Below are 45,643 nucleotides of genomic sequence, written 5' to 3'. Positions count from 1 at the left end.
CCTGGCCGACGCCGGGGTGCGCTGCTGGGCCGACAAGGGCTACCAAGGGGCCGGCGCCACGGTCCGCGTTCCCTACCGCGGCCGCTGGGAGAAACTCTCCGAAGGCCAGCACGCAGTGAACATCTCCCACGCCAAGATCCGCGCACTCGGCGAGCAGGCCATGGCCACCCTGAAGTCCTGGCGGCTACTGCGCAAGCTCCGCTGCAGCACAACCCGCATCACCGACCTGGTCAAGGCCGCGCTCGCGCTCCACCTCGCGACGTCAAGCTGAGGTTGGAAACGGCTCAGTGTCTCAAGCATCCTCAGGAAGCGAGACAAGGAATGCGTCTACCTCTTGTTTTACGTAGCGAGACATCTCGGGCAGTTTAGATACCGTCTTTTTGAGCTCATGGGCGATTTCGGGATTTTCCGTCCATACCTCCGGATTCCTGGTGACCATTGCATACGGCAAATCGCCGTCGAAAAAGCCGCCCGCAGCCACTTTTTCCGCCTCTTCCCGAAGGGTCTCCACCCCCAGAGGGAGCAGCCACGGCAATCCGACATCCTGGCCGATCAAACGCGCCAGCTCATGAGGTTCCAGAGTTCCGATGGGGCGTCGGCGCCACTCGTAGACGGTCCTTACCAGTGACGTTGCGTCTATAGGCGGATCTCCCCAGCGTTCTCCGTCCAGCTCTTCAAGCGACTTGGTGCGATCGACGGGCTGAGTCATCTTCAGGCCCTCTCATGACATGCCTGCATCGAGGCAGGCGGATCCGGCAGCTCCGTCGCAAGGATCACGCGAACATTGAGCGTTTTCAGCGTGGCCACTGATCGAGTGACGGCGGTGACGCCGGCCGTGGCGCGCAACGGACAGGGCTCCCGCGCCGTTGAGGGAGGTGTTCGACGTCTCAACTCGGCAGCGCAGGAGCCCTGTTGGTTCCCTAGCCTGCCGTACTCGACTTCCCGCACGCCCTGGCCGAGTGGGGCACGACGCTCACCGCCACCCAGCGGGCTGTCAACCGCGCACTCGCCCAGGCCCGAGCTCCCGTCGAGCGCGGTATGGCGCGGCTGAAGTCCTGGCAGATCTTGCGCAGATCCCGCATCAGCCCCAACCGCATGACTGTCATCGCCAAAGCCGTCCTCACCTTGGAGAGGCAACGCTGAAAACGCTCAGTGCTCCGCGTCCGTGTGGGCGTCTTTCCAGGCGTCGGTGATCGCTGCGGGAACGCGTCCGCGGGGAGGGAGGTCATCGTAGCCGTTGGCCCATGCCCACTTCCGGATGACGTTGGTGTCGGGAAGCGGTGGAGCTGGGCGGGGAGGCGGGGTCATGGTTTGCGGGGTTGAGGGGGTGAAGTCTCTGGCGCCTTGGAGGAGATCTTCGGGGAATTGGGGGACAGATGTCTCCCCGCTCAGGACGGAGACGAGAAATTCGGTCAGGGTTCCCTGGAAGGTGAACCACTCACGGCTGTCTCTGTCATTGACGGCGATGCGCCAGTGGTCGGGCTCGGCTTCAGGATCGGTGATCCAGAAGAGGTGATCACCGTTGTCGGTCGCACCCACGACGACCAGGTGCTGAGGTGTGTAGGGAACTGACAAGTGTGGCCGGTCACGGTCGCGCTGGAGTTGCTCCTGGAAGGTGGTCACCGCGGTTTTCGTCAGGCCGCTGAGCGGGTGGTGGATGTGCAGGAAACGGCAGAATCTGCCGGGTCCGTACACCGTGGCAAGTTGTTTGTAGTCGGTTGGCAGCCTTCGGCCCAGCGTGCTTTCGACGGCGGACCAGTCCACGGCGGGCGGGTCGGTTGGGGGCGGGCAGAGGCGGGAGAGATCGTCGATGCTGGTCACGGAAGTCCTTGGCGATGGCGCTGCTGCTGCGCGTGTGCGGGGTTGGTCAGGGGTATATCCAGTTTGTACCCGAGGTTTCCTTCTGCTTCGAGCTGGATGTCCTTAGCCTCGCGCTTTCATGTAGCGGGCTGTCCGACAGGCGGTCAAGTAAGCGAAAAGTGCCTCTGACCAGCGAGAATAAGGATTGCTGAGGTCCTTGTTCCCGCCCCTGTCGGAGGCACTTTCCAGGTGAAGCAGCGTACCGGGTCCTACCCCCGTGTCCGTGTCCGGGATGACGGCCGAGCCGTGGTCTGGCAGGCCGGTTCGGTCCTGCTGGTCGAAACGGTCCGCAAGACCGGTCTGGATCAGGCGGTATCGAAGGCGCTGGCGCCGTGGCGCAAGCCGCGGGCCGTCCACGACCCGGGCAAGGTGCTGCTGGACGTTGCACTGGCGGTCGCGTTGGGCGGGGACTGCCTCGCGGACATCGCGATGCTGCGGTGCGAGCCGGCCGTCTTCGGCCCGGTCGCCTCCGACCCGACCGTCTCCCGCCTGATCGACACCCTCGCCGCCTCCGGTGAGAAAGCCCTGCAGGCCATCCGGTCCGCACGGTCCGAAGTCCGCAACCGGGTCTGGCCCTTGGCCGGCAAGAACGCCCCGGACGCCGACGGACAGGTCACGGTCGGCCTCGACGGCGTCCTGGTGATCGCGCACTCCGGCAAGGAGGACGCGGCCGCGACCTGGAAGAAGACCTATGGCCATCACCCCCTTACGGCCTTCGTCGATCACGGCCCGGGCGGAACCGGAGAGCCGGTCGCCGCCCTGCTCAGGCCGGGGAACGCGGGCTCGAACACGGCCGCCGACCACATCAGTGCCGCCCGCCTCGCTCTGGCCCAGCTGCCGAAGAAGTACCGGCGAGGGCGCCAGACGCTGATCCGCACGGACTCCGCAGGCGGCACTCACGAGTTCGTCGCCTGGCTCGCCCAGCGCGGGCGCTGGCTGTCCTGCTCGGTCGGCATGGTGATCACCGAAGCCATCCACAGCCACGTCCTCAAGATCCCGGCATCGGCCTGGACCCCGGCCGTCGAGACCGACGGCGAGGTCCGCGACGGCGCCTGGATCGCCGAACTCACCGGCGACCTGCTCACCGGCTGGCCGAAGGGCATGCGGCTGATCGTCCGCAAGGAACGTCCCCATCCCGGTGCCCAGTTGAGGATCACAGATGCGGACGGCATGAGAATCACCTGCTTCGCCACCAACACCCCCGACCGGCCGATCGCCGAGCTCGAGCTCCGCCACCGGCTGCGGGCCCGCGCGGAGGACCGCATCCGGGCCGCACGTTCGACCGGCCTGCGCAACCTGCCCCTGCACCACACCGCACAGAACAAGATATGGCTGGAGATCGTCCAGATCGCTCTCGACCTGCTGGCCTGGATGCCCATGCTCGCCCTGACCGGCCAGGCAAGGCTCTGGGAACCGCGCCGCCTGCGGTTCCGCCTGTTCTCCGCGGCCGGCCAGCTCGTCACCACCGGCCGACGCCGCATCCTCCGCCTCGCCCGCCACTGGCCCTGGACCCATGAGATCACAGGCGCCCTCGAACGGCTCACCCTCCTGCCGAACCCCGGATGACCAGCGAATTCACCTGTCCCTACGAAAAGAGGACCCAGCCCGGAGCAGTGGAACCCGGCGCCCACCCGACGCGACACTCGGGCCGCCGACATGCCCGCTATCAGCCCCCGGAAGCGAAATGGTCCACCGACTCCGTCGGCGGACCGTCACGCAAGATCGAGGCTGATGGGAAACTCAAAGGTTTCCATGCGTCAAGGCGTGTCACCGCAAGTCGGCGGCCATGGCAGCAAGAACCCCAAGAATTTCTCATCAATATGTACCGGAACGTGAGGACTTCCCGGTCCGTTATTGCGCGCCCGCAGGGGTTAGCGCGACATGGAGAACATTCTCATCCAGAAGAGAATTTTGGATGAATCCGAATCGGCTAGGAACAAGTGGAATCCGCCGGCGGTAGACCGGATGGATATCATGGTAAACTCTTCGGAAGGGTGGCTTCTCAGGAATTCGACTAGGTGGATAGTCGCTTCGTGTAGTTCTGGATTTCCGGCTGTTCTGTTGAGTCGCCGGGTGTATATATTCAGTAGGTTGGTTCGGGATACTCTTCCTTCCTCGATGATTGTTTCTTCGTCTGCCAGGTGTACGAGTTCTTGAGGGGCTACCCCTTCTTGCGCGGCGAGTAGAAGTAGTTTCTTTAGGTTGGTGTTATCCATGGTCCTCCGTTGATGCTGATTTCTGCTCCGCGTACTGTGCCTCTGATCAGTACCTCGCCCTCGTCATAGGGGAATGTTACTCCAGGGACCCGGTGGTAATCATGGCTGTCGGCGTTTGGGATTCGCAACACCACGCCCGGCCCATTCCCCCGATAGCTCTCCTCCAGGGCCATCTCTTCATAATAGGTGGTCCATGAAGTGAATACGCTGTCCGTGCGCCCGCCGACGTGTAGCTGGGGGTCGGAGTGTCCCCCCAGGGGCTCTGCCACTCCACGCAAAGCGTCCTGATACATCTTGAACCATGCCGGCTCGCTGTTTTCGCTTGCGTATCCGACACCGCGATAGAGATATGGCTCTTCGTCGGGGTCCCAACTTCCGCCATTTTCACATGGCGCGAGCCCCAGTGGGTCGGTCCAGGTGAGTGGGTTGTGGACGTAGGTGGCGGGGTTGGGGGCGGGGGCGAGGCCGAGGGGGTCGGGGGTGAGGTAGCGGGCGGTTTCGGGGTCGTAGTGGCGGAAGTAGTTGTAGTGGAGGCCGGTTTCGGGGTCGTAGTACTGGCCGGGGAAGCGCAGGGGGTGTAGGCGGTGGCGGTGCGGTTCCAGGTGGTGGTGCCCCAGAGGGTGGTGCGGGTGTGCCAGGCGATGTCGCCGTGTTCGTCGACGAGTTCGGTGGGGGTGCCGATGAGGTCGGTGACGATCGCGTAGAAGCGGGAGTCGATTTCTTCCTGGGGTGCGTCGGCCGGTGTCTTGCGTTCGGTCTGGGTCAGGGGGCGCAGGCCCTGGTGGTCCCAGGTGAGGGTGATGGCCGGCCGGGCGGTGTGGGGGACGCGGGTGGTCTGTTCGGCGAGGGTGGTGCCGTCCCAGGTGAAGTCGGTCTGTTCCAGGATGGTTTCGCCGTCGGCGGCGAGGCGTTGTTTGGCGGTGCGGCGGCCCAGGGGGTCGTAGCGGTAGCGCCAGGTCGTGCCGTCGGGGGTGGTCACGGAGGTGAGGCGGTCCTCGGCGTCCCAGGTGTAGTGCCAGGTGTCCGGTTTGCGGGACAGGCGGGTCTTCTGGCGCAGGGTGATGCGGCCGGCTTCGTCGTGTTCGTACCGGACGTTGCCTGCGCGGGTGATGCGGGTGCCGGTGTAGGTGCGGTCGCCGGTCGCTTCCCGGCCCGGCATGGAGTCCGGCCAGGTGGCGTGGGTCTGGTTGCCCGCGGTGTCGTAGGCGTAGGTCTCCGTCCAGTGGGAGGCGTGGACGGTGGTGACCCGGCCTGCTGCGTCGAGGTCGAAGCGGCGGGTGCCGCCCAGTCGGTCATCGCCTGCGCAGATCTGGCCGTAACCGATCGCAATGACAGTCGACCATGAACAGAAGGAGGCGGTTCTGGGCATGGCGTGAAATGGTCCGTCTGATTGCTGACGCACTCTCGCGCGCCGCCGATCTCGAGCACGGTGGGGGGAGGCGCCGGGCTCCTGGTCGGTGATCACCGTTTGTGCGTGGTGAGCGGGGCGAATGGGGCGGGGCTCGCCGCGCGCGGCAGGAGATGTCCGGCGCCCCGGCCTCCGTGATCGGCGTGATCGGCGCGGGCCCGGGCCGGAAGTCGCCGTTCCACGCGCCCGGCCCTAGCCTGGAGGGAGCAGGAGAAGGTGATGGCCATGCGCGTGCTGCTCAAGGCGACCCTGGACACCGAGAAGGCCAACGAGGTCATCCGCAGCGGCAAGATGCCCGAGCGGATGAAGGCGATCCTCGACCAGCTCAAGCCGGAGGCCGCCTACTTCGGCCCCCTCGGCGGCCGGCGGACCGCCCTGCTGATCCTCGACATGCAGGACAGCTCGGATCTGCCTCCCACCGGCGAGCCGTTCTTCACCCAGCTGAACGCCGAGGTCGAAGTGACCCCGATCATGAACGCGGAGGACCTGCAGAAGGGCCTCTCCCGGCTGGGCTGACCCCGTCGGCGCTCATCGGCGCTCAGCTGAACACGATCATCGATCCCTGGGCCAGGCTCCGGGTCGCCGCCGCGTGCAGCCCCAGCCACACGTGCCGCTCGCGGGCGAAGGGGCTCGGGTCGTACGGGGCGGGTACGGCGGGTTCCTCCAGCTCCGTGGGGGCGAGGGGCGACCGCGGGGCCGCCGGGGGGTTGGCCGGGTCGATGCCGAGGGCCGGAGCGACGTGCTCCAGCTCCCGCAGGAGGGTGTGGGAGGAGCCCAACGGGCCGCCGCCCGCCAGGAGTTCGTCACTGGAGAGCGGGTGCGGGAAGTCCACGGGGACGTACGCGCCCGCGTGGTCGTAGTGCCAGACGAGGTGCGACTGCTGGGCCGTCGCCTCGAACATCTCCAGCAACTGCTCGTAGTCGCCGCCGAGTTCGTCCACCGGCGTCACCGGCAGACCGCACACCTGGAGCAGGTAGGCGCGGCGCAGGAAGTGCAGCGCGTCGTAGTCGAAGCCGGCGACCGGGGCGACCTCGCCCGACAGCCCCGGCATGTACGGGTACACCGGGACCGGCGGCAGCCCGGCCTCGGCCAGCACCCTGTTGTATTCCGCGAGTTCCTCGGCGAAGGGATTGTCAGGGGTGTGGCACAGGACGTCGACGAGCGGTACGAGCCACAGGTCACAGGCCAAAAGAGGACTCCTCACACGGCACGGTGGTCAGGGAAGGGTAGTCGGTGCGGCACGAGGGTGGATCCCCCCGTGCGTCCCCTCGTGCATCCCCTCGTGCGGATCCCCTACCCGGACGGCGCCCGGTCACGACCCGCGAGGGCCGCTCGTCCGGCGGGTATCCGGCGGGTATCCGGCGGTCATCAGGTACTCAGCAGGCACTCATCCGGCGGCGAGCCGTTCGATGAGCGCGAGGGAGTGGGCGTTGTAGGCGTCGATGATCGCGTGGGCGGTGTCGGTGTCACGGCGCGTCAGGGCGTCCACCAGGTCGGTGTGGCCGGACCACAACGTGCCCCGCAGGTCGCCCATCCGGCGCAGGTGCTGCACCGTGCACACCCAGCTCTGCACGCGCAGCCGGTGCAGGAAGTCGGAGAGGTAGGGGTTGCCGAACAGGGCGCTCAGCTCGCGCCAGAAGCGCAGGTCGTAGCCGATGAGGACGGTCAGGTCCCCGGCACCGGCGGCCCGCTGCGCCTCCTCGCCGCGCCGCCGGACCCCGGCGAGGGAGGCGGCGGCGCGGGCCTCACCGGACCCCAGCGCGCTCAGCCGGCCGGCGCCGACGGCGTGGAACATCCCGTCGATGACGAGACCGCGGGCCTCGACGATGCCGCGGAAGTCGTCCACCGAGTACTCGTGGACCCGAAAGCCGCGGTGCTGGTCGGCGTCGAGCAGCCCCTGCGCGGACAGGTCGACGAGCGCCTCGCGGACGGGGGTGGCGGAGACGCCGTACTGCTCGGCGATCTCCTTCACCGTGAACTCCTGCCCGGGCTGCAACCGCCCCGCCAGCACTTCGTCGCGGAGCGCGTCGGCGATCTGCTGGCGCAGGGTGCTGCGTGTCACGGCGCCGGTGCCACTGGGGCCGGGCATGGTCGGGCGTCTCCTCGTCGCGTCGGGTGGCGTGCTGTACGGATGTGTCGTACAGGCGTGCCATATGTCTCCGAACACGCCACCTTACGCGCCCGCGCGGCCCGACAAGAGCGCGGACGAGAGCACGGACGAGAGGCGCGGACGAGAGGCGCGGACGAGAGCGCGGGCAAGTGCCCGCCCGGGAGGACGGATGAGAGGACCCCCGGGTGAGCGACTGGGGAGACGCCCGGGAGGGACTACTCCGTGTACTCGTCCGCCACGGACAGCGCCGCGTCCAGCGCCGCGAACCCCTCCTTCAGCTCCGCCTCGCTCACGTTGCACGGCGGCACGACGTGCGTCCGGTTCATGTTCACGAACGGCCACACGCCGTGGGCCTTGGCGGCGGCGGCGAAGGCGGCCATCGGCGCGTTGGCCTCACCGGCCGCGTTGTACGGCACCAGCGGCTCGCGGGTCTCCCGGTTCTTCACCAGGTCGAGCGCCCAGAACATGCCGACGCCGCGCACCTCGCCGACGCTCGGGTGCCGCTCCGCCAGCTCCCGCAGCCCCGGCCCGACGACCTCGGCCCCGAGCCGGGCGGCGTGCTCCACGACGCCCTCCTCGGCCATCACGTTGATCGTCGCCACGGCGGCGGCGCAGGCCAGCGGATGCCCGGAGTACGTCAGTCCGCCGGGGTAGGGGCGCTTGGCGAACGTCTCCGCGATCTTTCCGGAGATCGCGACGCCGCCCAGCGGCACGTACCCGGAGTTCACGCCCTTGGCGAAGGTCAGCAGGTCGGGCGTGACGTCGAACAGGTCCGCCGCGAACCACGTACCGGTCCGGCCGAAGCCCGCCATCACCTCGTCGAGGACGAAGACGATGCCGTACTTGTCGCAGATCTCCCGCACACCGGCGAGGTAACCGGGCGGCGGCACCATGATCCCCGCCGTGCCCGGGACCGTCTCCAGGACGATCGCGGCGACGGTCTGCGGCCCCTCGAAGGCGATCGTCGTCTCCAGGTGCTCCAGCGCCCGCGCGCACTCCTGCTCCTCGGTCTCGGCGTAGAAGCGCGAGCGGTAGAGGAAAGGTGCCCAGAAGTGGACGACACCCGCCGAGCCGCTGTCGGAGGCCCAGCGGCGCGGGTCGCCGGTGACGTTGATCGCCTGCTGGGTGCCGCCGTGGTACGAGCGGTACGCCGACAGCACCTTGGGGCGGCCCGTGTGCAGCCGGGCCATGCGCACCGCGTGCTCGACGGCGTCCGCGCCGCCGTTGGTGAAGAAGATCTTGTCCAGGTCGCCGGGCGTCCGCTCGGCGATCAGCCGCGCCGCCTCCGACCGCGCCTCGACCGCGAACGCGGGCGCGAAGGTCGTCATCGTCGCTGCCTGCTCCTGGATCGCGGCGACGACCTTCGGGTGCTGGTAACCGATGTTGGTGAAGACGAGACCGCTGGTGAAGTCGAGGTAGCGGTTGCCGTCGTAGTCCCAGAAGTACGACCCTTCCGCGCCGGCGACGGCGAGCGGGTCGATGAGCTCCTGGGCGGACCAGGAGTGGAACACGTGCGCGCGGTCGGCGGCCTTGACGGCCGCGCCGGCCTCGGGGCTGGGCTGAGGGAGCTGAGGGGTCATGCGCCCGAGCGTAGGTGTCCGCGATGCGGACGAGATATCGGCGTCCTGTCTGTGGTCCGGGGCTTTCCGCGACAGGTTGTCGACGCTCGGACAAGGGTTGACAGCATGCTGCGAAAATGACAGCTTGCTGTCATAAGCCTTCGGGTTCGAGGAGGAACCATGAACGGCACCACCAGCACCACCAGCACCACCGACACCAACACCACCGGTACCCCCGCTCACGAGAGCCGGAAGCCCGTCCACCTCGCCGTGTACGACACCTTCGCCGACTGGGAGACCGGTCACGCCACGGCCTTCCTCGCCCGCGCCGGCTACACCGTCCGCACCGTCGGACCGTCGGCCGCCGACCCGGCCACCGACCCGGCCACCGGCCCGGCCACCGGCCCGTCCGCCGACTCGTCCACCGACTCGTCCACCGGCCCGTCCGCCGACTCGGCCACTGGCCCGTCCATCGGCCCGTCCGCCGACCCGTCCATCGGCCCGTCCGCCGACCCGTCCATCGGCCCGTCCGCCGACTCGGCCACCGGCCCGGTCGCCAACCCGCCCGCCGGCCCGGTCACCAGCATCGGCGGCCTGCGCGTCCTGCCCGACACCGCCCTGGAGGAGCTGCGCCCCGAGGACAGTTCCCTGCTGATCCTCCCGGGCGCCGACCTGTGGGACGCGGGCGACGATCTCGCGCCCTTCGCCCGCGCCGCCCGCGCCTTCCTGGACGCCGGTGTGCCCGTCGCCGCGATCTGCGGTGCCACCGCCGGACTGGCCCGCGAGGGCCTGCTCGACGACCGCGCCCACACCAGCGCCGCCCCCTTCTACCTCGCCGCGACCGGCTACGCGGGCGGCGCGCGGTACGTCGAGGCCGACGCGGTCACCGACGGCGGCCTGGTCACCGCAGGCCCCACCGAGCCGGTCGCCTTCGCCCGCGAGATCCTGCGCCTGCTCGGCGTGTACGAGGGCGAGGTCCTCGACGCCTGGTACCGCCTGTTCCACGACTCCGACGCCGAGGCGTACGCCGTGCTGGAGAAGGCGGGCACGCGGTGAGCCGGGAGCGCCAGGACCTGTTCAGCCGGGCCGCGCTCGGCGTCTTCCGGCTCAACGGGCAGTTCCTCGCCCTCGCCGAGGAGCTCGCCCGGCCCGCCGGGCTGACCGCCGCCTGGTGGCAGGTGCTCGGCGCAGTGCTCCGCGATCCGCTGCCCGTCTCCGGCGTCGCCCGCGCCATGGGCATCACCCGGCAGAGCGTGCAGCGCGTCGCCGACCTGCTGGTGGAGAAGGGCCTGGCCGAGTACCGCCCCAACCCCGCCCACCGCCGCGCCAAGCTGCTCGCGCCGACCGACGCGGGCCGGGCCGCCGTCGCCCGCATCGACCCGGGGCACGCCGCCTTCGCCGAGCGCCTGGCCGAGGCGTACGGCGAGGCGGAACTGGCCGACGCCGTTCAGGCACTCGAACGCCTGTCCGCGACACTCGACGCACTCGACGCACTCGACGCACTCGACGCACACGGCGTGCACGGCGCACCTGCCGCACACGACGTGCGTGACGTGCGCGGCACGCCCAAGTCGCCTGTTACGGAACCGTAGACGACGCCCGGGTCCCCGGAACCCGGCCCCGCACTATTCTCGATCTGTTGCTCTGGTACGGGGGAAGGCGGCGCAACGATGGAGAGACTGGGGCCGGGAGACCCGCGCCGCATCGGCGCCTACCGGCTGCTGGCGCGGCTCGGCGCCGGCGGGATGGGGTACGTCTATCTGGCCCGCTCCGACCGGGGACGCACGGTCGCCGTGAAGCTGGTGCGCGAGGAGCTGGCCGCGCAGGAGGAGTTCCGGGCGCGGTTCAGGCAGGAGGTGCGGGCCGCCCGCCGGGTCGGCGGGCACTGGACGGCACCGGTGCTGGACGCCGACACCGAGGCCGCCGTGCCGTGGGTGGCCACCGGATACGTCGCCGGGCCCAGCCTCCAGCAGGTCGTCGGGCACGACCACGGGCCGCTGCCCGAGCGGTCGGTCCGCATCCTCGCCGCCGGGCTCGCCCGCGCCCTGAAGGACATCCACGCCGCCGGGATCGTGCACCGCGACCTGAAACCGTCCAACGTCCTGGTGACGATCGACGGCCCGCGCGTCATCGACTTCGGCATCGCGCGAGCCCTGCAGAGCGTGACCGACGCGGGGCTCACCCGCACCGGCGCGCTCGTCGGATCGCCCGGCTTCATGGCGCCCGAGCAGGTGCGCGGCGACCGCGTCACGTCCGCCTGCGACGTCTTCTGCCTCGGCTCGGTCCTCGCCTACGCCGCCACCGGCACGCTGCCCTTCGGCACCAGCGACAGCGGGGTGCACGCCCTGATGTTCCGCATCGCCCAGGAGGAACCCGACCTCCAGGGCGTGCCCGAGGGCATCGCCGACCTCGTCCGCGCCTGCCTGAAGAAGGACCCGGCCGCCCGGCCGGGGCTCGACGAGGTCCTGGAGCGCACCGGCGCCGGGGACACCGTCGTGGACGGCCGCTCACGCGACCCGTGGCTGCCGAGCGCCCTGGTGGCCCAGCTCGGACGGCACGCGGTACGGCTGCTGGACACCGAGCACCCGGAAGGGCCGGGCGCGGGCGCCGCGCCGCGCAACGGGACGGCGGTCGGTACGGCGGCCGGTACGGCACCGCCCGGCGGCGCCGTACCCGAGCACGGGCCCGCCGCCGAGGACGGCGGCCCGCACCCGCCGCCCGGCCCGGACCCGTCCGGCACCCCCGGCCCGCCCCCGCCCGGACGGCCGGGCGGCGGCACCCCGTTCGACCACCTCCCCACCCTGATCGCGGGCCAGAACACCCCGGCCCCGCCGCCCGCCCACCCCGCGGCCCACGGCCACCCGCAGCCGCACCCCCGGTCCGCCGCGCCCGGCGCCTGGGGCGCGGCCCCCGGCACGCCGGGCCCGTACCAGCAGCCGTACGCGGCTCCGGCTCCGTACGGCGGCGCGTACGGCTCGACCCCGCCCTACGGGCCCCCGCCGCCCGGCTCGACCCCGCCCTACGGCCCGCCGCGCGAGCCGCGGCCGGGCGGCCGTACCACCGTGCTGCTCGTCGTGGTCGCCCTCGTCGTCGCGCTCGCCGCAGGCGGCACGGTGTACGCGCTGATGAACGGCGGCGGCGACCTGGCGGACGGCGGTCCCACGACCGCCCCGCCCACCAGCGCGCCCCCGGCCCCGGGAACGGACACGCCCGGCGCGAGCACGCCCGCCGCCCCGTCCCCGGCCGAGTCCACGACCCGCCCGGCCACCACGGAGGCGGACGGCGCCGTCCCGGCCGACTACCTGGGCACCTGGACGACGACCATCGACAACGCGGCGGGGCGGCACACCCGGCGGCTGACCATCCGGCAGGGCGAGGTGGGCGACACGGTGCTGTCCCTCGTCGCCGACGGCCCCGCCGGGAACGGCACCTACCACTGCGTGTTCGAGGCCGAGCTGACGTCGGATCCCGGCCCCGACGGCCCGCTGCGCATCGGCCCGTCCACCGTGACGGTCGGGCAGCCCCGCTCCTCCTGCACCCCGGGGGAGTCCTCCCGGGTCACCCTGCTGCCGGACGGCAGGCTCCAGCGCGTGCACACGGGAGCGGAGGGGAGCCTGACGTACCGGAGGGAGTGAGCCGCCCGCCCTCGAAGAGCCCTTCCGAGGGCTTCCGGGCGATCCGGGGTCTCCTGGGGGTCTCCTGGGAGACGGAAGTCCGAAGGCTCCCGGAAGAGAGATCAGCGCGGCTCCGGCGGCCGCTGCCGCGGCATGTTCGGCCGGGCGGCCCCCGGCGGGAGGGCGAACCGGCCGCTCGCCGCCCCCTGCTCCGGCCGCGGCCCGCCGGGCACCGACGACTGGATTCCCAGCGGCGCCGCCCCGGTCCGGAACTCCACCATCCAGTCCGCCGTCTCCGTACGCACCAGCTCGGTCACGTCCTCCGAGAACCGCCGCAGCACCCCGAGGCACCGCTCCGCCGCCTCGCTCGCCGTCCCCTCGGCCGGCCCCAGCACCTCCCGGATGCTCTCGGAGGCCCAGTCGAACTGCAGCACCTGGAGCCGGCGCTGCACCGCCTGCGCGGTCGCCACGTCCCTCATCCACCCCGAGGTCACCCCGAAGAACCGGTCCCCGGCCACGCACGCCACCCCGAGCAGCAGCGCGAGATACCCCCAGGGGGCGACCCCGCCCACCACGCCCGTCATGTCCAGCAGCGGCAGTGCCGCCCCGGTGACCGCCCCCAGGGCGGCGCCCGTCCGCAGCGCCCGTGCCGCGCGCCGCTTCCCCGCCCGGTCCGCGAGATACCAGGCGGCCGTGTCCAGCGCCCCCCGCTCCACCCACCGGTACAGCTCGTCCAGCCGCTCGGCGGGCTGCCCCCAGTCCCCGAGCGGGAACGCCCGCCCGGTCAGGTCGCCCGGCCTGAGCCCGGCCGCCCTCTCGCCTCGCCCGTCGCGCCCGCTCCGCCCACCGGGCCCACCGGGCCCGCCCCGCCCGCCCCGCCCGTCCCGTCCGTCTCGCCCGTCCCGCGGCGTCCTCTCGGGCTGCATCTCCGGCTGACCCACCCGCACTCCCTACCGCTCACGACAGAACACGTTGATCACCGTGCGTGACTACCCTGTGGCGCACGCGTGACACCTGAGGACCCCTGTGGCTGACGCGCCGCCCCTCTTCCTACCGCTCAATGGGTGGCGGCGACCTGGGTTTCGCCGCCTTACCGCCCGGAAGGGGGCCTTGATCGGATATAGGGCGGATGACCGAATCACTCGAAAGAGTGCCGGGGCGAGCGCCGCCCGGACCACGTAGGCTCGTGCCGAACGGGAAAACCCGTGACGAACGAGCCCGGAAGAGGAGCTGATCGTGATCCCCGGTGGTGGCCAGCCCAACATGCAGCAGCTGCTCCAGCAGGCCCAGAAGATGCAGCAGGATCTGGCTCGGGCGCAGGAGGAACTGGCACGGACCGAGGTCGGCGGACAGGCGGGCGGCGGCCTGGTGAAGGCCACCGTCACCGGCTCCGGTGAGCTGCGCGCCCTCGAGATCGACCCCAAGGCGGTGGACCCGGAGGACACCGAGACCCTCGCCGACCTGATCGTCGCGGCCGTCCAGGCGGCCAACGAGAACGCGCAGACCCTCCAGCAGCAGAAGCTCGGCCCCCTCGCCCAGGGCCTGGGCGGCGGCAGCGGTATCCCCGGCCTGCCGTTCTGACCCGGCGCCGCCGGGGCCGCCCCGGAAGACGGCCGGTTTCCCGGGCCGGTTCCCCGGTACGGCTTTCCGGGGTGGCTTCCCGGGACGGCTTTCTCAGACATCCGCGGGCATCTACCGTACGTAGTGAAGGAACCTCAGGAAGGACGGCAGTCCGTTGTACGAAGGCGTGGTCCAGGACCTCATCGACGAGCTGGGGCGGCTGCCCGGCGTCGGTCCGAAGAGCGCGCAGCGGATCGCCTTCCACATCCTCCAGGCGGAACCGGCCGACGTGCGGCGGCTCGCTCAGGCCCTCATGGAAGTGAAGGCGAAGGTCCGCTTCTGCGCGGTCTGCGGCAACGTCGCACAGGAGGAGCGGTGCGGCATCTGCCGCGATCCGCGCCGCGACCCGGCCGTCATCTGTGTCGTCGAGGAGCCGAAGGACGTCGTGGCGATCGAGCGCACACGTGAGTTCCGCGGCCGGTACCACGTCCTCGGTGGCGCGATCAGCCCGATCGACGGTGTCGGCCCCGACGACCTGCGTATACGGGAACTTCTCGCGCGGTTGGCCGACGGGACGGTCACGGAGCTCATCCTGGCCACGGACCCGAATCTCGAAGGCGAGGCCACGGCCACGTACCTCGCCCGCATGATCAAGCCCATGGGCCTGAAGGTCACCCGCCTGGCCAGCGGCCTCCCGGTGGGTGGCGACCTGGAATACGCGGACGAGGTGACCCTCGGCCGCGCCTTCGAGGGGAGACGACTCCTAGATGTCTGACGCCACGCTGCACGCGACCCACCAGAACCCCGACGACTTCGCGGTGCAGATCGCGGACCAGATCGAGAGCTTCCTGGTCGCGGTCACGGAGGTCGCCAAGGGCGACGAACCGGACTCGGCGGTCCCCTTCCTCCTCCTGGAGGTCTCCCAGCTCCTGCTGGCAGGCGGCCGGCTGGGCGCCCACGAGGACATCGTCCCCGACGAGCGCTACGAGCCCGACCCGGGCCCGGAGCAGGACGTGGACGAACTGCGCGAGAACCTCGCCCGCCTCCTGGACCCCGTCGACGTCTACTCCGAGGTCTTCGACCCCTACGAGCCCCGCAGGGCGCCCGTCCCGGCCCGTATCTCCGACGACCTCACCGACGTCATCACCGACCTGCGCCACGGCATGGCCCACTACCGCGCGGGCCGCACCACGGAAGCGCTGTGGTGGTGGCAGTTCTCCTACTTCTCCAACTGGGGTTCGACGGCTTCGGCGACCCTGCGGGCGCTGCAGTCCGTCGTCGCCCACGTCCGCCTGAACCAGCCCCTGGAGGAACTGGACGGCCTCGACACCGACCAGGGTCTCGGCGACGAGGCGCTGGAGGCGGAGGCCGGCCGGGTGATGGTCGAGGAGATCGCGGGCCCGCTGGGCCTGCGGCCGGTCCAGTAGGCGTGGCCTCGGCTCCAGTGGACGCGGCCTCGGTGGCGGCCACCGGGGTCAGCGGTGACCAGTGGTGGTCAGCGGTGACCAGTGGTGGTCAGCGGTGGCCGGTGGCGGTCAGCGGTGGGTCCAGCCGGCCAGGTTCTTCCAGGTGGCGCCGCGTACCGAGCTGATCGGCACCTGCTCCGGCACGTACTGGTCGCAGCGTGGGTTGTGGCAGGGGCCCGCGACCCAGTAGGGGACGAAGACGCCCATGTTCTTGTGGCGCTCCACGACGGCGTCCACCGGCTGTTTGCAGGAGCGGCAGACGTAAGGGTTCCGGGGGCGCGTCCGGGATTTCTGTACGGGGTCCATAGTCGACATTTTACGTCCGTTTTGCCCGCTTTTAGGGGTCTTTTGGTGTTGGTTTCTCGGAGGGGGAGGCCGAGGACGGGGAACCGGTGTCCGCCGGGCCGGGCGGGGGCCGTAGCAGGCTGAGCCCGACGGAGACGGCCAGGACGACGACGATGACGGCGAGGCTGAGGGGCGAGGGGATCTCGGGGACGTCGGCGCTGATCAGCTTGTGGGACGCCTGGAGGATGAGCTTGACGCCGATGAAGGCGAGGATGAGCGCCAGCCCTTTGCTCAGGTAGTGGAAGCGGTCGAGCAGCCCGGCGAGCATGAAGTACAGGGCGCGCAGGCCGAGGATGGCGAAGGCGTTGCTGGTGTAGACGATGAAGGCGTCGCTGCTGACGGCCAGGACGGCCGGCACGCTGTCGACGGCGAAGACGAGGTCGGCGGCCTCGATCGCGGCGACGACGGCGAGCAGCGGGGTGGCCACGCGCCGCCCGGCCTCCTTGACGAAGAAGTGGGCCCCGGCGTACTCGTCCCGGACGGGCACGACCTTGCGGAGCATGCGGACGGCGATGCTCCGGCCGGGGTCGAAACTGCCCTCCTCCTCCCTGAGGATCTTGTACGTGCTGTAGAAGAGGATGGCGGCGAAGACGAACAGGACGGCGGTGAAGCGGCTGACCACCGCCACACCGGCGGCGAGGAAGACACCGCGGAAGACCAGCGCGCCGAGGACACCGAGGAACAGCACGCGGTGCTGGTAGGCGCGCGGCACTCGGAAGTAGCCGAAGATCAGCGCGAAGACGAAGAGGTTGTCGACCGACAGGCTCTTCTCCAGCAGCCACGCGGTCGTGTACTCCACCCCCGCGGTCGTCCCCACCACGAGGAAGACGGCGGCGCCGAACACGATCGCCAGCCCCACCCAGACCCCGCTCCACGCGGCGGCCTCACGGAAACCGATGATGTGCGCCTGCCGGTGCGCGAGCAGGTCGACCGCCAGCGACACCAGTACGGTGACGGCGAACACCATCCACAGCCACATCGGCACGTCATGCACGGATCCGGCCCTTCGTCGAGCACGTCGACCGGCAGTCTTCCTCCCAGGATGAGGCACGCGGTGGCGGTTGTCCTCCCGTACGCCCGCCGCGCGGCGGCCACCGTCCTCCTCCTCCTCCTTCTCACCGCGCCGGTGTGAGCTCTCCGGTGAGGGGGACGCCGGTGTTCCCGGCGTCGGTGACGACGGCGAGGCGGGGACCCTGCGGGCCGGGGTGCCACTGTCCGCCGGTCAGGCGCAGGAGGGCGATGTTGGGCGTGGGCCCCCGCGTCCAGTCGAGGGGCCCGGCGATCGTGTCGAGGCGCGCGGTGGCGAGGGCCTCGGCAACGGAGGCGCGGTCGGCGGGGTCCCCGGCGGTGGCGAGGGCGTGGTGGGCGGTCTCCAACAGGGCGTGGGCCAGGCCCAGGGGCTGGAGCCAGGACTCGCCGGTGTCCTGCCGGTAGGAGCGGGCGAGCTCGGCGCAGGTGGTGCCGTCCAGGCTGGAGCGGTAGGGGTGGTCGGGGCTCCAGTAGACCAGGGTCGCCACCCGCGCGTCGGCGAGCTCGGCGTGGACGTCCGGGGCGGGGGTGGTGTGGGTGTGGGGGTAGGTCAGCCAGCGCGAGCAGGTGATCAGCCGGGGCCGCAGACCCGCCTGCCGGGCCTGGCGGTGGAAGAGGGCCAGGTCGGCGGCGGTGGCGGCGCTGGTGATCACCTCGGTCGCGTGCTCACGCATCCGGCCGACCTGCGGGCCGAAGTCGCCGGCCGGTTCGCGGTAGGGGCCGAGGTCGACCAGGGTGTGCCCGCGCGCGGACGTCACCGGGGCGAAGCCGTACCGGTCGTGGCGCAGCAGATCACCTTGCAGGTCGTCGTTCCACAGGCAGCCGACGGGGCCCCGCCCGCCGATCCCCTCCCACAGGGAGGCGAAGACGGCGGCGATGTCGTCCAGGCCCCAGGCGAAGTGGTACGTCCACCGGAAGCGGTGCGCGGGGCCGGCGCCGCGCGCGTGGACGTACGCCTGCCAGGGAAACGTGGTCGACAGACAGGGGACGCCCACCTCCTCGCAGGTGTCGGCGACGGCGGGCAGCACCCGGGTCCCGGCCATGGTCAGCACGATCTGCGCCCGGTCCTCGGCGACCAGGTCGCGCACCGCCTGCCGGGCCGCCTCCGGGTCGGAACGGCTGTCCCGCACGGCGATCGACACCTCGTGGCGGCGACCGCCGTTGCGGACGTGCCGCAGCCGGGGCGCCAGCGCGCCCAGCACGTACGACAGCGGCTTCCCCAACGGGGCCAGCCGCCCCGTCAGCGGCGCCACCACACCGATACACAGTCGCGTCGACGACAACTCCACCTGTACTGCCCGCCTTCTGCCGTTCCTCGTACCGCGGGAGCCGGTGACCGCCATGTCGCGGTCACCGGCTCCCGTCACTGCTCGCCGTCCTGATCTCTGTTGCCTGGTCCGGTGGCCGACTCAGTGGCCTCGGCGGTCACAGGGATCTCAGATACCTCAGATACCTCAGAGAACTCAGAGATCTCGGAGGTCTCAAATGTCTCGGATGTCTCAGGTGTCTCAGTGCTCCACGGTGACGCAGGTGGTGCGGCTCATCACCGAGACCGTCTCGTTGCCGCAGTTGTTGCTGTGGCCGGAGGCGTTGCGGGCGAAGACCAGGTTGGACAGGATGCCGCCGCTGGGGCCCACCCGGTCCCCGCCGCCCTTGTGGCCGCCGTCCTTGGTCACACAGGTGCGGTCCTTGAAGAGGGCCAGCTTGCCCGTGCCGCAGAGGTTGGCGTGGCCGGAGGAGTTCCTGCCCGACACGTTGGACAGCAGACCGCCGGGTCCCCCGTCGCGATCCCCACCCTGCGCCGAGGCCATGCCGGCCGATGCCGCCATCAGCATCCCCGCCACCGAGGCCACCGCCGCCAAACGCCGTGCGCCGTACATTCGCGCTGTTTCCTTCCGTTGGACCGGACCGGCCCGTTCGGCCGATTCATCAGAACTAACGACAGTGAGGCAGACAGACACGGTTTTCTCCTGAAAAGTCATCTGAAAAATCCTCGCCGGAGGCCAACTCCCCCCGGATCACGGGGCGTTCATCGCCGCAGTTCAGCCCGGAGCTTGAGCTCCGGGCTTCGAGCTCTTCCCCTGGGTTTTCCGGGTTTTTCTGGTCTGGTTGAACAACCCAACCAACCGAGTCCTGAGCCGAGTTGAGGCGCCCTACCTCGAAAGAGTGACGTTCCGTGATCGGCTTGCGCCGGAACGTAAAGCGGCTCTAGGTGCGCGGCGGCCAAACAGATCGGCCCCGGGCGGTGCACCAACACCGGCTCCGGGGCCTAGACCTGCGGATCGAACGGAGACTTCGATCGTGGCTCACGCCCACCCTGGCCCCGCCCTGCCGTCCCCGTCCTACCCCATGGCCAAAACGGGGTACGGGAAACGCCTCGCAGGTGACGAGGGCCCGCACGCGGACCCGGACTTCGCACACCTGCTCCCGCGTGACGCCGAGATCGCCGTCTGCATCGACCACCTCGACACCGGCCACGCGATGGGCCACAAGGTGCTCGCGGCGGAGCACCCCCGGTACGGCCGGCAGGCGATGCGCACGTCGCTGTCGCGGATCACCGAGGCCGGCCACCTGCGGTGGATCAAGGAGCACATCACCGTCGAGGACAACACGATGCGGTGGGTCACGCGCACGTACTGGTCACGGACGCGCAGGTCACCGGAGTGGTGGGCGCAGTTCGCGCGGGAGCGCCACGGCAAGGACGTGACCCGGGACCACCAGCCGGGCCTGGCCCGCGTCGAGGGCGAGGCGCCGGAGCCGGACGCCGCCGAGGCCGTACCTGCCTCCGCTCCCGCCCCCGAACCGGAGCCGGAGGCCGAGCCGGAGAGCGTCGCGTACCTGACCCTCGCCGGGCTCCGCGCCGCCGAACCCCGTATGCCGCTCTCCGAGGGCGACTGCCGCTCCCTCGAAGCCCTCGCCGCCGAGTGGCTGTCCCGTGGCGCGACGCCGAACGGCATCACCCGTGCCCTGACCGAGGGGCTTCCGCCCACGGTCACCCACCCGGGCGGACTCGCCCGCCGACGACTGGAGACGAAGATGCCCCCGCACAAGAGCGAACCGCGTGCCCGCGTGACCCGCGTGACCCGCGTGATCATGGCCTGCGCCACCTGCGACCAGGACGAACGCACGGTGAAGATCGATCGGGGCATCTGCGAGAACTGCCGCGAGGAACTCGCGGACGAGCCGCTCACCGACGAGGCCATGGCCAAGGAGCCGGGGGAAGACACCCGTCGTCCCGGCCGGGGTGCCGGCCCAGGGCTGGGACACGCGTCCGAAGGCGGCGGGGCTGCACCGCGTCCTGCACGGCTGCGAGGTGCTGCCGCTGACGGAGGCCATGGCGAAGGCCGCCGCCGTCCTCTGCCGGAAGAACAAGACCTCCGGCGTCGTCGATGCCGGCGTCGTCCTCGCCTCGATCGCGTACGACGAGGCCCCGATCCTCACCGACGACCCCGGCGACATCCGCGCCCTGGCCGCCTGCGCGGGCCGGAAGGACCTGGTCGTCGAGCGTCCGTGAGGGTGTGACGCGGGGCACTTTCCGAGTGACCGGCGCCCCTCGGGGCATGTACCTGCCTGGACGGGCGCCGAAATCTCACCATGCGATATCAGGAAGGGGATTTTCGGACGCTCGATAGACTGAGCCGACCGCTGTACATCTACGTACGGGCGGAAAGAGACGGATTGAGCGAGGAGCGCACGTGGGCCTTGTCGTGCAGAAGTACGGAGGCTCCTCCGTAGCCGATGCCGAGGGCATCAAGCGCGTCGCCAAGCGGATCGTGGAAGCCAAGCAGAACGGCCACCAGGTGGTCGCCGTGGTTTCCGCGATGGGCGACACGACGGACGAGCTGATCGATCTCGCCGAGCAGGTTTCCCCCATTCCTGCCGGGCGCGAGCTCGACATGCTGCTGACCGCCGGGGAGCGGATCTCCATGGCCCTGCTGGCGATGGCGATCAAAAACCTGGGCCACGAGGCCCAGTCCTTCACCGGCAGCCAGGCAGGTGTCATCACCGACTCGGTCCACAACAAAGCCCGGATCATCGACGTCACGCCGGGCCGGATCCGTGAATCGCTGGACGAGGGCAACATCGCCATCGTCGCCGGTTTCCAGGGCGTCAGCCAGGACACCAAGGACATCACCACGCTGGGGCGCGGTGGCTCCGACACCACGGCCGTCGCGCTCGCCGCGGCGCTGGACGCCGAGGTGTGCGAGATCTACACCGACGTCGACGGTGTGTTCACCGCCGACCCGCGTGTGGTGAAGAAGGCCCGGAAGATCGACTGGATCTCGTTCGAGGACATGCTCGAACTGGCCGCCTCCGGGTCCAAGGTGCTGCTCCACCGCTGTGTGGAGTACGCCCGCCGGTACAACATCCCGATCCATGTCCGGTCCAGCTTCAGCGGACTGCAGGGCACCTGGGTCAGCAGCGAGCCGATCAACCAAGGGGACAAGCAGGTGGAGCAGGCCATCATCTCCGGTGTCGCGCACGACACCTCCGAGGCCAAGGTCACGGTCGTCGGCGTGCCGGACAAGCCGGGCGAGGCCGCCGCGATCTTCCGCACGATCGCCGATGCCGAGATCAACATCGACATGGTCGTGCAGAACGTGTCCGCCGCCGCCACCGGCCTGACGGACATCTCCTTCACGCTGCCCAAGACCGAGGGCCGCAAGGCCATCGACGCCCTGGAGCGGAACAAGGGCACCATCGGCTTCGACTCGCTGCGCTACGACGACCAGATCGGCAAGATCTCGCTGGTCGGCGCCGGGATGAAGACCAACCCGGGCGTCACCGCCGACTTCTTCACCGCGCTGTCCGACGCGGGCGTGAACATCGAGCTGATCTCCACCTCCGAGATCCGCATCTCGGTCGTCACCCGCAAGGACGACGTCCCCGAGGCCGTCCGCGCCGTGCACACCGCCTTCGGGCTCGACTCCGACAGCGACGAGGCCGTCGTCTACGGAGGCACCGGCCGCTGATGTCCGGCATCGAACGCCCTGAACGTCCCGGACGGCCGGACCGTCCGGGACGGGCCGGGCGGCCGACGCTCGCCGTCGTGGGAGCGACCGGCGTCGTCGGCACCGTCATGCTCCAGATCCTGTCCCAGCACGCGGACATCTGGGGCGAGATCCGCCTGATCGCCTCCCCGCGCTCGGCCGGCCGCAAGCTGGCCGTGCGCGGCGAGGAGACCGAGGTGGTCGCGCTCACCGAGGAGGCCCTCGACGGCGTCGACGTCGCCATGTTCGACGTACCCGACGAGGTCGCCGCCCAGTGGGCGCCGGTCGCCGCCGCCAAGGGCGCGGTGGTGGTCGACCACTCCGGCGCGTTCCGGATGGACCCGGACGTGCCGCTCGTCGTGCCCGAGGTGAACCCGCACGCGGCGCGCATCCGCCCGCGCGGGATCGTCGCCGGCCCCGGCTGCGCGACGCTGTCCATGATCGTCGCGCTGGGCGCGCTGCACGCCGAGTACGGACTGCGCGAGCTGGTGGTCTCCTCGTACCAGGCGGTCAGCGGGGCCGGGCGCGCGGGCGTGGACACCCTGCGCCGCCAGCTGTCCCTGGTGGCCGGTACGGAGCTGGGGACCAGCCCCGGTGACCTGCGGCGGGCCGTCGGCGACGCCACCGGCCCCTTCCCCGAGCCGGTCGCGCTGAACGTCGTGCCGTGGGCCGGGTCGCCGCGCGAGGACGGCTGGTCGTCGGAGGAGATGAACGTGCGGGACGAGTCCCGCAAGATCCTCGGACTGCCGCAGCTTCCGGTGGCGGTGACCTGCGTACGGGTGCCGGTGATCACCACGCACGCGATGTCCGTGCACGCCCGGTTCGAGGGCGAGGTCACCGTCGGCAAGGCCCGGGAGATCCTGGCCACCGCCCCCGGAGTGGTGCTGTTCGACAACCCGGAGGCCGGGGAGTTCCCCACCCCCGCCGACGCGGTCGGCACCGATCCCACCTGGGTCGGCCGGGTGCGGCGGGCGCTCGACGACCCGACGGCGCTCGAACTCTTCGTGTGCGGTGACAACCTGCGCAAGGGCGCCGCGCTGAACACCGCGCAGATCGCAGAGCTGGTGGCGGCGGAGTTCGCCTGAGTGCATCTGAGGGCATCCGAGTCCCCCTGCGTGCCCGAGTCCCCCTGCGTGCCCGAGTGCGTCTGCGTGCGTCTGCGTGCGTCCGAGTACGCCTGAGTACGTCTGAGTACGTCTGAGACCGCATACCGGAAAGACCCCTGGCCACGGCGGAAAACATTTGTAGGATCTGTGGACCGCACATGAGCCGGTGGTCTCCGGTTCACGTGTACCGGGCCCCTGCGGCGTCAGAAGATTTCCTCCCCGATCCCCCGCAACCACGCGGAGAGCGGGGTGCGTCTTTGCGGTCGTCCTCCGGGGCGTGGGAGCGCTTCATTTCAGGCGTGGGGACGCCGAGGAGCGGGCGTGGGGACGCCCGCTCGCATGGGACATAGGGGAAGAGCGGGACGCATGAGGGCATTTGATGCGCCGTCGGTTGTGCTGCCTGACGCGAGAACGCGGCCGGCCGCGACGGGGTGCGCCGGGACCGGCGCGGACATGACGCCCGGCACGTACAACCCTCATGGGGGGACGCGTGTCCAACTGGCGTGGCAGAGGTACTCGACTTCACCCCCAGGCTCTTCGAGCAGGGGGTATCCCCAGCGTCGCGCGGCACGGCCCTCCGGCCGCCCCGCCGGCCCGTCCGGCCCGTCCGCTCAGGCGGAGCCGGCGCGTCCGGTGGCATGCCGGTGATCGCGCCCATGCCCGCAGCGCGGCCCGCCCGCATACCGAATCAGCGCGACGGCGCCGAGGAGACCGTGGTGGCGGGCACCACCGTCGACCACCTCACCGAGACCTACCGCACCCACTACCGGTCGCTGCTCGGTCTCGCCGCACTCCTCCTCGACGACACCGCCTCCTGCGAGGACGTCGTCCAGGAAGCCTTCATCCGGGTCCACTCCGCCCGCAAACGCGTCCGCGACCCCGACAAGACCCTGGCCTACCTCCGCCAGACCGTCGTCAACCTCTCCCGCTCCGCGCTGCGCCGCCGCATCCTCGGCCTGAAGCTGCTGTCGAAGCCCATGCCCGACATGGCCAGCGCCGAGGAAGGCGCCTACGACCAGCTGGAACGCGACTCCCTCATCCGGGCCATGAAGGGCCTCCAGCGCCGCCAGCGCGAGGTCCTGGTCCTGCGGTACTTCGCGGACATGACCGAGGCGCAGGTCGCCGAGACGCTCGGCATCTCGCTGGGCTCGGTGAAGGCGTACGGGTCACGCGGGATCGCGGCGCTGCGGCTGGCCATGGAGGCGCCGGCATGAGCGAGGGTCACGATGCGCGGCATGTCGCCCGCGACCGACGCGAACCCGAGGAAACGTTCGGGCCGCCCGGGCCGACCGCCTCGCCCGGGCAAGAGCCGAAGCAACCGCACGCTGGGAACGGAACTGTGAAACACGGCCCCGACGAACAGGGCCCCGACACTCCGGGGCCCGACGGCCTCGCATCCGGCGGGCCCGCGTCCGGCGGGCCCGCGTCCGGTGGGCCTGGTGAGCCCGTGTCCGGTGGGCTCGTCGCCGATGAGCTGGCGCTGCGGAGGCTGCTGCACCAGGCGGTGCGGGACGTGGAGCCACGCGACGGAACCCTGGAGTACCTGCGTCAGGCGGTGCCCGCCCGGCGGGCCCGCAAGCGGCAGGCCGTCGTCGGCATGGCGGCCGCCGCCCTCTTCATCGGCACCGCGATCCCGGCCCTGGTGCACGTGACCGGCTCCACCGGGGACGGCGCCAACCCGTCCGTCGCCGGCCACGCCTCCCAGGCGCAGGGCGGCACCGGCGAGGGCAAGGACCCGGCCGGCGGGCGGAGCGCCACCGGCGGCTCCTCCCAGCGGGCCGAGGGCAAGGAGACGGCCGGTCCTCAGGAGAAGGAGGAGACCGAGAAGCCCGGCTCCGGCACCGAGGGGACGACCGGCGGCGCCGGTCCCTCGGCCAGCGCCGACGCCGATACGCCCCTGTGCGCGGCGGACCAGCTCGGCTCGGCCACCGCCAGCAGCGGTGCCCCCGACTCCACCGGCACGGTCTACGGCTCCTTCCGGGTCACCAACGTCTCCTCCGCGGGCTGTACCGTCGGCGGCCCCGGCAGCGTCAGCGTGGCGCCGCAGGGTGCCGCGGACCCGGCCAGGATCGGCACGGCCCGGCACGTCGCCGGGGACGCCGCGGCCGGTCTGCCCGACCCGTCGCTGGAGGCCGCGCAGCTCGCGCTCGCGCCGGGCGCCTCCTACGAGGTGCGGTTCGCCTGGGTGCCCTCGGAGACCTGTCCCACCACCGGCGGCGACACCGGCGGAAGCACCGGCGGTCCCTCACCGGACCCGACGCCCACCGAGGACGCGAGCGAGACCGCCGGTACGACCACCGGGGGCGGCGAGACCGGCGCCACGACCCAGCTCCTCACCGAGGACGGCACGGCCGACGGGAGCGTCGCGGTGACCTACACCGCCGAGACCGGTGCGGCCTCGGCGACGGCCACGGTGACCGGCGCCTGCGCGGGGACCGTGTACTGGACGGGCGTGCTGGCGGAGTCCTGACCGAGGCCCGGCCCGTCCCGGCCCGTCCCGGCCCGTCACACCCCGGATGGGCTGGGACGCTGCTCCGGCTTCTCGGCCTCCGGCTTCTCGGCTTCCGGCTTCTCCTGCCCCGGTTGTCCGCTCTCCGGTTGTCCGCTTCCCGGCTTCTCGTCCCCGTGCTCCTCGGGCAGCAGACCGAGCTCCGCGTCCCGGACGAACTCCACCTCGCGGCGGAACAGCCGGAACCACATGAAGATCACGAAGCCCACGAAGGCGAACCACTCGGCGGTGTAACCGAGGTTCTGGAACGCCTTCAGGTCCAGGCCGGTGTCCTGCGCCGCGCTCGCCGGTACGGCCGTCATGCCGGAGTCGCCCTTGTTGAGCGTGACCCACGCGTCGTACACGTCGTACGGCACGAGGTTCACCAGTGACGCCGCGCTGATCACGGCGGTCTGCCCGGCCGGCAGACCGCCCCGGGCGCTGACGCCGTTGCTGCCGGGCGTCTCCGACGCCTGGAGCGCTCCGGTGACCGTGACCTCGCCGGTGGGCGGGGCGGGCACCTTCGCCGGGTCGGGCTCGCCGGGCAGCCAGCCCCGTACGACGGGCAGGGCCCGGCCGGAGTCGGTGCGCAGCAGCGTCAGGACGTAGGAGCCGCGCCGGTCGTCCAGCGTCCGGTCGGGGACCAGCAGCTGCCGGTCGTAGCGGCCGGTCGCGGTGGTCTGCTTGCCGACGGTCGCCTTGTTCACCGGCAGCAGCTCCGCGAGCGGGCGGGCGGCCTCGTGCCGGTTCGACGTGGCCTGGGCCTCGGCGGTGCGGTGGTCGTCCACCCGGTCCTCGAACCGGCCCAGCTGCCAGGACCCCATGAAGATGCAGAAGGGGATGGCGAGCAGCACGAAGACGTTGATCCCCCACCAGCGGGGCGTCAGCAGAAACCGGTACACGCCCCCACGGTACGGGGCCCGGGCGGGGAACCGGTCGCGGGGCCCGCTCTTTCGCCCGGACGCGCGCGGAGCCGGCGGTGGAGTTTTCCACAGGCTGGGGGAGGGGTCGGCGCGATGTCGGTGCGGCGCGGCAGTATGGGGCCATGACTGAGAGCAACGGATCCGTCTCACCGGATGAGCGCAAGCAGCAGGGCCGGGCGAGCCGGCAGGAGATGCCGGACTGGGAGAAGCGCTTCCGGGCGCCCCGGGTGTCGCTGCCCGACTGGGCGCAGGACGCCCCGGACCGCTCCCTGTTCGTGTCGAACGCGACGGGGACGTACGAGCTGTACGCGTGGGACCGGGCGACCGGCGAGCAGCGGCAGGTGACGAACCGGCCCAACGGCACGACGGACGGGGTGCTCTCGCCGGACGGCGCCTGGATCTGGTGGTTCGACGACAAGGACGGCGACGAGTTCGGCGTCTGGCGCCGCCAGCCGTTCGAGGGCGGCGAGGACGAGCTGGCCGCACCGGGCCTGGACCCCTCCTACCCGGCCGGTCTCGCCCTCGGCCGGGACGGGCGCACGGCGGTGATCGGCCGCTCCACGGACGAGGACGGGACGACGATCCACCTCGCACGCACCGGTGAGGCGCCGGTGGAGATCTACCGCCACCGCGAGTCGGCGGGTGTCGGCGACCTCTCCCACGACGGCTCGCTCATCGCCATCGAGCACACCGAGCACGGTGACGCGATGCACTCCGCGCTGCGCGTGCTGCGTCCCGACGGCACGACGGTCGCCGAGCTCGACGACACCAAGGGCGGCAGCGAGGAGCTGGGCCTGGAGGTGCTCGGCTTCGCGCCGGTCGACGGCGACACCCGGCTGCTCGTCGGCCACCAGCGGCGCGGCCGGTGGGAGCCGATGGTGTGGGACGTGGCGACGGGAGAGGAGACCGACCTCGCGCTGGAGCTGCCCGGCGACGTGAGCGCCGAGTGGTACCCGGACGGCAGCGGCCTGCTGGTCGTGCACGGCTTCGAGGCCCGCAGCGAGCTGTTCCGCTACGACCTCGCCACCCGCGAGCTGGTGGAGGTCCCCACCCCGGCGGGCTCGGTGTCGGGCGCGACCGCCCGCCCGGACGGCAGCGTGGAGTACCTGTGGTCCTCGGCCGCCGAGCCGCCCGCGGTCCGCTCCACCACGGGCCGGGTCGTGCTGGACCCGCCCGGCATGAAGTCCCCGCGCTCGGTGCCGGTGGAGGACGTGTGGGTGGAGGGCCCCGGCGGACGGATCCACGCCCTCGTCCAGAAGCCGGCGGGCGCGAGCGGGCCGCTGCCGACCGTCTTCGACATCCACGGCGGCCCCACCTGGCACGACAGCGACTCCTTCGCCGCGGGCCCGGCGGCCTGGGTCGACCACGGGTACGCCGTGGTCCGGGTCAACTACCGCGGTTCCACCGGGTACGGCCGCGCCTGGACCGACGCCCTCAAGCACCGGGTCGGCCTGATCGAGCTGGAGGACATCGCGGCGGTGCGCGAGTGGGCGGTCACGTCCGGGCTGGCCGACCCCGCACGCCTGATCCTCACCGGCGGCTCCTGGGGCGGTTACCTCACCCTCCTCGGCCTCGGCGTCCAGCCGGACGACTGGGCGCTGGGCATCGCCGCGGTCCCCGTCGCCGACTACGTCACCGCGTACCACGACGAGATGGAGGGCCTGAAGGCCCTGGACCGCACCCTGCTCGGCGGCACCCCGGAGGAGGTTCCGGAGCGCTTCGAGGCGTCCTCGCCGCTGACGTACGTCGACCGGGTCAAGGCCCCGGTGTACATCTCGGCCGGCGTCAACGACCCGCGCTGCCCCATCCGCCAGATCGAGAACTACGTCAAGCGCCTGGAGGCCAGGGGAGCGGTCCACGAGGTGTACCGCTACGACGCCGGGCACGGCTCCCTGGTGGTGGACGAGCGGATCAAGCAGGTCCGGCTGGAACTGGACTTCGCGGCGCGTCATCTGCCGTGACGGTGACGGGGTGGTGGGGCTTCTCGGGGGGCAGGGTCCTTCGGTCGGTGGGGCTCCTCGGTCGGTGGGGCTCCTCGGTCGGTGGGGCGTCTCGGGTGGTGGGGCGTCTCGGGTGGTGGGGCTCCTCGGTCGGTGGGGTGGCCGGACCGGTGCCCGGTCACGCCTCCGCCCGCTCCCGGCTCCTGCGGCCCAGCAGCTCCGCCAGCCCCCGCCGGGTCGCCGCCAGCACCACCCGGTCCCCGGGGCGCAGCACGTACGTGTCGGGGACGTCCCACACCAGACCCGACGGCCGTACGTCCGTGCCGGGCTCCTCGGCGGGCCCCTCCCGGCGCTCGTCCGGAGCGGAGGTGTCCAGCGCCAGTACCCGCCAGGACCCCGGCCGGAAGGTCTCGCCGACGGTCCTGCCCTCCAGCTGGGGGTGCCCGCCGACCGTGACGGCGGCGAACAGCAGCACCCGCCGCTCGACCGGGATCGCACCCAGGATCTGCCGGCCCATCATCGCCCCGGCGAACGCGGGCGCGGCCAGGTGGGACACGCTGCGGCTGCGGGTGAGCGCGCCGGGGTGCGCGGCGCGCAGGGTGCGGTACACGGCGGTCGCGAAGTCGTCGTCGTACAGCCGCAGCACCACTCGCAGGTCGGGCCGCACCGACCGGGCGTACAGCACCGCCTCCAGGTTGGTGGTGTCCGCGCTGGTCAGGGCGAGCAGGGCGTGTGCGCGGTGGATCTTGGCGGACTCCAGGACGCCCTCCTGGGTGACGTCGCCGAGCACCACCGGCACCCGCAGCCGCCGCGCGGCCGCCAGTCCCCGCGCCTCCGGGTCGGCCTCGACGCACACCACGGGGATGTGCAGCTCGCGCAGCCGGGTCAGCACCCGCGTGCCGATCTTGCCGAGACCGAGCAGGATCACGTGCCCGCCCAGTCCGCGCGGCGGCTTGCGCAGCGCGGACGCGTTGCGGAAGGTGCCCAGCGCCTCCAGCACCGCCGCCAGCAGCACCGGCAGCAACAGCAGTCCCACCAGCCCGGACAGCAACTGGAGGATCTGGCGGCCGGTGGACTGGTCCAGGGCCGGCTCGTTGATGGCGAACAGGTCCAGCAGCGTCACGTAGGTGGCGTGCAGCGGGTGGTCGCCGGTCACCACGGTCAGGGCGACGGCGAGCGCGACCACGCAGCCCACCAGCCCCGCCAGCGACCACCGCAGCCGCCGGGAGAACAGCGACCCGAGCGGCGGTACGCCGCCGCGCCCGGACGACAGGGAGGGACCGGAGTACGTCACCCGCTCCAGGACCACGGTCCCGCGCCCGGTGGCCGCCGCCACGGCCGCCGCGCCGGGCAGCAGCTGGGGCCCCTGGTCGCCGCTGCCCTCCGAACCGTCGGCGCCGGCCGGGTCGCTGGCCGTCTCGGACAGCAGGGCGAGCGTGCACAGCCCCGGGTCGGCGACCTCGCCGGGCCGCGGTGGCCGGCGTTCCACCGCGTGCAGCAACAGCCCGTCCGCCTCGACGACCTTGCTGGTGCCGGCCAGCGCGGTGGCCGCCAGCGCCGGGGCGGCGGTGTCGGCGTCGGACAGGACGGTGGTGGAGGCGTCGAAGCCCGGCGCCGGGACTTCCCCGGTCTGACCGGTCTGTCCGGTCGCCAGCGCGGCGGCCTGGTCGAGGAGTTCCTCGATGTGCTGGCCGAGGCGCCGGTTGTACAGGCGCAGGACGAGCCGAAGGCGGGGGTTGAGGCGGCGGGCGGTGAGGGCGGCACGGATGTTGGTCTCGTCGTCGTCGTACACGAGCGCCAGCGCGGCGGCCCGGTCCACGCCCGCCTCCGCGAGCACCGCCTCGGTCGCCTCCGCGGCCTCCAGCACCCGTCCGCCGCCGGCGGGCTCGGTGCCGCCCGTGCGGTTGACGGCCGCGTTCACGACCCGGTCGAACAGCGCCGCCGAGACCGCGCGGGCCCGCCCGACCACCGGCTGGCGCACCTGGCCGCGGGAAGGCGGTACGACGAGGGTGACCTGCTCGCCGTACACGCCCCGCAGTTCGGCCGCGAGCCGGTGCGCGAGACCGTCGTCGCCGCACACCACCATGTGCGCCGACGGCACGTCGCCCGGCACCCGCTGATTCGGAACACTCCCCACGAGGCGGAAGACTGCCTCAGACGGGCGAGTGGTTCCAGGGGGTTGACCGGGGGCGTGAGTGATCGTCGGCGATCGTCGGTGGGTGCAGGCGGAGGCCGGCGGGGGCCGGTGGCCGGGGCTCGGCGTCGCCGCTCTGTCGCCGGGATGCGGATTCGGGGCGGCGGAGGTGTGATGGAGCAGTGGCCTCCGCGCGTGAGGGCGGCCACCGCCTCGCACGTCTTCCGGGACAGCAGGGACAGCACCATGACCCAGCCCAGCGATTCTCTCGACCCGTGGACCGACCGGCTGCGCACTCTCTCCCCCGACATCTCGCGGGAGGACGCCGACCGCTTCGTCCACGACCTGTACCAGCGCGCGCAGACGGACCGCGACCGGGAGCGGTCCGACGCCGAATACGAGCGCGAGGAGTGAGATCGTCCGCCGCTCCGGCGCGTCGCCGGGCGTCCGGTCGGGGACGCCCGGAGCGGGCGGGGCGGCGGACTCCATGACGGCTGAGCTCCGGGGCCTGGGGTCCGGGACCTCGGAGCCATGGAGCCCCGGAGTCCAGCCGGTGGGGCGGGACGTGTCGATCCGCGCGGTTGTCCGGCCGGGCAGCTCACGGGAGGCCACTGACGGTCCGGGCGTCGATGGTGCGGCGGAGCGGCATCAAGAACGCGTAAAGATTGCCGGAACACGGCAATGACGGGGCTCGCCCCCGCGTGTGACGATCCCCGCAGGCCGAAGACCGGCGACGGGCGGGAACGGGGGTGGCACGCATGGCCTGGTTCCTCGGGCTGGGTATCACGGGGGTCGTGCTGCTCGCCCTGTCGCTGGTCTTCGACGGGGTGCTCGACGGTGCGTTCGACGCAGCGCCGGCCGGCGCCTTCGAGGGGTGGCTGTCGCTGCCGGTCGTCGCCGGATTCGTGGCGATGACCGGCTTCGGCGGCGCCATCGCCCTGGGGACCGGCATCGCGGGTCCCACGGGCGCCGCCGGTGCCGGCGCGCTCGCCGGGCTGGGCACGGCCTGGCTGACGTACCGTTTCGGCCGCGCCCTCACGCGGGACCGGAGCGCCGTCGCCCCGGCCGCCGCGGACCTGATCGGCGTCTCGGGCAAGGTGGTGACCCCGATCCCGGCCGACGGGTTCGGCGAGGTGCTGCTGCGGCTCGCCGGCCAGCCGGTCAAGTGCGCGGCGCGCAGTGCCCGGCCGGTGGCGCGGGGCACCGAGGTGTGGGTCGAGGCGACGCCGAGCGCGACGTCGGTGGTGGTACGGCCGGTCGAGCGCTGACCGCCGCCTCCCGCCTGCTCGCACGTCCGCTTCCCTGTCCGCTTCCTCGTCCGTTTCCGCATCCGCTGCGCATCCGTTTTCCGCGCCGGCTTTTCACACCGGCTTTCGTGTCGGTTACCCGTGCCGGTTTCCCGTGCCGGTTTCCCGTGCCGGTTTCCCGTGCCAGTTTCCCGTGTCGGTTTCTTGTGTTGGTTTTTCGTGTCGGATTTCTATGATTCGGGGGCATTGTCATGAGTCCTGTCGTGATCGCGGTGGTGGGAGTCGTCGTACTCCTGGTGCTGATCGCGCTGGTGGTCGTCAGCCGCTACAAGGTGGCCGGGCCGAGCGAGGCGTTCATCGTCACGGGCCGGCGCGGCAAGAAGGCCACCGATCCGGAGACCGGCCGCGTCTTCACGGACAACAGCGGTCAGAAGGTCGTGGTCGGCGGCGGCGTGTTCGTCGTGCCGTTCGTGCAGCAGAAGTTCACCCTCGACCTGTCCTCGCGGCACATCCCGGTCGCCGTGCGGGGCGCGGTCACGCTGCGCGGCGTGAAGGCCAACCTGGACGGGGTCGCCATCGTCAAGGTCGGCGGCACCGAGGACGCGATACGGGCCGCCGCCCAGCGGTTCCTGATGCAGCAGGACGGCATCGTCGGCTTCACGCAGGAGGTGCTCTCCGGCGCGCTGCGGGCGATCGTGGGCCGGATGTCCGTGGAGGACGTCATCCGCGACCGGGCCGCGTTCGCCGGACAGGTCGCCGAGGAGGCGGAGGCGAGCCTGTCCGGGCAGGGCCTCGTACTGGACGCCTTCCAGATCCAGGACATCACCACCGAGGGCTCCTACCTGGAAGACCTCGGCCGGCCCGAGGCGGCCCGCGCCAAGCAGGACGCCGACATCGCCGAGGCCGAGGCGCGCCGGGCGGCCGAACAGGCACGGCTGAGGGCGGAGGAGGAGATCGCGGTCGCCCAGCGGACGCTCTACCTGAAGCAGGCGGAGATCAAGGCCGAGACCGACCAGGCCGCGGCCCGCGCCAACGCGGCCGGTCCCCTCGCGGAGGCGGCCCGGCAGCAGGAGATCCTCGCCGAGCAGGAGAAGGTCGCCGCGCGGCAGGCCGCCCTGAAGGACCGCCAGCTCGACACCGAGGTCCGCAAGCCCGCCGACGCGCAGCGCTACGCCGCCGAGCAGGAGGCCGAGGCCCGCAGGGTGGCCCGGGTGAAGCAGGCGGAGGCCGAGCGCCTGGCCGAGATCGCCGCCGCACAGGCCGAGGCCGAGCGGGCCCGCCTGACCGGTGAGGGCGAGAAGCAGCGGCGCAGCGCGCTGGCCGAGGCGGAGGCCGTCGAGGGCCTGCGGCAGGGCGAGGCCGAGCGGTCCCGGCGTGCGGCGATCGCCGAGGCGGTACGGCTGGAGGGCGAGGCGGAGGCCGCGGCGATCGGCGCCAAGGGCGCGGCCGAGGCCGAGGCGATGGAGAAGAAGGCCGACGCCTTCGGCCGGTACGGCGACGCGGCCGTGCTCCAGATGCTCGTCGAGGTGCTGCCGCAGGTCGTGGCCAAGGCGGCGGAACCGCTCGGCGCGGTCGACAAGATGACGGTCATCTCCACGGACGGCGCGAGCCGCCTGTCGCGCACGGTCGCCGACAACGTGGCCCAGGGCATGGAACTCCTCACCTCCACCACGGGCGTGGACCTGGCGGAACTGCTGAAGAACGTCACGCGGCGGAACGCCCCGCAGGACACCCCGGCACCGGCGGGCGACCGGCCGGACGGCCGGGCGGACGGCCGGGCGGAGGGTCTGACGGACGGCCGGGCGGCGGACCGGGCCAACGGCAAGATCGAGATCACCGGTTGACCGATGCCACCGGCCCCGCGACCGGTGCCGGTGTCGGTTTCGCGACCGGTGCCGGTGTCGGCCCCACGACCGGCACCGGCACCGGCCCCGTCCGCCCCAAGCCCCCATGCGTTAGAAAGACGTCAGGAAACGACGTCGTTCACATGACCGGGGGGACACACATGGCGGGCCAGGGCGGCGCCGAGGAGTACCTGGAGGGATACGCGCGCATCCTCGCCGACGTCTCCGCGACCGGCCGGCGCCTCACCCGGGAGGAACTCGACTCGCGCCGGATGCTGGGGGAGCAGGCCGCCGAGGCCGGCCTCGGACTGCGCGCCCTGGTCGGCGCCCACCTGGCCGTGACGCGGACCGACTGGCCGACGGCGCGCGGTGTGGCTCCGGACACCGTGCTCGCGGCGGTGGCCCAGGCTGTCGACGCCTTCGCCGAGGGGTACGAGAGGGCCCAGCGTCAGGCCGTACGCCAGGAGGAGGCGGCCCGGCGGGAGTTCATCGACGACCTGCTGTACGGCCGCAGCGACCTGGGCCGGCTGGCCCAGCGCGCGGAGCGCTACGGCCTGCGGCTCTCCTCCGCGCATGCGGTGGCCGTCGCGCGCGGCTCCGTCGCCTACGACGAGGGCGACCCCGTCCCGCGCGCGGTGGAACGCTCCCTGATCGGCCGCTTCGGCGACCGCAGCGTCCTGCTCACCACCAAGAACGGACACCTCGTCTGCATCGCCCCCGGCGACCAGGACGACGTCCTGACGTACTTCGCCAAGCAGGCGTACGCCGCCACCGACGGCGCCCAGGTGGCGATCGGCCGCCCGCAGCCCGGTGCCTCGGGTGTCGTCCAGTCCTACGAGGAAGCCCTGAACGCCCTCGACCTCGCCGAGCGTCTGGAGCTCGACGACCCCGTGCTGCGCGCCGTCGACCTGCTCGTCTACCCCGTCCTCACCCGCGACCGGCAGGCCATGGCCGACCTGGTGGAGAACGCGCTGGGCCCTCTGCGCGAGGCCCGCGGCGGCCCGCAGCCGCTCCTCGACACCCTGACCGCCTACTTCGACTCGGGCTGCGTGGCAGCGGAGGCGGCCCGGCGGCTGTCGCTGAGCGTGCGCGCGTTCACCTACCGCCTGGCCCGCATACACAAGCTGACCGGCGCCGACCCGGCCGACCCCGTCCACCGCTACACCCTGCAGACGGCGGTGATCGGCGCCCGCCTGCTCGACTGGCCGGCGAAACCGCTCTGAGTACTCAGGACCCGTACGGCTGCTGCCGGGACTGCTGCCCGTGCGCCGGCCCGCCCGGGGCCTGCGCCTGCGCCTGCAACTGCTCCGCCTGCTCCCGGCTGACCTGCTGTTCCGCTCCGCAGAAGGTGCACTGCGTGGAGTACTTCGTGGAGAACGGGAACAGCGGGACGAAGAACAGCGTGAACTTGGTGACGCGCTTGCAGAGGGCGTGGGCGGAGGGATTGCCGCAACGACCGCACACCAGCGTCAGTATCGCGAGCTGGTACAGGTAACCCTTGGTGCCAAAGATGATCACGATCGTGAGCCTTCCCGAGTCGGTACCTGTCTGCACAGTGCCAGCGGGAGTGACCGGCCGCAAAGGCGGGCCGGGTGGGGACAGCCACCGGTACCCGGCGGGTCAAAGTGCCGACTCCGATCATCACTGATCGGTGGGGAGGGGAACACACCGTACGAGGAACCGTTTCACCAGAGGCGTGGCGACGCTCGTCGGCCTGGTCCTCGCCGGCACCGGCCTGGCCGCCGTGAACGCCGCTCCGGCCGCCGCGAGCGCGTGCGACTGCCCGGTGGGGTAACTTCTGCGGCTGGTCGGGCGAGGGCGCGACCGGGCAGATGCACAAGACGAACAAGAGCGTCGCGGATCTGGGCGGCTGGAACGACAAGATCCGCTCGTACGCCAACCCCACGAAGTCGATCGCCTGCCTCTACGAGGACAAGAACTACGTCCCGTGGGGCGGCTGCTTCCCTCAGGACCCCAACAGCGCCGGTGAGCTCTCCTCGTCCCCGACCGCGACGATCAGCTCGATCAAGTTCGTCCGCGCCGAGCGCGAGTGCAGCCGGAACGCCTACTCGAACTGGGTCTCCGAGACCTCCACGAAGGCCCTGGGCTTCGGCGACATGAACGGCGACCGCAAGGCCGACATGATCGTCCGGGACGACGTCGGCCGGCTCATCGGCACGGGCGGCTGGAACGCCATGAACGCCCTGGCCCGGCACGGTGATTTCAGCGGTGACGGCCGCGAGGACCTCGTCGCCCGGGAGGCGTCCACCGGCAAGCTGTGGTTCTACCCGGGCACCTCCGCCGGTTCCCTCGGCGGGCGCGTCCTGGCCGGCAAGGGCGGCTGGAACGCCATGGCGAACCTCGTCGCGGTCGGCGACTTCTCCGGCGACGGCCGCCCCGACCTCGCCACCGTGACCAACGAGAAGTACGTGATCGACGGCTACCCGGGCCACCTCGGCTGGCTGGTCACCTACCGGGGCCAGGGCAACGGCCTGCTGTCGTCCGGCACACGGACCGACGGCGAATGGTGGGGCCTCAACGGCCTCTGCCAGACCGGCCGCGACCGCCAGGCCCGGCCCCCCACGCCGGAGCGCCCCAGCTCTCGGCGTGGAGGGGGCCGGGCCCGTACACCGGGTACTCGTACACCGGGTACTCGTGCGATGACGTACTCGGACGGAACTGAGTACCTGCGCTCTCGCCGCCGACGGCCCGCCCCGCAACGCTTGGGCCATGAGCCAAGGACTGCAGAAATCCCTTCCCCGGCTGATGTCGGCCCTCGTGACGGCCGTGGTGGCGTCGGCGATGTGGGCCGCTTGGCTGGGCTGGGACCAGCAACGTGACGTGCACCCCGACGGTTCGTCGACCGGCCCGTACGAGCCCTGGCAGGTGATCGGGCTGGTGCTGACCCTGCTGCCGCCGGTGTGCTGGGCGGCCTACCGGCGCCACTTCGTGGGAGCCGTGCTCGGCCCCACGGCCGGCCTGACCGCCGCCGCCTTCTACGACTGGTCGGACGACGGCAGCGGCCTCTTCGTGATCGGCGTGGGGCTGGTCATGGTGGGCACCTTCGCCGGGACCACCGCCGTCACCGCCGTGGTCGTCACCATGGGCCGGAACGGACGACCGGCACCGGCCTGAGCGAATCGACGGCCACACCGCAGGGCGGAGCGGCGGTGATGACCCAGGGACCGGCACGGTACCGCACTCCTGAGAGGCCGGCTCCGGCGCAGGCACGATCGGGGAGGACGGAGCCGGCACGGCCTGCACGTTCACGCCGTGGCGGTGGTGCTTGTAGGAGTGGTCGGCCCGACTGCCGTCGGCCCGGTCGCACCTGGTGAGCGTGCCGTCAAGAAGGACGTACGCAGGATCGGTCTCCCGGAGGGCAAGTGGCTGTCCGGGCGCTTGCGTGGACGGGTGGTTGATGACGGTGGTGGCACAGGCGCGGACGGTGCCGACGGAAGACGTGGAGCCGATTGTGAGCTGGGCGAGGGGGTCGTGTCAGTGCGGGTGCATCAGACCGGCCAGGACACGGTGATGAGGCGGAGCTTGCAGTGGCGGTCGCCCTCACAGGTGACGATGAGCATGGTGACCCACTCAACCGGGGAGCAAAGCAGGTGGAGTACGACAGGATGGGAAACCAACCAGGCTTCTGCTCAGGAGGTTGGGACTTCGGACGCCAGCCTCGACGGCGCGGGCTTCCCCTGCGTGCGGAGCCTGATCCCGTCTCCTGATCGGTAGCCGCACCGGAAGTACTCACTGGGTAATCTGCCAGGTGGCACCATGCATCCGGTGTGCTCAGTGACGAATCAAGGCTGGGCGCACCATGGTCGGAGGGGGAGTGCTGGACGTGGAATTGGGGCGTACGTCTATCGGCTTACTTGCGGCGGTATCCGTGCCCGCTGCATTGGGTTGGCTCAAGAAGGGACCTTGGCGGGGAGTCCTGTTTGCTCTCCTTTACGGGGCTGTGGTCATACTCCCGGAGAGTCGAAGTGCTGACGCCTGGCTTTTATTGCTGGGCGTCACCCTGCTGTCTGCATTTGGCGCTCTCTTCAACCGCCCCTGGGGCAGCTCGCCTGTGAATTTCGACTGGCTCCCTGCGATGTCTCCCGTTAGATATGCGGCGGTCGCCGGTTTGGTTGCGTCGACATTTCTCTTGTTCTACATCGGTTGGGGTGTCGGGCTGGAGCAGCTGAAGGAAGTCGTTTCCAGTGACGACCGATTTGTGATCACGGTATCGGGTATTTTGCTGGCCGTGTTCGGATGTCAGCTCCCGATCTCCCTGGCTGTCAATCCACTCATCGGAAAGATTGATGATGAAATTGCAGCCGGGCGACTCCAGGCGAGTGTAAGAAAATTCGTTGAAGTCGGGTCTCACGTTGGATGGATCGAGAGGTTTATCCTATTCTCCTTCCTCGTCTCGGGGAGCCCGGAAGCTGCCGCTTTGGTGGTGGCGGCAAAGTCCTTTGCTCGTGCTCCAGAAGTAAGGGAAGGGGGGAGGCTGGTCGGTGACTACTACCTGATTGGAACTCTCGTGAGTGTGGCTGCTGCCCTCGGAGTGTCCAGCGTCACTAGACTGGGGCTTGGTCTGTCGCCTTTCTAGGGAGCCCAGATGCTGCGCGAGCATCCTTTCTTTCAAGAGCTTGTCTCGCTTGGGCTTCCGGCGGATGGCTATGTGATCGCTGGGAGTGGGCCGATGTTCGCGCACGGTCTTAGAGATGATATTGGCGACATTGATGTCGTGGCTGGCGAATCCGCATGGAGAGTTGCCCTGGAGTTGGGGCGGCCGGAGGCTGCGCCGCTGGGGTATGCGCAGCGCATAGTTTTGTCTGGTGGGGTCATTGAGGTCCTGGATGGCTGGTTTGGCTATCCTGTCGACTCTCTGATTCTGGAGTCCGAGACCATCGAGGGGATCAAATTCATGCCCCTCAAGAAGGTTCTCGAGTGGAAGATCAAGTTCAGGGAAAATGGGGTGGGGCGCGATAAGGATTCGCGGGATATTGCGCTGTTGCAAGAGTATTTGCAGTGCTGATCGGGTATTCAAGGGGTTTTGTTCGGGGTGTAGCGGACGTGTAGACCGCCGAACGGGACGTGAACGATGTATGGCGGTGGTGGCGGGAGGGTCGGCGGTTCTCAGCTGCGGGGAGGGCCTGATCGAGAGCCCGCTGCACACCGGCAGGATGTGACCGAGGTCGGCGCTGACAGATCATCGGGGTTGATCTCGGGCGCGTGCGGGTGGGAAGCGCAACTCGATCCGGTCGGTGCGTTCGGCAAGCCAGGCGTGGATCACTCGGACGCGGTGGGCGGAATGGCCGTCCACGATGAGGTGAACCTGGGGGCTCTTGCTGTCCGACAATGGCTTCCGAGTATTAGTGTCGGGTAATCATATGAATTCCCTCACCTGGCACTTCGCCCGCGTTACCGTCCAGCTGATGCTCCCAACCCGGACGGCCTAGCCTCGATCTTTCGTGACGGTCCGTCGACGAAGTCGGTGGACCGTTTTCGTGCCGTGGGTTGAGGCTGTGCAGGCCGAGGGCCCGAGTGTCGCCTCGGGATGGCGCCGGATTCCACTGCTCCGGGTGTTGAGGTGCTGTCGAAGGGACGGGGAAACCGCTGGTCAGCCAGGGTCGGGCAGTTGGGCGAGCCGGTCGAGGGCTGCGGTGATGTGACCGGTCCAGGGCCAGTGCCGGGTCAGGCGGAGGATTCGCTGACGGCCGGTGGTCCCGAGCTGTCCGGCCGCGGTGAACAGGCGGAGCCGCAGGCGGCGGGGCTCCCAGAGCCTGGCCTTGCCGGTCAGGGCGAGCATCGGCATCCAGGCCGGCAGGTCGAGAGTGATCTGCACGATCTCCAGCCAGATCCGGTTCTGGGCCGTGCGGTGCAGGGGCAGGTTGCGCAGACCGGTGGCCCGGGCGGCGCGGATGCGGTCCTCGGCCCGGGCCCGCAGCCGGTGACGGAGCTCGAGTTCGGCGATCGGCCGGCCCAAGGCGTTGGTGGCGAAGCAGGTCAACCGCATGCCGTCCGCGTCCGTGAGCCGCAACTGGGCCCCGGGGTGAGGCCGTTCCTTGCGGACGATCAGCCGCATGCCCTTGGGCCAGCCGTCCAGAACGTCGCCGGTGAGTTCAGCGGCCCAGGCGCCGTCGCGGATCTCGCCGTCCGCCTCGACGGCCACCGTCCATGCCGATGCCGGAACCTTCAGCACATGCTGGTGGATCGCCTCGGTGATCACCATGCCGACCGAGTAGGACAGCCATCGTCCCCGCTGAGCGAGCCAGGCGACGAAGTCGTGGGTGCCGCCCGCGGAGTCGGTGCGGATCAGGGTCCGTTGCCCGCGCCGGTACTTTTTCGGCAGCTGGGCCAAGGCCAGTTGAGCGGCGGTGATGTGGTCGGTGGCCGTGTTCGATCCAGCGTTGCCTGGTCTGAGCGGGGCCGCGATCGGTTCACCCGTGCCGCCTGGTCCGTGGTCGACGAACCCTATCAGCGGGTGGTGGCCACAGGTTCGCTTCCACGTGGGTGCGGCGTCCTCCTTGTCCGAGTGCGCGATCACCAGCACCCCGTCGAGGTCCACGGTCACCGTCCCGCCCGCATCAGGCGCTTCCCGGTCGGCCAACCGCCAGACCTGTTCACGGACTTTGGCCTGCGCGGCACGGATGGCCCGCAGGGCTTTCTGGCCGGAGGCGGCGAGGGTGTCGATCAGGCGGGAGACCGTCGGGTCGGAGGCGACCGGCCCGAACACGGCCGGCTCGGCCCGCAGCATGGCGACATCCGCGAGGCAGTCCCCGCCCAGCGCGACCGCCAGGCCACGTCCAGCAGGACCTTGCCCGGATCGTGTACCGCCCGAGCCTTCCGCCACGGCGTCAGCGCCGCTGACATCGCGGTGTCCAAGTCGGCCTTGCGGACGGTCTCGACCAGCAACACGCCCTCGGCCTGCGAGACCACCGCCCGGCCGCCGCCCTCGACGCGGACACGCGGGTACGACCCGATACGCTTCTTCACCTGGAGAGTGCTTCTTTCCGCGCAGCCAACAGGACCCTCGACAAGTCCTATCGTTGCAGGTCAGGAGCACTCTCCGCTTATCTGATCAAGTCTCGGACACCCCACCTCGTGAAAGCGCGAGGCTAGTCGTACCGCCCTTTCCTGACCCCGACGAGGAGGACGCGCCGCCCGCGCCCCACGGCGACGGGAGTGCGCCGGCCGCGGCCGAGAGCGCGCCCCGGATACTTGTCACCGACGACCGGACGCCGATCGGAGCCGGCTGCCGGCTGATCCTCACCACCCGGGGCATCGGCGTGGTGGGCGAGGCCTCCGATGGCACGCGAGCTCCGGCCGGGCATCGTTGCTGGACATCCGCATGTCGAAGACGGCCGGCCCGGAAGCCACCGCCGAGTGGTGGAGCGCTTCGCCTCCCCTTCCATCGGCGCACCCGCGGTGCACGGCCGTCTTTCCGCCCTTGGCATCCCGTGAACCAGAGATTCCTGTCCTTACTGGGCCGTGGCCTGTCCAGCACGGAGCCAGCCGCCGAACCGATCTTGAGTGCAGCCATGGTGAAGTCCCATGGGGCCCGGATCTTCGCCAAGCTGTCGCTCCGCGACCGGGCCCAGGCGGTCGTTCTCGCCCATGAGACGGAACTGGTGAGACCGGGCGGATCTTTGGGCGAAGGCCCCCGGTCCCGTGAGCCGGAACCAAGGCCGGGGGAGATGGAGGAACTACGGTCGGCCGTCCTGCCGCGGCGTACTCTTGGTGCGACCGGTCCACTCGGACACGGGTGCAGACGGCCGTTCCGTGCCACCGGCGGCCGGGCCGGTGCCCGGTCCCACCGTCTTCCCCCGGACGATCCGGGGAGCCGTGTCCGCTGCCGCCCCATCCGCTGCCCTGTTCTCCTCCTTCATCGCGCGCGCCTCGGCCTTGAGGATGCGGGCCGACTTGCCCGCCGAGCGGGCCAGCTCCGGGAGCTTCCTGGCGGCGAGGACGGCTATGACGATGATGAGGACGACGGCCAGTTCGCTGATTCCGAACACGGGTGCTCTGCTCCTTCTCGCGGGCGCGGGGATGTCGAAATCTACAGGACTGTAGAGAAGGTGGTCCCGGCTTTCACGATGATGCGGAGGGCGCGGCGGAGAGCGGGCGTGGCCGGGAACGGCGCGGCTCGCCGGGCGGGGCGGGGCTCCTCGGGACGTCTATACGATGCCCGGGAAGCGGACGGCGGCGGAAGGGAGACGGGACGTGGCGGAACGGCGGCAGCGTCCCCGGCGACGGGGACAGGGCGAGCTGGAGGCGCTGGTCCTGTCGGCGCTGCGGGAGGCGGACGGCCCGGCGACGGCCGGCTGGGTGCAAGAGCGCCTGGGCGGGGACCTCGCCTATACGACCGTCATCACCATCCTGACCCGGCTGCTGGCCAAGGGCGCGGTCACCCGGGAGCGCGCGGGCCGGTCCTTCGCCTGGACGCCCGCCTCCGACCAGGCGGGCCTGGCCGCCCACAAGATGCGCAAGGTGCTCGACGCGGAGAGCGACCGCGAGGCGGTGCTGGCCAGCTTCGTCACCGGCCTGCGCCCGGACGACGAGCGGCTGCTGCGGGAACTGCTGGGCCGGGCGCAGGCCGGTGACGAAGGGGAAGACTGAAGCCTGATGGGGGTGTTCGTCTTTCTGCCGCTGGTGCTGCCCCTGACGGCGTGGCCGATCGCGCGCCTGGCCGAGCAGCATCTGCACCCGCGCACCGCGACCAGGCTGCTGACCGGGGTGGCCGCGGTGATGGCGGCGTGCAGCACGGTCTGCCTGGGCCTGGTGATGGTGGTCGGCACCGCCCAGCTCCCCGGCAACCCGCTGCCCGACGGCTGGTCGGATCCGGAGGTGCGCGCGGCGGTCCCGTACGACGAGGTCGTCGGCAAGGCGGCCATCCCCGCGCTGTGCGCGGTGCTGGTGGCGTGCGGCCGGGCGCTGTGGCGGCACGGCCGGGTACGCCGCCGCGCCCACCGGGCACTGGCCGGGCTGCGGGGGACGGGGGTGGCGGTCCTCCCCGACGACATCCCCTACGCCTACGCGCTGCCGGGCGGCCGGCGGGACCGCGTGGTGGTGACCACGGCCCTGCTGGACCGCCTGGAACCGGCCGAGCGCCGGGCCCTGTTCGCCCACGAGCGCGCCCACCTCGCCGCCCGCCACCACCGCTTCCTCCTCGCGGTCCAGCTGGCCGCGCGGGCCAACCCCTTCCTGCGTCCGCTGCGGACGGCGGTGTCGTACACGACGGAACGGTGGGCGGACGAGGACGCGGCCCAGGCGGTCGGCAGCCGCCGGACCGTGGCGTGCGCGATCGGCAAGGCGGCCCTGGTGTCCCGGGGCACCCCGGTGGCCACCCTCGCGGGCTTCGCCGCGGCCGGGCCGGTGCCGCGCCGGGTGGCGGCCCTGCTCGGGCCCCCTCCGGCGGTGCGCCGCTGGCCGTCACTGTTCACCTCGGTCGGCCTGGCGGCCTGGGGCGCGGCGGCGGGGACCGCCGTGTCGGCGATGTCGTCCGCGAACTCCGCCGTGACGATGGTCCTCATCCTCCGCGCCGCCACGCCCCTGTGACCCGGACCCGGAAGCGGTCACCGGCGCCCCGGCTCTCGTCCGAGGCGCCGGGTGGGCCGGGGCGGGCCGGCGATGAAGAACCGCCGGCCCACCGCGCGGCCCGCGCCGCTCAGAGGCCGAATCAGAGGCCGAATCAGAGGCCGAATCAGAGGTCGAACTCGTGCGGCGGCAGGTCGAGGGCGTAGCACGCCTCGCGGACCACGGCCTGCTCGTCCTTGTCGAAGTCGCCGTCGGCACCGCCGATGACGATGCCGATCTGGACCACCGCGCGGGCCTCGGCGGGCTTCTTCCTCGCCTTGGCGACCTCCTGCAGGACGCTCACCTTGCCGAAGGCGAAGTCGGCGGTGAGCTTGTCGAGGTTGCTCTCGAAACGGCGGCGCAGGTCGTCGGCGTCGAAGTTCCGCAGCACCTCGTTGGTGGCGATCAGCTGGGCCACGCGCTGCCGCTCGGACGGGTCGATCGTGCCGTCTGCGGCGGCGACCAGCGCGCACATCGCCATGCTCGCGTCGCGGAAGGCGCCGCTCTTCAGCTCGTTCTTCTTCGCCATGAGCTGGGTCTGCATCGTCGACGCGGACTCCTTGAGGCGGTCCCACAGGGCCATGAGAACTCCAAACGCGGTACGGGGTTTCGCGGCCGCCCGAGCCGGGCGGCCGCATCTTCTACAGCAACGTAGAAGTTACCGGGGCGGTTCCCGCGGGAGCGGACCGCTCAGCCCTCGTCCTCCTCGCCCTCCTCGCCCTCGAAGAAGTCCCCGATCTCGTCGACCACTTCGGCGGCCACCATGCCCCCGACGACACCGACCGCGAGCCCGGCGGCACCCGCGGCGACGGCGGTTCCCACCCCGGGACCGGACCGGTGGGCCTCCCCCTGCCCGTAGTGCCCGTGCCCGTGCCCGTGCCCGTGGCCACCGTACGGATCGCCGTGACCGTACGCGCCGTACGCGTCGTGGGAGCCGTACGACGCCCGGTGCTCGACCAGCCGGCGGATCCAGCCGTCGACCTCGGCGTCCCAGTCGCGGGCGTCGCCGTGGCCGACGGTGAAGCGGGCGAGCGCGTCGTGGCCCGGGGAGAGGAAGCCGCCGCGCTTGTCGGCCTCCAGCACCACCTCCATGCCGCCGGGGTGGGCGAGGAAGGTCACCTCGATCTCGTTCACCTGGTGCGCGTACTGCGGCGCCGGGGTGAGCTCGATCTCCTGGTAGAAGGGCAGCTGCTGCCCCGTGCCGCCGATGCGCCCGTACTCCAGGTCGGCCGACTTGAAGCCGAAGCCGAGCCGGCCGAACGCTTCGAGGACCGCCTCCTGGACGGGCAGCGGACCGACGGCCAGCGGATCGAGGTCGCCCTTGTCCCTGGCACCGGCCACCGCCAGCTCGGTGCGCACACCGAGGACGACGCCCAGCGGCTGCCCGTACAGCTCGGTGACCGGCGTCTCCCACGGCAGCGTCACGCTGAACGGCACGCTGCGCCGCTCGCCCTCGGCGAGCCGGAAACTGCCGCCGGCGGTGTACCGCTCGAAGGCGACGACGCCCTCGCTCTCGCCCTCCGCGTGCTCGGCCTCGACCCGGGCCACCAGCTCCAGGGTGATGTGCTCGATGTCGAAGCCGGCGTTGCCGCCCTGGAGGTGGACCTGGCCGGTGAGCGTGCCACCGGGCCGGACCGGGCCCGGGTCGAGGACCGTGTCGACGGTGGGGCCGCCCACGCCGAGCGAGCCGAGCAGTCGTTTGAACACCATCGTGGCGTCCACTCCTTATCCGTTGTCCGTTCAGCCGTGCGTGTGTCGCCGGGGCGGCACTGCCGACCGCCCTTCTACAAGCGAGTAGAAGCATAGGGCGGCCGGAGCCGGCCGGGAGCGCCGGTCGCGAGGTGCCGCACGGCCGCACGACCGGCTGACAGGTTCTTCAAAGGTTCTTCACCGGCCCCGCCCTACGGTCGGTCTGCCCGCCGCGTCCGCGGACGGGCCAGACAGGAGAGCGGGAGAACCGGTGAGGACGAATCGGGTACTGCCGGCCGCGGCGGCCTCGGTCATGACACTGGCACTGGCGCTGACCGGCTGTGGGGGCGACAGGAGCGAGTCCGAGATCCCGACGGCCGCGAGCGGTGGGGCGGCCACGCCGTCCGCCGGCGCGGACGGGCAGGGGGCCGGGGACGACGTGGCCGCCTATGTGCGGGCACAGCGCACGTACGTGAAGTGCCTGCGGGAGAACGGGGTCGACGCCCCGGACCCGGACGGCAAGGGGAACATCGACTTCGGTGACGAC

The 45,643-nt window shown here is 71.3% G+C and carries 41 protein-coding genes and 5 pseudogenes (1 of these 46 only partly in view); 28 read left to right on the top strand and 18 right to left on the bottom strand.

The features are described from left to right. The coding region (locus ABZ340_RS04585; RefSeq protein WP_358780254.1) for a transposase family protein at positions 1–271 on the top strand (271 nt) is incomplete at its 5' end. A 21-nt stretch (positions 272–292) separates the two neighbouring features. Here the strand turns inward: ABZ340_RS04585 and ABZ340_RS04580 are convergent. Beyond that, positions 293–709 carry a contact-dependent growth inhibition system immunity protein gene (locus ABZ340_RS04580; protein WP_358780253.1) on the bottom strand — a complete coding sequence of 139 codons (417 nt, stop codon included), beginning with the start codon at positions 707–709 and terminating at the stop codon, positions 293–295. Between the two features lie 263 nt (positions 710–972). Between ABZ340_RS04580 and ABZ340_RS04575 the strand changes: the two are divergent. Then, positions 973–1,143: pseudogene (locus tag ABZ340_RS04575) on the top strand (transposase family protein); the annotation flags it as partial. Positions 1,144–1,149: 6 nt separating this feature from the next. Here ABZ340_RS04575 and ABZ340_RS04570 read toward each other — a convergent pair. After that, complete coding sequence (locus ABZ340_RS04570; RefSeq protein WP_358780252.1) at positions 1,150–1,821, bottom strand: SMI1/KNR4 family protein; 672 nt, start codon at positions 1,819–1,821, stop codon at positions 1,150–1,152. A 228-nt stretch (positions 1,822–2,049) separates the two neighbouring features. Between ABZ340_RS04570 and ABZ340_RS04565 the strand changes: the two genes are divergently transcribed. Beyond that, complete coding sequence (locus ABZ340_RS04565) at positions 2,050–3,426, top strand: IS1380 family transposase (protein WP_358780251.1); 1,377 nt, start codon at positions 2,050–2,052, stop codon at positions 3,424–3,426. A gap of 1,033 nt (positions 3,427–4,459) precedes the next feature. Here the strand turns inward: ABZ340_RS04565 and ABZ340_RS04560 are convergent. Then, a pseudogene (locus tag ABZ340_RS04560) lies at positions 4,460–5,370 on the bottom strand (RHS repeat-associated core domain-containing protein); the annotation flags it as partial. A gap of 339 nt (positions 5,371–5,709) precedes the next feature. Between ABZ340_RS04560 and ABZ340_RS04555 the strand changes: the two are divergent. Then, positions 5,710–6,000, top strand: a complete 291-nt coding sequence (locus ABZ340_RS04555) for a hypothetical protein (protein ID WP_358780268.1) — start codon at positions 5,710–5,712, stop codon at positions 5,998–6,000. Positions 6,001–6,022: 22 nt separating this feature from the next. Here the strand turns inward: ABZ340_RS04555 and ABZ340_RS04550 are convergent, their stop codons facing one another. The 3 genes from ABZ340_RS04550 to ABZ340_RS04540 all read right to left on the bottom strand — a co-directional run bounded on the left by ABZ340_RS04550 (position 6,023) and on the right by ABZ340_RS04540 (position 9,174). Further along, complete coding sequence (locus ABZ340_RS04550; protein WP_358780250.1) at positions 6,023–6,673, bottom strand: hypothetical protein; 651 nt, start codon at positions 6,671–6,673, stop codon at positions 6,023–6,025. A gap of 198 nt (positions 6,674–6,871) precedes the next feature. Next, positions 6,872–7,573, bottom strand: coding sequence for a GntR family transcriptional regulator (locus tag ABZ340_RS04545; RefSeq protein ID WP_358780249.1), 702 nt, complete (start codon positions 7,571–7,573; stop codon positions 6,872–6,874). A 236-nt stretch (positions 7,574–7,809) separates the two neighbouring features. Beyond that, positions 7,810–9,174: an aspartate aminotransferase family protein gene (locus ABZ340_RS04540; protein WP_358780248.1), complete on the bottom strand. Its 1,365-nt coding sequence runs from the start codon at positions 9,172–9,174 to the stop codon at positions 7,810–7,812. Positions 9,175–9,333: 159 nt separating this feature from the next. Between ABZ340_RS04540 and ABZ340_RS04535 the strand changes: the two are divergent. From ABZ340_RS04535 to ABZ340_RS04520, 4 genes and pseudogenes are all read left to right on the top strand, one after another. Further along, positions 9,334–9,516: pseudogene (locus ABZ340_RS04535) on the top strand (hypothetical protein); the annotation flags it as partial. Between the two features lie 198 nt (positions 9,517–9,714). Continuing rightward, positions 9,715–10,209 (top strand): annotated as a pseudogene (locus tag ABZ340_RS04530) (DJ-1/PfpI family protein); the annotation flags it as partial. Further along, positions 10,206–10,745 carry a MarR family winged helix-turn-helix transcriptional regulator gene (locus ABZ340_RS04525; protein WP_358780247.1) on the top strand — a complete coding sequence of 180 codons (540 nt, stop codon included), beginning with the start codon at positions 10,206–10,208 and terminating at the stop codon, positions 10,743–10,745. The pseudogene ABZ340_RS04530 and the gene ABZ340_RS04525, both read left to right, overlap by 4 nt. 78 nt (positions 10,746–10,823) lie before the next feature. After that, positions 10,824–12,788: a serine/threonine-protein kinase gene (locus ABZ340_RS04520; RefSeq protein ID WP_358780246.1), complete on the top strand. Its 1,965-nt coding sequence runs from the start codon at positions 10,824–10,826 to the stop codon at positions 12,786–12,788. Between the two features lie 101 nt (positions 12,789–12,889). On the opposite strand, the gene ABZ340_RS04515 is transcribed toward ABZ340_RS04520, so the two are convergent. Then, on the bottom strand, positions 12,890–13,708 hold the full coding sequence (locus ABZ340_RS04515) for an SLATT domain-containing protein (protein WP_358780245.1): 819 nt from the start codon (positions 13,706–13,708) through the stop codon (positions 12,890–12,892). Positions 13,709–14,003: 295 nt separating this feature from the next. Between ABZ340_RS04515 and ABZ340_RS04510 the strand changes: the two genes are divergently transcribed. The 3 genes from ABZ340_RS04510 to ABZ340_RS04500 all read left to right on the top strand — a co-directional run bounded on the left by ABZ340_RS04510 (position 14,004) and on the right by ABZ340_RS04500 (position 15,754). Next, positions 14,004–14,348 (top strand): YbaB/EbfC family nucleoid-associated protein, encoded by a 345-nt coding sequence (locus ABZ340_RS04510; RefSeq protein ID WP_358780244.1) that lies wholly within the window; start codon positions 14,004–14,006, stop codon positions 14,346–14,348. 154 nt (positions 14,349–14,502) lie between these two features. Next, positions 14,503–15,102 carry a recombination mediator RecR gene (gene recR / locus ABZ340_RS04505; RefSeq protein WP_358780243.1) on the top strand — a complete coding sequence of 200 codons (600 nt, stop codon included), beginning with the start codon at positions 14,503–14,505 and terminating at the stop codon, positions 15,100–15,102. Next, the gene (locus ABZ340_RS04500; RefSeq protein ID WP_358780242.1) at positions 15,095–15,754 is read left to right on the top strand and encodes a DUF5063 domain-containing protein; all 660 of its coding nucleotides are present in this window, start codon (positions 15,095–15,097) and stop codon (positions 15,752–15,754) included. Before recR ends, ABZ340_RS04500 begins: the two co-directional genes overlap by 8 nt. Before the next feature lie 108 nt (positions 15,755–15,862). On the opposite strand, the gene ABZ340_RS04495 is transcribed toward ABZ340_RS04500, so the two are convergent. The 4 genes from ABZ340_RS04495 to ABZ340_RS04480 all read right to left on the bottom strand — a co-directional run bounded on the left by ABZ340_RS04495 (position 15,863) and on the right by ABZ340_RS04480 (position 19,047). Beyond that, positions 15,863–16,099, bottom strand: a complete 237-nt coding sequence (locus ABZ340_RS04495) for a hypothetical protein (protein WP_358780241.1) — start codon at positions 16,097–16,099, stop codon at positions 15,863–15,865. Between the two features lie 31 nt (positions 16,100–16,130). Further along, complete coding sequence (locus ABZ340_RS04490; RefSeq protein ID WP_358780240.1) at positions 16,131–17,132, bottom strand: TerC family protein; 1,002 nt, start codon at positions 17,130–17,132, stop codon at positions 16,131–16,133. Between the two features lie 121 nt (positions 17,133–17,253). Beyond that, entirely contained in the window at positions 17,254–18,423 is a 1,170-nt protein-coding gene (locus tag ABZ340_RS04485; RefSeq protein WP_358780239.1) for an ABC transporter substrate-binding protein, read from the bottom strand. A 252-nt stretch (positions 18,424–18,675) separates the two neighbouring features. Further along, complete coding sequence (locus ABZ340_RS04480; protein ID WP_358780238.1) at positions 18,676–19,047, bottom strand: hypothetical protein; 372 nt, start codon at positions 19,045–19,047, stop codon at positions 18,676–18,678. A gap of 421 nt (positions 19,048–19,468) precedes the next feature. On the opposite strand from ABZ340_RS04480, the gene ABZ340_RS04475 reads away from it, so the two are divergent. The 5 genes from ABZ340_RS04475 to ABZ340_RS04455 all read left to right on the top strand — a co-directional run bounded on the left by ABZ340_RS04475 (position 19,469) and on the right by ABZ340_RS04455 (position 25,734). After that, positions 19,469–20,689, top strand: coding sequence for a hypothetical protein (locus ABZ340_RS04475; RefSeq protein ID WP_358780237.1), 1,221 nt, complete (start codon positions 19,469–19,471; stop codon positions 20,687–20,689). A 173-nt stretch (positions 20,690–20,862) separates the two neighbouring features. Next, on the top strand, positions 20,863–22,140 hold the full coding sequence (locus tag ABZ340_RS04470) for an aspartate kinase (protein WP_358780236.1): 1,278 nt from the start codon (positions 20,863–20,865) through the stop codon (positions 22,138–22,140). Then, entirely contained in the window at positions 22,140–23,243 is a 1,104-nt protein-coding gene (locus ABZ340_RS04465; protein ID WP_358780235.1) for an aspartate-semialdehyde dehydrogenase, read from the top strand. The genes ABZ340_RS04470 and ABZ340_RS04465 overlap by 1 nt, the downstream gene beginning before the upstream one ends. A gap of 659 nt (positions 23,244–23,902) precedes the next feature. Further along, positions 23,903–24,478 (top strand): SigE family RNA polymerase sigma factor, encoded by a 576-nt coding sequence (locus ABZ340_RS04460; protein WP_358780234.1) that lies wholly within the window; start codon positions 23,903–23,905, stop codon positions 24,476–24,478. Next, positions 24,475–25,734 carry a hypothetical protein gene (locus tag ABZ340_RS04455; protein ID WP_358780233.1) on the top strand — a complete coding sequence of 420 codons (1,260 nt, stop codon included), beginning with the start codon at positions 24,475–24,477 and terminating at the stop codon, positions 25,732–25,734. Before ABZ340_RS04460 ends, ABZ340_RS04455 begins: the two co-directional genes overlap by 4 nt. 35 nt (positions 25,735–25,769) lie before the next feature. Here the strand turns inward: ABZ340_RS04455 and ABZ340_RS04450 are convergent, their stop codons facing one another. Then, positions 25,770–26,654: an SURF1 family protein gene (locus ABZ340_RS04450; protein ID WP_358780232.1), complete on the bottom strand. Its 885-nt coding sequence runs from the start codon at positions 26,652–26,654 to the stop codon at positions 25,770–25,772. 143 nt (positions 26,655–26,797) lie between these two features. Here ABZ340_RS04450 and ABZ340_RS04445 point away from each other — a divergent pair, with 143 nt between their 5' ends. Further along, positions 26,798–28,636 carry a prolyl oligopeptidase family serine peptidase gene (locus ABZ340_RS04445; RefSeq protein ID WP_358780231.1) on the top strand — a complete coding sequence of 613 codons (1,839 nt, stop codon included), beginning with the start codon at positions 26,798–26,800 and terminating at the stop codon, positions 28,634–28,636. A gap of 157 nt (positions 28,637–28,793) precedes the next feature. Here ABZ340_RS04445 and ABZ340_RS04440 read toward each other — a convergent pair whose 3' ends face one another. Then, the gene (locus ABZ340_RS04440) at positions 28,794–30,701 is read right to left on the bottom strand and encodes an NAD-binding protein (RefSeq protein WP_358780267.1); all 1,908 of its coding nucleotides are present in this window, start codon (positions 30,699–30,701) and stop codon (positions 28,794–28,796) included. A 294-nt stretch (positions 30,702–30,995) separates the two neighbouring features. Here ABZ340_RS04440 and ABZ340_RS04435 point away from each other — a divergent pair, with 294 nt between their 5' ends. From ABZ340_RS04435 to ABZ340_RS04420, 4 genes are all read left to right on the top strand, one after another. After that, positions 30,996–31,163: a hypothetical protein gene (locus ABZ340_RS04435; RefSeq protein ID WP_358780230.1), complete on the top strand. Its 168-nt coding sequence runs from the start codon at positions 30,996–30,998 to the stop codon at positions 31,161–31,163. A gap of 344 nt (positions 31,164–31,507) precedes the next feature. Beyond that, complete coding sequence (locus ABZ340_RS04430) at positions 31,508–32,017, top strand: hypothetical protein (RefSeq protein WP_358780229.1); 510 nt, start codon at positions 31,508–31,510, stop codon at positions 32,015–32,017. A gap of 230 nt (positions 32,018–32,247) precedes the next feature. Further along, positions 32,248–33,840, top strand: coding sequence for an SPFH domain-containing protein (locus tag ABZ340_RS04425; RefSeq protein WP_358780228.1), 1,593 nt, complete (start codon positions 32,248–32,250; stop codon positions 33,838–33,840). 161 nt (positions 33,841–34,001) lie between these two features. Then, positions 34,002–35,063 carry a helix-turn-helix domain-containing protein gene (locus ABZ340_RS04420; protein ID WP_358780266.1) on the top strand — a complete coding sequence of 354 codons (1,062 nt, stop codon included), beginning with the start codon at positions 34,002–34,004 and terminating at the stop codon, positions 35,061–35,063. A gap of 4 nt (positions 35,064–35,067) precedes the next feature. Here the strand turns inward: ABZ340_RS04420 and ABZ340_RS04415 are convergent, their stop codons facing one another. Next, on the bottom strand, positions 35,068–35,358 hold the full coding sequence (locus ABZ340_RS04415) for a zinc-ribbon domain-containing protein (RefSeq protein WP_358780227.1): 291 nt from the start codon (positions 35,356–35,358) through the stop codon (positions 35,068–35,070). 314 nt (positions 35,359–35,672) lie between these two features. On the opposite strand from ABZ340_RS04415, the gene ABZ340_RS04410 reads away from it, so the two are divergent. From ABZ340_RS04410 to ABZ340_RS04395, 4 genes are all read left to right on the top strand, one after another. Beyond that, a complete protein-coding gene (locus ABZ340_RS04410; RefSeq protein ID WP_358780226.1) occupies positions 35,673–36,680 on the top strand; it encodes an FG-GAP-like repeat-containing protein in 1,008 nt (335 codons plus the stop codon). Further along, positions 36,571–36,975: a hypothetical protein gene (locus ABZ340_RS04405; RefSeq protein ID WP_358780225.1), complete on the top strand. Its 405-nt coding sequence runs from the start codon at positions 36,571–36,573 to the stop codon at positions 36,973–36,975. Before ABZ340_RS04410 ends, ABZ340_RS04405 begins: the two co-directional genes overlap by 110 nt. A gap of 700 nt (positions 36,976–37,675) precedes the next feature. Beyond that, on the top strand, positions 37,676–38,437 hold the full coding sequence (locus ABZ340_RS04400; RefSeq protein ID WP_358780224.1) for a hypothetical protein: 762 nt from the start codon (positions 37,676–37,678) through the stop codon (positions 38,435–38,437). Positions 38,438–38,446: 9 nt separating this feature from the next. Then, the gene (locus ABZ340_RS04395; RefSeq protein ID WP_358780223.1) at positions 38,447–38,866 is read left to right on the top strand and encodes a hypothetical protein; all 420 of its coding nucleotides are present in this window, start codon (positions 38,447–38,449) and stop codon (positions 38,864–38,866) included. A gap of 585 nt (positions 38,867–39,451) precedes the next feature. On the opposite strand, the pseudogene ABZ340_RS04390 reads toward ABZ340_RS04395, so the two are convergent. Further along, a pseudogene (locus tag ABZ340_RS04390) lies at positions 39,452–40,827 on the bottom strand (IS1380 family transposase). Positions 40,828–41,537: 710 nt separating this feature from the next. After that, entirely contained in the window at positions 41,538–41,849 is a 312-nt protein-coding gene (locus ABZ340_RS04385) for a twin-arginine translocase TatA/TatE family subunit (protein ID WP_358780222.1), read from the bottom strand. Positions 41,850–42,054: 205 nt separating this feature from the next. Here ABZ340_RS04385 and ABZ340_RS04380 point away from each other — a divergent pair, with 205 nt between their 5' ends. Continuing rightward, the gene (locus ABZ340_RS04380; RefSeq protein WP_358780221.1) at positions 42,055–42,450 is read left to right on the top strand and encodes a BlaI/MecI/CopY family transcriptional regulator; all 396 of its coding nucleotides are present in this window, start codon (positions 42,055–42,057) and stop codon (positions 42,448–42,450) included. A 6-nt stretch (positions 42,451–42,456) separates the two neighbouring features. Beyond that, a complete protein-coding gene (locus ABZ340_RS04375; protein ID WP_358780220.1) occupies positions 42,457–43,389 on the top strand; it encodes a M56 family metallopeptidase in 933 nt (310 codons plus the stop codon). A gap of 145 nt (positions 43,390–43,534) precedes the next feature. On the opposite strand, the gene ABZ340_RS04370 is transcribed toward ABZ340_RS04375, so the two are convergent. Both ABZ340_RS04370 and ABZ340_RS04365 read right to left on the bottom strand, forming a co-directional pair. Continuing rightward, positions 43,535–43,990 (bottom strand): TerB family tellurite resistance protein, encoded by a 456-nt coding sequence (locus tag ABZ340_RS04370; RefSeq protein ID WP_358780219.1) that lies wholly within the window; start codon positions 43,988–43,990, stop codon positions 43,535–43,537. Between the two features lie 107 nt (positions 43,991–44,097). Then, positions 44,098–45,117, bottom strand: a complete 1,020-nt coding sequence (locus tag ABZ340_RS04365) for a sporulation protein (protein WP_358780218.1) — start codon at positions 45,115–45,117, stop codon at positions 44,098–44,100. A gap of 292 nt (positions 45,118–45,409) precedes the next feature. Between ABZ340_RS04365 and ABZ340_RS04360 the strand changes: the two genes are divergently transcribed. Then, positions 45,410–45,643 carry the beginning of a hypothetical protein gene (locus ABZ340_RS04360; RefSeq protein WP_358780217.1) on the top strand. It continues 303 nt past the right edge of the window, so the window shows 234 of its 537 coding nt (coding positions 1–234); it begins with the start codon at positions 45,410–45,412; the stop codon falls past the right edge of the window.

Source organism: Streptomyces sp. NPDC006134 (genome assembly GCF_040628835.1).
In the GTDB taxonomy this organism is placed as follows: domain Bacteria; phylum Actinomycetota; class Actinomycetes; order Streptomycetales; family Streptomycetaceae; genus Streptomyces.
The sequence above is the reverse complement of the archived record's forward strand: the minus strand, read 5'-3'. Positions and strand labels throughout refer to the sequence as shown.

Excerpts from the sequence above, each read along its gene's own strand:
- ABZ340_RS04580 (WP_358780253.1), bottom strand. The coding sequence starts at position 709 with ATGACTCAGCCCGTCGATCGCACCAAGTCGCTTGAAGAGCTGGACGGA.
- ABZ340_RS04555 (WP_358780268.1), top strand. The coding sequence starts at position 5,710 with ATGCGCGTGCTGCTCAAGGCGACCCTGGACACCGAGAAGGCCAACGAG.
- ABZ340_RS04545 (WP_358780249.1), bottom strand. The coding sequence starts at position 7,573 with ATGCCCGGCCCCAGTGGCACCGGCGCCGTGACACGCAGCACCCTGCGC.
- ABZ340_RS04540 (WP_358780248.1), bottom strand. The coding sequence starts at position 9,174 with ATGACCCCTCAGCTCCCTCAGCCCAGCCCCGAGGCCGGCGCGGCCGTC.
- ABZ340_RS04520 (WP_358780246.1), top strand. The coding sequence starts at position 10,824 with ATGGAGAGACTGGGGCCGGGAGACCCGCGCCGCATCGGCGCCTACCGG.
- ABZ340_RS04500 (WP_358780242.1), top strand. The coding sequence starts at position 15,095 with ATGTCTGACGCCACGCTGCACGCGACCCACCAGAACCCCGACGACTTC.
- ABZ340_RS04495 (WP_358780241.1), bottom strand. The coding sequence starts at position 16,099 with ATGGACCCCGTACAGAAATCCCGGACGCGCCCCCGGAACCCTTACGTC.
- ABZ340_RS04480 (WP_358780238.1), bottom strand. The coding sequence starts at position 19,047 with ATGTACGGCGCACGGCGTTTGGCGGCGGTGGCCTCGGTGGCGGGGATG.
- ABZ340_RS04465 (WP_358780235.1), top strand. The coding sequence starts at position 22,140 with ATGTCCGGCATCGAACGCCCTGAACGTCCCGGACGGCCGGACCGTCCG.
- ABZ340_RS04460 (WP_358780234.1), top strand. The coding sequence starts at position 23,903 with ATGCCGGTGATCGCGCCCATGCCCGCAGCGCGGCCCGCCCGCATACCG.
- ABZ340_RS04455 (WP_358780233.1), top strand. The coding sequence starts at position 24,475 with ATGAGCGAGGGTCACGATGCGCGGCATGTCGCCCGCGACCGACGCGAA.
- ABZ340_RS04445 (WP_358780231.1), top strand. The coding sequence starts at position 26,798 with ATGACTGAGAGCAACGGATCCGTCTCACCGGATGAGCGCAAGCAGCAG.
- ABZ340_RS04440 (WP_358780267.1), bottom strand. The coding sequence starts at position 30,701 with ATGGTGGTGTGCGGCGACGACGGTCTCGCGCACCGGCTCGCGGCCGAA.
- ABZ340_RS04435 (WP_358780230.1), top strand. The coding sequence starts at position 30,996 with ATGACCCAGCCCAGCGATTCTCTCGACCCGTGGACCGACCGGCTGCGC.
- ABZ340_RS04430 (WP_358780229.1), top strand. The coding sequence starts at position 31,508 with ATGGCCTGGTTCCTCGGGCTGGGTATCACGGGGGTCGTGCTGCTCGCC.
- ABZ340_RS04425 (WP_358780228.1), top strand. The coding sequence starts at position 32,248 with ATGAGTCCTGTCGTGATCGCGGTGGTGGGAGTCGTCGTACTCCTGGTG.
- ABZ340_RS04420 (WP_358780266.1), top strand. The coding sequence starts at position 34,002 with ATGGCGGGCCAGGGCGGCGCCGAGGAGTACCTGGAGGGATACGCGCGC.
- ABZ340_RS04410 (WP_358780226.1), top strand. The coding sequence starts at position 35,673 with ATGCACAAGACGAACAAGAGCGTCGCGGATCTGGGCGGCTGGAACGAC.
- ABZ340_RS04405 (WP_358780225.1), top strand. The coding sequence starts at position 36,571 with ATGAGCCAAGGACTGCAGAAATCCCTTCCCCGGCTGATGTCGGCCCTC.
- ABZ340_RS04395 (WP_358780223.1), top strand. The coding sequence starts at position 38,447 with ATGCTGCGCGAGCATCCTTTCTTTCAAGAGCTTGTCTCGCTTGGGCTT.
- ABZ340_RS04375 (WP_358780220.1), top strand. The coding sequence starts at position 42,457 with ATGGGGGTGTTCGTCTTTCTGCCGCTGGTGCTGCCCCTGACGGCGTGG.
- ABZ340_RS04370 (WP_358780219.1), bottom strand. The coding sequence starts at position 43,990 with ATGGCCCTGTGGGACCGCCTCAAGGAGTCCGCGTCGACGATGCAGACC.
- ABZ340_RS04365 (WP_358780218.1), bottom strand. The coding sequence starts at position 45,117 with ATGGTGTTCAAACGACTGCTCGGCTCGCTCGGCGTGGGCGGCCCCACC.